General features: G+C 60.6%; 36 protein-coding genes (1 of these 36 running past the window's edge). 29 read left to right on the plus strand and 7 right to left on the minus strand.

The window, feature by feature from the left end; all coding sequences use genetic code 11:
• From LBK75_04295 to LBK75_04315, 5 genes are all read left to right on the plus strand, one after another.
• Positions 1-675: hypothetical protein (locus tag LBK75_04295; GenBank protein MDR1157511.1), on the plus strand; the 675-nt coding region annotated here is incomplete at its 5' end.
• 4 nt (positions 676-679) lie between these two features.
• Positions 680-889 carry a hypothetical protein gene (locus LBK75_04300; GenBank protein MDR1157512.1) on the plus strand — a complete coding sequence of 70 codons (210 nt, stop codon included), beginning with the start codon at positions 680-682 and terminating at the stop codon, positions 887-889.
• Between the two features lie 15 nt (positions 890-904).
• Positions 905-1,204 carry a WXG100 family type VII secretion target gene (locus LBK75_04305; GenBank protein MDR1157513.1) on the plus strand — a complete coding sequence of 100 codons (300 nt, stop codon included), beginning with the start codon at positions 905-907 and terminating at the stop codon, positions 1,202-1,204.
• Positions 1,205-1,215: 11 nt separating this feature from the next.
• Positions 1,216-1,539, plus strand: coding sequence for a hypothetical protein (locus LBK75_04310; GenBank protein MDR1157514.1), 324 nt, complete (start codon positions 1,216-1,218; stop codon positions 1,537-1,539).
• Between the two features lie 162 nt (positions 1,540-1,701).
• Positions 1,702-1,908: a hypothetical protein gene (locus tag LBK75_04315; protein MDR1157515.1), complete on the plus strand. Its 207-nt coding sequence runs from the start codon at positions 1,702-1,704 to the stop codon at positions 1,906-1,908.
• Between the two features lie 205 nt (positions 1,909-2,113).
• Here the strand turns inward: LBK75_04315 and LBK75_04320 are convergent, their stop codons facing one another.
• From LBK75_04320 to LBK75_04330, 3 genes are all read right to left on the minus strand, one after another.
• The gene (locus tag LBK75_04320) at positions 2,114-7,006 is read right to left on the minus strand and encodes a glycosyl hydrolase 115 family protein (protein MDR1157516.1); all 4,893 of its coding nucleotides are present in this window, start codon (positions 7,004-7,006) and stop codon (positions 2,114-2,116) included.
• Between the two features lie 622 nt (positions 7,007-7,628).
• Positions 7,629-9,107, minus strand: a complete 1,479-nt coding sequence (locus tag LBK75_04325; protein MDR1157517.1) for an altronate dehydratase family protein — start codon at positions 9,105-9,107, stop codon at positions 7,629-7,631.
• The gene (locus tag LBK75_04330) at positions 9,104-10,609 is read right to left on the minus strand and encodes a tagaturonate reductase (protein MDR1157518.1); all 1,506 of its coding nucleotides are present in this window, start codon (positions 10,607-10,609) and stop codon (positions 9,104-9,106) included. Before LBK75_04330 ends, LBK75_04325 begins: the two co-directional genes overlap by 4 nt.
• A gap of 823 nt (positions 10,610-11,432) precedes the next feature.
• Between LBK75_04330 and LBK75_04335 the strand changes: the two genes are divergently transcribed.
• The 7 genes from LBK75_04335 (at position 11,433) to LBK75_04365 (ending at position 34,356) form a co-directional block, all read left to right on the plus strand.
• Complete coding sequence (locus LBK75_04335) at positions 11,433-12,512, plus strand: substrate-binding domain-containing protein (protein ID MDR1157519.1); 1,080 nt, start codon at positions 11,433-11,435, stop codon at positions 12,510-12,512.
• An 85-nt stretch (positions 12,513-12,597) separates the two neighbouring features.
• Entirely contained in the window at positions 12,598-13,509 is a 912-nt protein-coding gene (locus LBK75_04340; GenBank protein MDR1157520.1) for a peptidyl-prolyl cis-trans isomerase, read from the plus strand.
• A gap of 35 nt (positions 13,510-13,544) precedes the next feature.
• Entirely contained in the window at positions 13,545-17,870 is a 4,326-nt protein-coding gene (locus tag LBK75_04345; protein MDR1157521.1) for an Ig-like domain-containing protein, read from the plus strand.
• Between the two features lie 73 nt (positions 17,871-17,943).
• On the plus strand, positions 17,944-19,065 hold the full coding sequence (locus LBK75_04350) for an S-layer homology domain-containing protein (protein ID MDR1157522.1): 1,122 nt from the start codon (positions 17,944-17,946) through the stop codon (positions 19,063-19,065).
• A 200-nt stretch (positions 19,066-19,265) separates the two neighbouring features.
• On the plus strand, positions 19,266-22,421 hold the full coding sequence (locus LBK75_04355) for a hypothetical protein (protein ID MDR1157523.1): 3,156 nt from the start codon (positions 19,266-19,268) through the stop codon (positions 22,419-22,421).
• A gap of 68 nt (positions 22,422-22,489) precedes the next feature.
• A complete protein-coding gene (locus tag LBK75_04360) occupies positions 22,490-26,374 on the plus strand; it encodes an Ig-like domain-containing protein (GenBank protein MDR1157524.1) in 3,885 nt (1,294 codons plus the stop codon).
• Positions 26,375-26,535: 161 nt separating this feature from the next.
• Positions 26,536-34,356 carry an InlB B-repeat-containing protein gene (locus LBK75_04365; protein MDR1157525.1) on the plus strand — a complete coding sequence of 2,607 codons (7,821 nt, stop codon included), beginning with the start codon at positions 26,536-26,538 and terminating at the stop codon, positions 34,354-34,356.
• Positions 34,357-34,461: 105 nt separating this feature from the next.
• On the opposite strand, the gene LBK75_04370 is transcribed toward LBK75_04365, so the two are convergent.
• Positions 34,462-35,745, minus strand: a complete 1,284-nt coding sequence (locus LBK75_04370) for a replication-associated recombination protein A (GenBank protein ID MDR1157526.1) — start codon at positions 35,743-35,745, stop codon at positions 34,462-34,464.
• Entirely contained in the window at positions 35,738-36,985 is a 1,248-nt protein-coding gene (locus LBK75_04375) for a serine hydroxymethyltransferase (protein MDR1157527.1), read from the minus strand. Before LBK75_04375 ends, LBK75_04370 begins: the two co-directional genes overlap by 8 nt.
• 191 nt (positions 36,986-37,176) lie before the next feature.
• Between LBK75_04375 and LBK75_04380 the strand changes: the two genes are divergently transcribed.
• From LBK75_04380 to alaS, 8 genes are all read left to right on the plus strand, one after another.
• Complete coding sequence (locus LBK75_04380; protein MDR1157528.1) at positions 37,177-37,974, plus strand: WecB/TagA/CpsF family glycosyltransferase; 798 nt, start codon at positions 37,177-37,179, stop codon at positions 37,972-37,974.
• Positions 37,975-38,042: 68 nt separating this feature from the next.
• Complete coding sequence (locus LBK75_04385; GenBank protein ID MDR1157529.1) at positions 38,043-39,446, plus strand: MBOAT family protein; 1,404 nt, start codon at positions 38,043-38,045, stop codon at positions 39,444-39,446.
• 57 nt (positions 39,447-39,503) lie between these two features.
• Positions 39,504-40,937 carry a hypothetical protein gene (locus LBK75_04390; protein MDR1157530.1) on the plus strand — a complete coding sequence of 478 codons (1,434 nt, stop codon included), beginning with the start codon at positions 39,504-39,506 and terminating at the stop codon, positions 40,935-40,937.
• A gap of 45 nt (positions 40,938-40,982) precedes the next feature.
• Positions 40,983-41,879, plus strand: a complete 897-nt coding sequence (locus LBK75_04395; protein ID MDR1157531.1) for a phosphatidylglycerol lysyltransferase domain-containing protein — start codon at positions 40,983-40,985, stop codon at positions 41,877-41,879.
• A gap of 2 nt (positions 41,880-41,881) precedes the next feature.
• On the plus strand, positions 41,882-42,772 hold the full coding sequence (locus LBK75_04400) for a GNAT family N-acetyltransferase (GenBank protein MDR1157532.1): 891 nt from the start codon (positions 41,882-41,884) through the stop codon (positions 42,770-42,772).
• A gap of 84 nt (positions 42,773-42,856) precedes the next feature.
• Entirely contained in the window at positions 42,857-43,411 is a 555-nt protein-coding gene (locus LBK75_04405) for a DJ-1/PfpI family protein (protein ID MDR1157533.1), read from the plus strand.
• A gap of 144 nt (positions 43,412-43,555) precedes the next feature.
• Positions 43,556-44,617 carry an endolytic transglycosylase MltG gene (gene mltG, locus LBK75_04410; protein MDR1157534.1) on the plus strand — a complete coding sequence of 354 codons (1,062 nt, stop codon included), beginning with the start codon at positions 43,556-43,558 and terminating at the stop codon, positions 44,615-44,617.
• Positions 44,618-44,724: 107 nt separating this feature from the next.
• Positions 44,725-47,364 carry an alanine--tRNA ligase gene (alaS, locus tag LBK75_04415; protein MDR1157535.1) on the plus strand — a complete coding sequence of 880 codons (2,640 nt, stop codon included), beginning with the start codon at positions 44,725-44,727 and terminating at the stop codon, positions 47,362-47,364.
• 8 nt (positions 47,365-47,372) lie between these two features.
• Here alaS and abc-f read toward each other — a convergent pair whose 3' ends face one another.
• Entirely contained in the window at positions 47,373-48,839 is a 1,467-nt protein-coding gene (abc-f, locus tag LBK75_04420) for an ABC-F type ribosomal protection protein (protein MDR1157536.1), read from the minus strand.
• Between the two features lie 337 nt (positions 48,840-49,176).
• Here abc-f and LBK75_04425 point away from each other — a divergent pair, with 337 nt between their 5' ends.
• From LBK75_04425 to LBK75_04465, 9 genes are all read left to right on the plus strand, one after another.
• Complete coding sequence (locus LBK75_04425) at positions 49,177-49,884, plus strand: Pr6Pr family membrane protein (protein MDR1157537.1); 708 nt, start codon at positions 49,177-49,179, stop codon at positions 49,882-49,884.
• 93 nt (positions 49,885-49,977) lie between these two features.
• Positions 49,978-51,294, plus strand: a complete 1,317-nt coding sequence (locus LBK75_04430) for a putative DNA binding domain-containing protein (protein MDR1157538.1) — start codon at positions 49,978-49,980, stop codon at positions 51,292-51,294.
• A 186-nt stretch (positions 51,295-51,480) separates the two neighbouring features.
• Complete coding sequence (locus LBK75_04435) at positions 51,481-51,966, plus strand: hypothetical protein (protein ID MDR1157539.1); 486 nt, start codon at positions 51,481-51,483, stop codon at positions 51,964-51,966.
• Positions 51,967-52,092: 126 nt separating this feature from the next.
• The gene (locus LBK75_04440; GenBank protein MDR1157540.1) at positions 52,093-52,431 is read left to right on the plus strand and encodes a histidine triad nucleotide-binding protein; all 339 of its coding nucleotides are present in this window, start codon (positions 52,093-52,095) and stop codon (positions 52,429-52,431) included.
• A 60-nt stretch (positions 52,432-52,491) separates the two neighbouring features.
• A complete protein-coding gene (locus LBK75_04445; GenBank protein ID MDR1157541.1) occupies positions 52,492-54,756 on the plus strand; it encodes a DNA internalization-related competence protein ComEC/Rec2 in 2,265 nt (754 codons plus the stop codon).
• A gap of 25 nt (positions 54,757-54,781) precedes the next feature.
• Complete coding sequence (gene holA / locus LBK75_04450) at positions 54,782-55,834, plus strand: DNA polymerase III subunit delta (GenBank protein MDR1157542.1); 1,053 nt, start codon at positions 54,782-54,784, stop codon at positions 55,832-55,834.
• Positions 55,835-55,854: 20 nt separating this feature from the next.
• Positions 55,855-56,499 carry a DUF4093 domain-containing protein gene (locus tag LBK75_04455; protein ID MDR1157543.1) on the plus strand — a complete coding sequence of 215 codons (645 nt, stop codon included), beginning with the start codon at positions 55,855-55,857 and terminating at the stop codon, positions 56,497-56,499.
• A gap of 147 nt (positions 56,500-56,646) precedes the next feature.
• The gene (locus LBK75_04460) at positions 56,647-56,952 is read left to right on the plus strand and encodes a YaaL family protein (GenBank protein MDR1157544.1); all 306 of its coding nucleotides are present in this window, start codon (positions 56,647-56,649) and stop codon (positions 56,950-56,952) included.
• A gap of 85 nt (positions 56,953-57,037) precedes the next feature.
• The gene (locus LBK75_04465; protein MDR1157545.1) at positions 57,038-57,307 is read left to right on the plus strand and encodes a pro-sigmaK processing inhibitor BofA family protein; all 270 of its coding nucleotides are present in this window, start codon (positions 57,038-57,040) and stop codon (positions 57,305-57,307) included.
• Between the two features lie 63 nt (positions 57,308-57,370).
• Here the strand turns inward: LBK75_04465 and LBK75_04470 are convergent, their stop codons facing one another.
• Positions 57,371-57,671, minus strand: partial view of a heme-binding protein gene (locus LBK75_04470; GenBank protein MDR1157546.1) — the 3' portion only. Its footprint extends 122 nt past the window's final position; only the last 301 of its 423 coding nucleotides appear in the window; its start codon lies off the right edge, out of view; the stop codon is at positions 57,371-57,373.

Consider the following 57,671-nt stretch of genomic DNA (forward strand, 5'->3'; position numbering starts at 1 on the left):
ATCGATATTTTTGGCGCTGTGATGCCATTGCTCCCCGTGATTTGGGAGACGGCACTGCATCATCCGGAAGACATAGGTGCGCTCCTGCATGAATTTGGAGTGGACAAGATGATTGAAAATTGGCTTTCGGAAAATGCCGGTCTTGTGACCGGGATTGCCATTGGCGTGGGTATAATGGTTGCAATATTCCCTCAAATTGCCATAGTGGCATTGGGCACGGTAGCCGCAGCGGCGGCAATCGTTGGCATCATTGACGCCGTCATTCACATTGCTCAGGGCATTGCCTGGCTTGTAAACAAAGCAAAAGAGGCGGTTGTCCAAGCATTCAATGCCATAAAAAATGCAATAAAGGCATTTGCCAAATGGATCTGCGATTGGTGGGACAGAGCCGGGAGAGCATATGCGGCTGCGAATCCGTATTTCAAAGTTGACACAGAAAAACTCCGCAGTTATGCCACGCGTATTCACAATGTAAATAATCGCTTACGGAGACTCGATAATGAATTGCGAGGTCTGTATTGGCAGGTGGGACTGCTCGACATATGGGACATAGTCAGGGCGAATTTTTTGACGAGTGGAAGTCCAACGTTGAATCAAATCAAGTCGTACTTAAATGATACCGCCAGTCGTTTTGAAACGGCTGAAAGCAAAGCTTACCGCCATATAGGAGGTTAAGAGAATGACACTGAACGAATGCAAAAGTGAACTGCGGTCTATCATGAATGAACTTCGTGACATTGAATGGGGCGTTCGGCACAATTTTGAAGGAATTGGTCAGGACTTGTGCGGCAATTGTATCGAAAAAATTGCTGACAAATATGACGGTGTATTGTCACGAATGAACCACGTGAATTACAATCGACTTGCCGCGTGGATATTAGGCGAATAAGATGGGAGGTACTGTATGGCAAAGCAAGTGGTGAATACTGACAGAATTGTCTTTTCGGCGAATCGGCTTCGCATGGCAAATAATAATATCAACACTGCGTTTCAGACCTTGCAGAACAAGGCGAAGCAGCTTGACAACAACTGGACAGGAGCGGCGGGGGAAGCGGCGCGTACGACAATGTATCAGCTGTTTAAAAACAGCGAGGTACGTTCGGCTGTCCTTCAAAACTACATCAATCTGCTTGAACGGCAGGTAAGTCCAGGTTACACAAACGCCGAGACGGTGAATACAAAATTGGCGGACAAATTTAAATGAGGTGAATGCCGATGGCTCTGTTGAAGGTAAATCATAAAACGCTGCGTGACGTTGCTTCTGCGGTTGCCGCCTATTGTGCTGTGCAAGACAGAGAAATGCGTTCCGCCGATGCCGATATGAAGTCAGTGCTGACATCCGACTGGCTTGGTCTTGACGCGCAGGAATTCGGGCACAAATGGGAGGACGTAGATGCGAACGATTCTACAACAGTGAAGTTCCGCGAATCGCTGAAGAATTTTGGCGAAAATCTCACAGCTTGCGCAAACGAGTACGAAAGCGCACAAGCGGATGCATACAACGCGGCGCACAGGCTGCCAAAATATCTCTATTGGTAGGAGCGCATATCGGCATTGCCTGCATACATGGGCTTGACTATGTGCTTTCGTACAACTTTCAGCATATCAATAAAGCAAAAACAAAACTCTTGACCGGGCGCATTAACCAATCAAAAGGCTATGGCACGGTCGTAATCTGTACCGCTAAGGAGGTATTGGCAGATGAACAGGAATAACGATACATTAGAGCAAGAGCTTAACGCCACCCGCGAGAGGCTCTACGAGCAAACTAAGGATATGACCCCCACGGAGCAAGTCGCTTTCTTCAACAACAGAGGTATGGAGATATTGAGGCGGCATGGCATTAAAGCCAAAATTGCAGATGTTCCGATTGTGCGGCGGCCAGCCCAACCACAAGCACAGCCGTAAAAACAAGCGCATAACAGAAAGACCGGGGAGTAACGCAAATACTGCGCCGCTCCCCGGTCTTTACATTTCCACCATCTCCGGCGAAAACACCGCACCGCCCGGGGCAGGCTAGGCGCCCCGGGCGGTGCGGTGTTTAGGGACAGGGTTCTTCGGAGGGAAGAATTCGGGAGGATTCTTAAGAGAGCTCCCGGAGATTGGTTGGTTGTCAGTTGGCGGTGCTGGAAACTATGTCTTCCAATATTAGGGAATATACATAGTCGCCCATAGCCGCGTACCCCGCCGCGTTCGGATGAATGCTGTCGTTCCGATAGGCCGCCGACAGCGTGTTTTGGCTGGTCGGGTTTCTCAGCAGTTCGTCAAAATCGGCCAGCCCGTATAGATTGCCCTCCGCGTACTGTTGCCGGATCCAAGTGTTGACAGTCTGCCGGTTGGCGTCCTGCCCCACGCTTGAGCCGCGGGGAGAGATGGTGCCGCCGTATACTTTGATGCCTTTTGCCGCCGCCGCCTTAAACAGTTCGTCAAAGGCCGCGATCATGTTGGCCGGGGTCTGGTTGCCACCCGGGAGATCGTTGACGCCGATCAGGAACACCACATAGCCGACCCCCGGTTGGTTGAGTACGTCTCGCTCGAACCGGCTTCTCGCCGCCAGCGGATTTGTCCCGCTGAGCAGCGCGTTGGTCCCGATGCCCATGTTGACGACGGAGAGATGGCGGGTGTCTGGGTTGGCCTGCAGATCGTTCATCAGGATGTCCACCCAGCGTGTATACAGCTCGTTCGTCACGCCGTACCCGTCGGTGATCGAGTCGCCAAGCGCCACGATGGATTTGTTTTGCAGCGGCGCCAGAACGTCCGCGCTGCACAGCGTAAACCAGTGGGTGAAGGTGGAACCCGTCAGGGCCGCGTCCAAAATCGCGTTGGCGTCCCGCTGCAAGTAACTGTTGGCCCTCGCGGCAATGTGCGCGCTCAGCCGCGTCGGCACGTCGCCAAAGTATGTGGACACCGCGATTCTCTCCAGCGCGGCCACCGGAAAATCGAGGGGGTCGGACGTCGCGAAGGCCCCGGGCTGAATGGTAACGCCCGCGCTGCCCCCGTTGAAGGTGACGGCCGTGTTGGTCGAGACGTCGACGTCGGAGGTGTTGTTCGCCCCATTGGCTTTGGCGACGCTCGCCGCCTGAATGGTCAGCGGCGTGGCCCCGTATTCGTTGGAGAACGTCAGGCGCAGTTGAGGACCGGCTATGGCGGTACGGATGATCTGGCGAAGCGTGGCGCCGGGCAGGGTCAGCGCCGCGTTTCCGGCGTCGCGCGTGCCTCCGTCGCTGCTGCCGGGGTCGCCGTAATACTGCGCGCTGGCCCATGTGCCGACCCAGTGCGCGCCGGCATCACTTTTTTTTTCCGTGCAGTACGATTCCGGCGGGCCAAAGTAGGCGGCGTTGCTGGCGCCGGTGCCGTCGCGCTGACCGGTCAGTATGGTCGGCGTCGTGTACGCCGGGTAGTTAAACCGGACGTTGGTCATTGTATCCAACTGGTTGTTCAAGACGGCCACGGTCGACCTCGCCAGCGTGTTCGTGCCGACGAGGATCTTCTGCAGCGTCGAGCCGTCATTTACCATGTAGATCCTCAGCGTGTACACACCCGGTTCCGTCACGGTGTGCTGGGAGATGTTGCGGGCGCCATTGTTGCGCAGCGTGATCGTGCGCGTCGCGCTCTCGGCGCCGTCGGACCACATGATGCTGCCGCCGTTCGTGACCAGGAAGTTGCGCGCCAGCGAATTGACAATCTGCGGCTCCTCGTCGTCGCCCAGCTGCACGCCGTAGTTGAGCGTCGTGAGCTGTCGCGGATCCATGCCGTTCGTCGGCGCCCATTGCGTGATAATGTCGATATCACCCGGCGTCTTGATGTAGACGTTGTATTCCAGATACGGTGCGTCCACACCGGGCGTGCGCCCGCCGCCGAATCCGGCGTCCAGCGCGGTCGGCATCACCTTCATCGAGGACAGCACGCGGCCGTAATCGGGCAGCTCGGTCCACTGATAGGTCACGCCGTCTTTCTCCGCGGGCACGGAGGAAGCGTAATGCTTGGAGAGAATGGAGATGTAGCCGTCGGTCTCGACAAAGGTCTTGTCCGGCAGGCCGGCCGTGTCAAAGACTTCGGCGGTCACCGTGACGGCGACTTCGGCGCCCGCCCCGGCGATGACGACACTGCCGCTCGCGCTGCCTCCGGCCGGCACCTTGGTCCAGTCGACGCGGACGTAGATTCTGTCGAGCTTTTCCGCCGTGCCGGCGGTTTTGTCGAGCACGATCCACGGTTCGCTGGCCGCCGCGGTGTAGTCAAACGGTGTCAGGCTGGTGTTGCCCACGTCGATATAGCGCGTCTCGTCGCCGTAACTTGTGAATTTGTGCAGGGCGACGGTACCGGTCTTCGCGTTGGGCAGGGTCGCGCTCAGCCAGGACTGCGGCAGGACGACCATGCTCGGATCCGCCGTCGGGGTGACGCTGTAGATCCGGCTCCAGGCGGAACCTGTGGTCGTGAAGGCGAACTGGGATGTGCGGTGCGCCCACGACGTCAGCCCAAGGTAGTAGATAGAACTGTCGGAGACGACGCTGTAGGGAGCCGTTTGATTGCGGCGCGGGTAATAACCGTAATATTTGCCGTCTCCCACGCAGTAATAGGAGTTCTCGTCGGCCGCGATGATATCTTCTCCCAGCACGGCCTTGATCTGCGCGACGTCGCTGGCGTAATTCGGATAGAAGAGACCCGGGGCGCCATAGGTGTTGTACATGGTGAAGTTGTCAAACAGCAGGCAGGCCCGCGCGATCTCGGCGTAGTCGTTGGCGACGGGCAGCCCCAGGGCCTGGTAAGCCTGGTTTTTCTGAAGGTTGATCATCAGCTTCCACGCGTTGCAGGAGATGAGCGTGGGGTGGAGTACCAGATTGTAGTAGGCGTCCATCCTCTCCAGTGGGATCTGCTTCTTGATCTCCAGGGCCTTGTCGGCGATGGCCTCATACTTCGCCAGCATGGTTTCGGCCTCGCCAAAGTATGTGAGGCTGAACGTGTTGCTGAGCACGATCTCGGGCTTCCTCACGTTGTTCATGTACGTGTAGTCAAAGATGATCTCCGCAATGTCGTCGGCCAGTTCCTCGCCGAACTCCTTTTCCGCGAACTCCTTGTGAGCCCTGTCCGGTCCGTCCAGCGCGCCCCAGGTGTCCACGTCGTAGGCCAGCTTGAACCAGTAATCGATCGGGGCTTCGTTGAACTTGAGATCGCCCACGTTCGTGACCCAGATCCTGTCCACACCGTAGTCATAGGACATCATCATCTGCTCGCGGATCTTCTCCAGCGGGGTGGTGTCTACCCAGCGGTACGAGCGCGGCGCGCCGTTGTAGTCAAAGTGATAGTACATGCCGAAGCCGCCGGAGCGGTCGCGGTTCATGTCCATCGGAAGGCCGCGGACGTTGCCGTGGTTGTCGTCGCAGAGGATGACCGTGATGTCGTCGTCGATCGAGGCTTTCCAGCCCAGATTGGGATCGGACGCGTCGTCGCCGTAGTAGAAAGCTTCGACTTCCTTATAGATGATGACCGACTGCGGGACGTCGGTGGTCCCGTGGACGTTCTCGATGATCTTGCGCTGCTCCTTGATGACGTCGTTTAGGAGAGCGATGTTCTGCTCCTTTGTCCCCTGCGGGAAGATGGCGACGTCGTTGAGGCCGCGCAGACCCATGTTGACGACCGCCTCGTACTCCTTGGTCGCCTCCATGTTTTCCGTCCATACCTCAATCATCTTATCCCTGTTCACGTACCGCCAGTTTTCCGGGGCCGGATAACTCGGATTGATCCACTGGAACGGGAGGCTGTTGGTGGACCAGACCCATTCTTTGTCCGGTGTGTTCATGAACTCCTGGTGGGTGGTCCCGATGACGATGCCGTAGTCGTTGGCCAGTTGGCCGTTCAGCGGATCGTCCTTCCAGAAGGAGTTGCTCCACATGGCGGGCCACAGGTAGTTGCCGTACTGACGGAGGATCATGTCGAACACTTCGACATAGAATTCGTGCGTGAACCGGTAGGCCGGCTTGCCCTGCTCGCGCCAGTAGGGCATTGTGAAATTGTGCGCCGCGGCGTACTGTTCCATCCACCTGTCCATGCTGCGCTCGTCGTTGATGAAGATGCCTCTGTACTTGACGGAGGGCTCTTTTGTAACCTTGGCTTCCTTTTCAAGGAACAGATTGTCCCGGTGGGTGGGGGCGCTGTCCGCAAAGAAGCCCCACGGCGAGACGCCAATGGCTTCGGAGATGTTGTAGAGACCGTAGACCGCGCCGCGCTTGTCGCTGCCGACGATGACCATGGCGTGTTTCACGCCCGGCACGCCCACAGGGTCGTCGAGGTAAACAGTCGTCCAGACTTCCCACTTGCCGGCGACGTTTGCGAGGTCGATGTTGTTGTCGTCGATCAGTTGGTCGATGAACGGATTGCCGAGCGCGCCGGCGATGACGGCGGATTCGGAGACAAGGCGGTCCTCTTCCCCGATGAGTTCGGACTTGACGCCCGTGACGAGCCTGATGTCGCCGACGACGTTTTCGGCGGCGTGCCGGATGCCCTCCTCGTCGTCGGCGTCGACAAATACCTTCGCGGCCTTGCCGCTATAAGCGAGATCGAATTGGCCCGTGCCGGAACCGCCCCACAGGACGGCGTCGGTGTTGTCGGCCAGCGGCACATAGACCATGTCCCAGGCGAAAGCCTTGTATGTGTCGGCGCCGTCGACGGCGTCCGTGGCGACGGAGAGCAGCACGTCGGCGTCTACGCTGACTTCGGCCGTTTCCGCAGAGAGGAATTTTCCGGCGGCGTCATACGCGGCGATGATGACGAGGCCGCTGACAGCCGCATCGGTCCCATTGTCCAGCGAGACGGCGACCTTCGGGCCGACCGTCTCGGCGAACAGGACGAGGTCGCCGAGGGGGGAGGATTCGGATGGGGCGCTCTCTTCGACGGCCGCGGCGGACACGCCGAAAAGGCCGAACGAGGCAATCACAAGTGTGAGGCATAGCACAAAGGAGAGGAAGCGGGTGGATATTTTCCGGCCTGTACGACCGTGCCTTTTACACATGGGGCAACAACTCCATTCTTAAGGTATAAGCATTGAGCAGACGTTTTTCTTCATAAACCGAATTCTAACTCCGTGAAGGGGATGACCCATGAGCGCTGAGAAGATAAGTATGCTAGTATACTAGATATGGGACATCCCGCCGATCACATTCCCTATCGCCCCCTTTATATGCACACGAAGTTCTCCTGTATGTTCTCCCCCGGCGCACCATAAATGCACAGATGCGCCGGAACAATGCCCGCGCGGAACAAACTTTTGGAGTGGCGAAAAACGAATGAAAGTAAAACAGAAATTCCAAGGGGAAATGTATAAAATATACAAAATTCGACCAATGCACATCCATGATAACACAAGAATACTAGTATGTCAATAACTTTCTGCCCATTACATGCCAAAAAACAAAAGATTATTTTGTTTAAAATATAAAATTTCAAACCGATGTCTCAGCGGAGACGCCGCTGGGGACAGTCGCCGTACGTTTGCCAGATGGCGCCAGACGACACAAGGGCGGACGCCTTTCGGCACCCACCCTTGCTGTTTTGCCGCACGCCGGCGGCGGCGGGACGATCTTGACAAGCGACCGGCGGTGGCATACACTGACAGGGAAGAGGAAGAGATGGTTTTATAGGATGACGCCGTCTTTGAACAGCGCAATCTCCCGGTATCGGCCCGCTTCGTTGCGCGTCTGTGCCCGGCCCGAAGCCGTGTCGAGCACAAAGGCGTAAAGTTCGCGGGCGATTTCGGAAATATGGCCGCCCGCGACGACCCGCCCGGCATCGAAGTCGATCCACTGCGGTTTTTCTGTGAACAGCCGGGTATTGGTGGAGATCTTGACGGTGGGCACGGGTGCGCCGAAGGGGGTGCCGCGCCCCGTGGTAAACAGAATCATCTGCGCGCCGGCGGCCGTCAGCAACGTTGTGGAGACGAGGTCGTTGCCGGGGCCGCCGAGCAGCGTGAGGCCCCGGGTCGTCACCTGCGCTCCGGGTACGACGACGTCCGTCACCGGTGCGTGTCCGCCCTTTTGGATGCAGCCCAGCGATTTGTCCTCAAGGGTGGAGAGCCCGCCCTCCTTGTTGCCCGGCGATGGATTTTCGTAGATCACCTGGCCGTGACGGATGAAATAGGCCTTAAAATCGCGAATCATGGCCACGGTTTTCCGAAACGTCGCCTCGTCGGCACACCGGTTCATCAAGATGCTCTCCGCACCGAACATCTCGGGGACCTCGGTCAGCACCGCGCTCCCGCCCTGGGCGATGAGCATATCTGAAAAGGCGCCCACCACGGGATTGGCGGTGACGCCGGACAGCCCGTCCGAGCCGCCGCATTTTAGGCCGACAGTGAGGGCGGAGACGGGCAGGCGTTCCCGGCGCGCGGTGTAGGCGTTTGCGGAAAGCGCCTCCAGGAGCGCCCGTCCCGCCCGGTGCTCGTCAGCCACCTCCTGGCAGCACATGAATTTGATCCGGCTCTCGTCGAAGTCTCCCAATTCCGCCTTCAAACCGTCCAGCGTGTTGTTTTCACACCCGAGAGCCACGAATAAGACCCCCGCCGCGTTGGGATTTTTGGCGAGCGAGGCCAGTGTTTTGCGCGTCAGAGCGTGGTCGTCTCCCAATTGGCTGCATCCGAAGGGGTGGGGGAAGGCATAGAGCCCCTCCAAACCGTGCCGGACCAGATCTTGATTTTCGTGGGCCAGGCGCGCCGCCACGCCGTTGACGCAGCCGACGGTGGGCAGGACCCATATCTCGTTTCTGATCCCGGCGCGCCCGTCGCCGCGCCGGTAACCGTCAAAACTGCCGGGCGGATGCGCGGGCAAGGCGCAGTCCCGCTTTTCATAGGTGTACGCGGTTTTGTCATGCAGATTTGTCTTTAGGTTGTGGACATGCACGTGACGGCCCGCCTCGATGCTCTCTGCACTGACGTGGCCGATGGGAAATCCGTATTTGATGACATTCTCACCGCGCGCCAAAGTCCGCAGCGCCACTTTATGGCCCTGCGGTATTTTTTCTGAGGCGCGCAGCACGCCGGCTCCAATCGGTGCGCCCATCTCGATGTCCGTCACAGCCACGGCGACGTTGTCGGCCGGGTGCAGCACAAGGGCCTTCAAAGGGCGCCTCCCGACACGGTTCGGATGGCCTCGTAGAGGCCTTTTTCTTCCATCAGTGTGAAGGCCGCCAATGCGCTTTCCTCAAATCCCGGAATCTGGCTCAGGTCTTCATCCCACATCTGGGCGTTGCGGCAGAGAGCCCGGATCAGCGCGCCGGCGCTGTCTTTGGCGTGTTCAAGGAAAAAGGAGAGCACAAAGGCGTCGTCAGCGATCGCATATGTCTCATCGCCGCGCCGCCCGACCACGGTGTCGCCGCTTCGTGCGGCGCCGCTGTAAAATTTGGCGTACGCGGCGAAAGAAAAGAGCAGCAGCGCAGGGATCTTGTGGAACCGGGCCGCATACGCCTTGACGCTGGGGAGCACCCGCGCCTTCCATTTGGCGGTGGAGTTCAGCGCGATGGCCAGGAGACTGTGGTCGATAAAAGGATTGCGAAAACGTTCGATGACAGAGAGGGCGAAGTCTTTCAGCGCCTGCTCAGGCAGCGTCAGCGTAGGGATGATCTCCTCGAAGATGAGTGCGTGTATGTAGCGGCAGATCACATCGTCTTCCACGCAGTCGCGCACAAAGTCCTTCCCCGCCAGATAGGCGCCGAGACTCATGGACGTGTGGGCGCCGTTTAAGATGCGCACTTTGCGCCTCTTGTAGGGGGTCTGGTCGTCGCAGACGATGACGGGGAGCCCTGCCCGCGCGAAGGGGAGCTCCTCCGCCAGCCAGGCCGGACCCTCGATCACCCAGAGGCCGAAGGGTTCCGCGGCGTCGAGCAGCTTGTCCGCATATCCGTTTTCTTCGTTTAGGGCGGCGGCTTCGTCTTTCGGGTACCCGGTGGTGATCCTGTCCACCAGTGTCGAGCAGAACAGGTTGGCGTCGTCCAGCCATGCGATGAACGCCTGTTCGAGCCCCCACTGCGCGCAGTGCCGCAGTACACACTGTTTCAGTTCTTTGCCGTTGTCGTCGATGAGTTCGCAGGAGAGGATGATGAGGCCCCGGCGCCTGTCGCCGCCGAAGACGGAAAACCGCTCATATAAAAGACGCGTCAGTTTGCCCGGAAAGTTTTTGGCGGGCGCGTCGTCGAACGAGGCCGTCTCATCAAAGACGATGCCGGCTTCGGTGGTATTGCTGACGACGATCCTGAGGTCGGGGTTGTGCGCGCAGTGCAGAAAGTCCTGATACGCAAGATACGGATTGATGCACCGGCTGATGGAACTGACGATGTGTCTGCTGCCGACGGGACGTCCCGCCTCAAATCCCCTCAGATAGAGAGTGTACAACCCTTCCTGCGCGTTGATTGTGTCGGCGAGTCCCTGAAGAATGGGCTGAACGACGACGACCTTACCGTTGTACCCGGCTTTCTCATTGGCCACGTCGATGAAATAATCCGCAAAAGCCCGCAGAAAATTCCCTTCTCCAAATTGCAGTACCCTTTCCGGGGCCGACTCAAGCAGGTAGCCTTCGTACCGGTTCTTTCGCAATGTGTCGTAATGCAGCGGCGGTGCGTCTTTCATGACATAGAAACCTCCCCATGATAGTACCTTGTTGCCGCGAAGCGGCAACAAAAACAAGAATTTGGGTTGTGGGTTGCAGGTGCAACCCACATTAGATATATTTGAAAGGCATACACAAAACGTTTTGTTCATCGAAAAAAGAGGTTGCGGAGGGGTAATTTGGTGTTAATCCTGCACATATCAGGAGAAATAAGACTGTATAAGGCCAAAAGATATGAAGACGCCGGCGGAATCTAGATGTCGGGTCCCTTTTGGGGCTGCAGTGTCTTCTAGTGAATTTGCCCAATCACAACAGGGGGACAAGACGGAACAAGGGAGGCGCGCCGGGGGATTTCAGTGCACAAAAGAACATATGACGGCGGCCGTTCGAACGGCAAGAGGTGAAAAAAGTGGATGGAAGTGATTATAACCCCGAAGGGCCGCCTCTGTCAAGAGAGGAATGCGGCGAGAGGTGAGAAATTTGCGGCCGCCTGCGGATGAAAGGGAGGATGCGTAAAATTTACATAAATTTACAAAAAATAGGACTCGATATACCATGTTGTGGAATTTTGAAGGGGTGATCAGGCGACATAACACCGAAATTTTTCGAATTTTAAGAAAAATGTAAAATCTATTTTTCGAGACAGGCGGGCAATTTATCAATATGCGGGTGCAAAATCCCGGCTTTCTTGTGAAGTTTGCGCCCGGATTCTTCCCCCAAAAGTGATTTTTTGTTATGATAGTGACAATCTTTTTCGCTATTGACAAATGAACGAGACGGATATATGATGCACATACAGACAACAAAAACGTTTTTGTTGTCTGGACAGGAGGACGGAGAGCATTGAGTGTCAACAACAGGAGAGTGACCATCAAAGACATTGCCCAACAGGCCGGTGTGTCGATCGGGTCGGTACACTGTGCGTTAAATGACAAACCTGGGGTGAGCGACAGCACGCGGCAGAAGATCATCAGCATCGCCAACCAACTGCAATACCAGGCCAACACGGTGGCGGCCTCCTTGAAGAGCAAGCCAAAGTTAATCGCCCAGGCCTTCCCGGGCCCGACGGAGGAGTTTCGTTACTACTTCTCTCACATGTGGGACGGATGCCGGGACTATGTGAAAACCATCCGCGATTTCAACGTAGATGTGGTGGAAGTGCCATATTATAACATGGAGAACAACCTGGCGGAGGAACTGAGAGGGGTGAGGGAGCGCAATGAGGTAGACGGTTTGGTCGCCTTTGGCAATATGGACGCGCAGGCCGTGGAAGAACTCAATGTCTTTCTGCAAAGGGGGATCCCGGTGATCCTGGTGGGGGCGGACATCCCGCAGTCGGGGCGGCTGCTCAGCGTGATGCCGAACTATTTTACCATCGGCAAAATGCTTGCCGAGATCATCACGAGGCAGATCAATCAATCGGCGGAGATCTTGGTCTGTGCGGGCGATGTGGTTCTACCCTCGCACAATCTGGTGTTGCAGGGGCTTGGCGCGTATCTGGAAGAAAACGAGTTGACGAATCCCGTCTACAAGATACATACCTCTTTCAACAACCGGATGGACTACGGCAGGATCGTCTACGAACTGGAAAAGCATCCCGACATCGAGGCCTGCACCTGCGTCTATGCGAGAGGGAGCCTGCTCCTTGGGCAGGCACTGAAGGACACGGGGCGCGTGGGGCGCGTGATTGCCATCGGCAGTGACATGTTTGAAGAAAATGTGGAACTCTTGCGCGAAGGTGTGTTTACCAATCTGCTGAACAAGAACCCCTATCTCCAGGCCTACACGGCCATCCGGTGTATGACGGACTATCTGCTGCGCGGCGTGGTTCCGTCCAAGAGTATATTGTACACCGGCAGCGAATTTGTCTTTCAGAGCAACCTTGAGATGTACGACAACGGCTTTTATCGTTTGCTTCTGTGACAGAGACAGCCAAACGGGCCCGCGGGAGAGATCCCGGCGGGCTGCGGTCCGGAACAAAATCCCGGTGGATGTGAGTGAAACGGTTATGAACATGAGAGAAAGAATGGCCTGTGTGCTACTGGCGGCCGCGCTTCTGACGGGGGGCGGCGCCGGTTGCGCGCCGGACGCACCGGATGCACCGGATGCACCGGCGAGCGGCGTCGACGGCATCGTTTACCCGCTCACCGTCGGAGAGCGGCCCATACCCATGGCGGAGTACAAGTCGTATTTTCTCAAACAAAAATCCATCGAGGAAAAAAACTACGGCGGCGAAGAGATCTGGGAAAAAGAAGGCGCTTTGGAGCGGCTGAAGAGCTATGTGCTCGCCGACATTTTGCACGCCTGCGTCGTCAAAGAATTGGCCCTGCGCTGCGGATTGGACCCGGATGCGGAGACGGACGCGAAGGCGCTGGCGGGTGAGATCAAGAAGGTCATGGCGGCGGAGGGAAGCGAGTGGTACATCGACCGGGAGGCGCTGACGGAGCGGCTGAATCGGATCTATGTGAAGGCGACGCACATCTGTCTGCCGATCGGCGAGGGCGACGACCCCGAGCAGCGCTACGAGACCGCGGCGCAGATCCGGGCCCGCGCCGCCGCCGGCGAGGACTTCGACGTACTGCGGGCGCAGTACCGTCAGGTCATAGCGGGTCCCGAAGGGGAGGAGAGCGTGCAGGTGCTGAGCCGCGAAGAGGAGGTGTGGCCCCCGTCCTATGAGGACGCGGCGTTCGGGCTGGCCGTGGGAGAGATCAGCGACGTCGTCTACAGCGGCGGCGGCCTATATGTCATCAAACGCCTGGCGCTCACCGAGGCGGACGTGGAAGAGAGACGCCCCGGCGTGACGTCGTCTTATTATGACGAGCTCTACGGGAATCTGTATTACGAGATCAAGTCGTCGCTGGAGGTGCGCTACGATGAGGCGTATGATCGGATCGGCACGGACACTTTGTGCGGATCTTGACCCAGTTCCAGATGGCAAAGAGGAGGAGATTTGACGTGATAAAAAAGACCCTGTCCCTGGTGTTGGCAGTGGCGCTCGTTCTCTCGGGCGGAATCGTTCCGGCGTTTGCGGACGAGGCGGTCCCGAGCTGGCTCGACAACATTTCCTTTGCGGAGAGCTCGATCGTCCTCGACAGAAGCACCTACCCGTTGGCCGTGGGGACGGTGAGAGCCGCGGGGAACCCGGAGACCTACACGAGCGGCGACAAGATCCGCCTCTTTGCCACGGTGGATCCGGGCTTGGCGGATCAAACGATCACTTGGACCTCCGACGACCCGTCCATCGCCTATATCGACGGTGAGCCCGCCACCTCCGCCGTGGTGGGAGCCGCCAGAACAGGCGTTGCCACAATCACGGCGACAGCCTCCAACGGCGACACGGCGACGTGCGTCATCGTCGTCATAGACAACTACGACAGGTCCACCGTCCTTTCGGTGGCGCTTAACACGAATTCATTGGTCCTGGTGCCCGGCGCGGCGGCCGATCTTCTGGCGGACATCACACCCTGGGACGCGCAGAACAAGGACATGACATGGTCTTCTTCCGACAAAACGGTGGCCGAGGTGGACACACAGGGTCATGTGACGGCGGTGGCCGCCGGCACGGCGACCATCACGGTGGAGACCGTCGGTTCGCAGCGCATAGCGTCGTGCGACGTGACCGTAGCGGCGGCGCCCGCGGTGCCTGTCACCGGCGTGCAGATCGACAAGACAGAGAGCACACTGACAGTGGGTGAGACGGAGTTCCTCGGCGCGGTGCTTTTGCCCGAGACGTCCGCCAACGCCGGATTGATCTGGTCTTCCACGGCGCCGGCCATTGTCGGCGTGGACCAGACGGGTCTGGTGACGGCCTATGCGCCGACGGCCTATGAATTGGCGGACCAAGGGATTCTGGGGGTGGCCGAGGAGGCCGTCGTCCAGGTGACGACGGAGGAGGGCGGATTTGTCGCCTCGTGCAAATACACGGTGCGCAACGTCGAGGTGCCGTCCCTCTCCGTCAGCCTCAGTGCCTCTGAGGCCAGCGTGCCCCTGGGCGGTTCGGTTACGCTGACGGGCGTCATCGGGCCGGCCAATGTCACCGACAGGACCATCGCTTGGGAGAGTACGGACGAGACCGTCGTCAAGGTGGCGGCGACCGAGAACACCGCATACGATGCGCCGGCGGCGGTTGTGACGGCGGTGGGCGTCGGAAGCGCCCGGGTGGTGGCCAAAAACGGCGGCAGCAGCGCCTCTTGCGAGATTGTGGTGACGGAAAACGAGGTCCTCGTGGGCGCGATCACCCTGAGCGAGACCGATGTGGCGCTGACTGTCGACGCGATACGCGATCTCGACGCCGCACTCGCCCCGGCCAGCGCCACGAACAAGCGAGTCAAGTGGGAGAGCAGCAACCCAAGCGTGGTGACGGTCGACCCCAACGACGGAACGCTGATGGCGTTTGCCCCCGGTACCGCCGTGGTCAGGGTTTACGCCGCCGATGCGGGCACGGCGGAGGCGACGGCCACCGTCAGGGTGACGCACGGCAACAAATACCTGCGCAATCTCACGGCGCCTGCGGAGGCCGTCACGGACAACTCCGCCCTTCTCCTGTGGAACCGGGACGAGGGCACGCAGATAGCGGACCACACGATGGTGAAGATCTATGTGGACGGCGTCTACGCGGGGAATTCCTTGCGGAGTCAAAACGACGCCAAGGATGTGCTGGCCATTGCGAAGGACCCCACGCAGACAGGTTCCTACGGGAACAAGATGGGTTACCGCGTGAGAGACCTCGCGCCGGACACGGAGTACGCCGTCAGGGCCGACGCGCTGAACACCGCCGGGCAGGTGGTGGCCAGTGAGAGCCTGAAACTGCGGACAAAGCCGGCGCCGACGGCTGTCGTCGATGTGACACAGGCGCCGTACGGCGCCCGCGGAGATGGAGTGGCTACAGATACCTACGCCATCCAGCGCGCCATCAACGACTGCCCGCCCGGGGGCATGGTGGTCCTGCCGAAGGGCTATGTGTTCCTCTCCGGCGCCGTTTTTCTGAAGAGTGACATCATTTTCCGTGTGGACGGGATTCTCCTCGGGAGCACAAACCCGAAGGACTACCCGAAGATCAGCACCCGGTGGGAGGGCTGGCGAAAAGTCGACAGGGGATATTTGGAAAATTCTTCCACAATTCTCAATAAGCGCGCCCACGCCAGCCTGGTGGTGGCGGGCACGTACGACGAGGGGGAGAACACGCTGATTGGGCCCTTCAACGTCAGCCATTTCTCCATCGTGGGCGAGGGCCAGATCAATGCCAACGGGTATCGCCTGGGTTACCACGAGGGCATGAACGCCAAGACGCCGCGGCCCGATCCGCTGCCGCCGCAGAGCGACGCGACCGTGAGAGGGCGCGCCGTCACCTTCCACAACGCGCAGGACGTCTACGTGGCGGACGTCAGCATCGCCTACAGCCCGTCCTGGTCCATGCATGCCATCTACAGCGACACGATCACCTTTGACGGGCTGGATCTCATCGCCAAGGGGCCGAACAAATCCGCGACCCTCACGGCCAGCCGCACGGCGGATGGGAATACCATCCTGAATGGGGACGGCATCAACCCGGATTCGAGTTCCAACATCAACGTCTTCGATGTGTATTTTTGCACGGGCGACGACTGCGTCACTTTGAAGAGCGGGCGAAACGGCCAGGGGTGGACGCTCAACAAACCGACGAAGTATGTGAGGACGACGGACTGCTCCAGCATCGGTTCCAAGGGCGGGTTCTGCGCCGGCAGTGAGATCGCCGGCGGCGTCAACAATGTACTGTTCCAAAATATGTACGTTGAGGACATCAGTCTGGATGCGATATGGATCAAAACGCGCTGGTCGCGGGGCGGTGTGATCGAAAACATCGTGTACCGGGATCTGATGACGACGGGGACAGGATCCACGGCCGTGCTGATCTCCATCACATACAGCAGCTCGGACAACAACCCGGCCGGCGAGAAGACCGGCGCCGCGACGGGGGTCGGCGCGCCGCCGCTGATTCGCAATCTGACGTTTGAAAACATCGTGGCCTGGGGCACCGGTGGGAATAACTCCTTTGCCTTCCAAGGGATCGCGGCCGGCAATGCCACGGTGGACGGCGTCCGGTGGACATACCCGGTATCCCGCATTCAAAACGTGGTTATCCGCAACAGTTCCAGTTCGAGGAGCAACAGCTCCCTGAGCTATGTGGACGGCTTTACGTCTTACAACGTCAAGGTGGCCAACACAAACGGCCTGTTCAGCAGCGCGAACTCCCTGAACGTCACGCAGAACGCGCGGGAGCATGTGGTGTCCTTTGCGGCGGGCGGCGGGTCCGCGGTGCAGACGCAGGTGGTGCCGGAGGGCGGAAAGATTCCTGAAATTCCGGAGAGCCGCTGGGCGGAGCACTGGGTGACAGGCTGGTACGCCGACGCGGCGCTCACGCAGAGGTGGGATTTCGAGACCGATGTGGTCACGGAACCCATCACCCTGTATGCGGCCTGGACGACGGACGCGGACTATCTGGCGGCCGTGAAGGCCCTCGACAGCGCCGCCGCCCGTGCGCGGTCATACATAAATCCGGCGATCTTCACAGATGTGTCATGGGCGGTCTTTGCCAATGCCCTGCAGGCGGCGGAAGCGGCGCCAAGCGGCGTTTCTTCGGCGGAACTGTGGGCGCTGGCCGGGGCCCTGGAGCGTGCGATCGAAGGACTCGTGCCCCGGCGGCAACAATTCCAGACGGCGCGGGTGTATTTTACAGGGCCCGCGGACGCGACGGTCGATCAGCCGGTCAAGTTTACGGTGTCGCTGGGAGATGTAGAGAACCTTGGGACGGTCAGGGTGAGATTCCGCTACGACAGCGATCGCCTCGCCCTGGACAAAGTAGAGGAGCAAAATGGATTTTCGATCCTGAACGTGACCTCCGATACGGTGACGCTCTGTCATCTCGACGGCGTCACGACAGACGAGGCGAAGCCGGTGCTGGAACTGCATTTCACACCCAAGGCGCCGGGCGCCGCGGCGGTTGAGATCGTCAGTGTGGAGGCGGCCTCTTACTACACGGACCAGAGCGGCGCCGCGGATCTCACGGTGGACCTGGCGGCGTCCGACGCCATTGCCGTCACAGTGCGAGATGGCGACAGGTACGATTTCAACAGAGACGGCCAGCTGTCGCTGGCGGATCTCGCGGCGGCGCAGCTCTGGTACATGGAGGCGATCGGGGGTTCGAACTGGGCCCGGGCCCGGGCGGCGGATATCGACGGCAACGGCGTAATCAACGTCGGCGACTTCATCGATATTTTGACATATCTTACACAGCACATGTAAATTGACTGTTCCCCGGGCCCTTTCCGCCAAGGAGGGGCCCGGGGGGCGCGAGTCGAGGAGTAAGATGATGAGTATGAAAGGTAAGAAAAGTGCGGCTCTTCTGTGCGCGGTATTGTTTGCGGCGTTTTCCGCCGTGCAGGTTCTCGCCGTCGAAGTGCCGGCGGACGTGACGGAAGTGAGGATTCCGGTGACGGTGTCCACCGCGACCGCGCTGGCCGGCGCGGAGGTGGCGGTGGTCTGCACAGAAGGGTTGACGTTTAAGGACGTCGAGGTCTCCGCTACGTATCGGGAGGCCAGGTCTGTAAACACAGTGAAAGACGGCGTGATTTACGCGGGGATATTTTTGGGCTCCAACGCGTTCACGCCGGTCGCCGGGGAGGTTCTTTTCGGTTCCCTGGTGTTTCAATATTCGGACACGGCGCCCCAGAGCGTCACGATCAGGAAGACAACGCGGTATCAATTTGACGCGGCGGGGCAGAATCTGACCGGCACGGACGACGACACGCCGGTCGTCGTGCCCGTCACGCGCCCGGCGACCCCGGATTCCTTGAGCAATTTCCCCGGCGGGAGCAGCTCATCCGGCCCCGTGTCCGTCGACGTGGAAGAGCTGCCCGCGCCGCTGGCTGCGCCGGAGACAGTCACCTTCGACGATTTGACGGAGGCCGAATGGGCGCGGGAGGCGGTGGAGTATCTGGCCACCTACAAGGGCATCCTCGGCATGGGGAACGGGCGCTTCGCGCCGGGCGCCATGGTGACGCGGGCGCAATTTGCCCGCTTTGTGGGTCAGGCCTTTGATCTCGTCGGCGCCGATACGCCCGTGCAGTTTCACGACGTGGGCGAGACGGACTGGTACTGGGCCGATGTGACGAAGCTCTCTTCGCTCGGGATCCTCAAGGGGTACCCGGACGGCAGCTTCCGGCCAGACGCCAACATCACCCGAGAGCAGATGGCGGTCATTGCCGACAGGACGCTTACGTATCTGGAAGCCACACTGACGCAGAGCGCGGAGGTCACGCTGCCAGACATTGAGACGGCCGCCGAGTACGCGAGACCGTCGATTGTCAAACTGTGCCGGGCCGACGTCATCAGGGGTATGGGAGACGGTACCTTCCGGCCCCAAAATCTGTCCACACGGGCACAGGCGGCCGTCGTCGTCTATCGCTCGCTCGCGGCCTGTGGCAGACTTTCTCCATAATCTGGGTATTTTTGTGCTGTAATTGAACTTTGAGACAGAGACGCATCACACGCGCAAAGGATGACGTGTCCCGTGTGCAGGGGGTCCCGTCGTCGAATGCAGAAGCGGCCTTGCATCTCGGGGAGATAGACAGGGTTGGCTTTTTGTATGTAAAAATTCATTTTGAAGGCTATTTTATGCAATGAAAAGGAGGAAAACACATGAAGAAGAGGACTCTATCACTGATGCTGGCCGCAGCGCTCCTCGTGTCCGCGGGGGCGGTGGCGGCCGTGGCGGCGCCTGAAACTGGGGACGACCCGTATTGGGACCAGGCGCGTTATGACAGCATCGAAACGGCTGTCATGAACAATGTCCCCAAAGTGCTGGACGCGGGCGGAAAGTATATCTACCAGACGGTGGACGGCACATTCGAGTACTCCGTCAGCATCCTCGATCCCAAGTTTAACAGCTACATCAAGGCGAACAACGAGGAGTACTATGTGGCGCGGCCCGGGTACGCGAGCCAGGCGATCCGCGCGGACCAATCGATCGTGGACTACACCGCCGTGTTCGCCGCGGCCATCGCGGATGTGAAAGCCCAGGGCGGCGGCACCGTGGTGGTGCCGAGAGGATCTTTTGCCACCGGCGCGATCCGGATCACGGGAGACAACATCCGGCTGCACATGGACGACGGGGCGGAGATCAAATTCGTCAGAACCAAGACCTATGAATTCTATCCGCAGGTGAAGACGCGCTTTGAGGGCATGGACCTGATGGGGTTCTCTCCGCTGATCTATGCCTACCAAGTGAACAACATCGCCGTCACGGGGTCCGGGAACGGCAATGAGGACACGCGCTCGGTCCTAAACGGCCAGGCGGACCGTTACAACTGGCTTCCCTGGAAAACGGCGGGCACTTCGTTCTGGGATGGGACGGCAACCAACACGATCCCAATGCAGCAGGGAAGCACCGCCGCCTACCGGACGGTGCAGTGGTCGGACGGAACGGCGATGACGGCGCGCGACCACCTCATCAAGATGGTGGAGGAGTGGGCGCCCATTGAGGAGAGAAACTACGCCGACTTGAACCCCGGCACGGCGGACCCGATTCTCAGGCCGGCCAACACGCTGCGACCCAGTTTTATCGAGCCGTACGGGTGCAAAAATGTGTTGATAGCGGACTTTAACCTGATCAATTCGCCGATGTGGGAGATCCATCCGCTGCTCAGCGAAAACGTCATGATCAGGGGCACGGACATCAACTCTCACCTGGGCAACAACGATGGCTGCAACCCGGAATCCAGCACCAATGTGATCATCGAGGACAACGTGTTTAACACGGGCGATGACTGCATTGCCATCAAGTCGGGGCGCAACAACGACGGATACACGGAGTGGAACCGGCCGACGACGGGCGTCATCGTCCGCAACAACGAGATGCGGGACGGGCACGGCGCGGTGACGGCCGGCTCGGAGATGTCCGGCGGCATTCAGTATGTGTTTGCCCACAACAACGTCTTCAATTCGGCCAATCTGGCCCAGGGCCTGCGCATCAAGACAAACTCGGTGCGCGGCGGGTACCTGAAAGATGTGTACATGAAGGACTCGGTGATCCGCCAAATCGGCACGGCGCCGATCCACTGCACCTTCTACTACGAGGAAAATGACGCCGGGACGAGAACGCCCAAAGTGGAGAACATCTATGTCTCCAACTACAACACGGCGCCGGGCGTCGCCAGCATCGCCGCCGCCCAGTTCCTTTACGCGCGGCAGTACGGGTACTGCCCGGTGGAAAACGTAAACATAAAAGATTGCAATTTTAACGGCTTCAGCAATGCCCCGGCGACCAACAACACGGCATTGAACGACATCATCTGCGGGCGGGGCATCCGTTTCGAAAACGTCACGATCAACGGAGAACCGTATGTCTCTCCGGAACAGAGCGTCGAGATCGTGGACATCATTGTCGACGACACCAGCGTCACAGACGCCGCGCAGCTCGTGGGCATCACAGGCAGCCACGCGGTGTACGCCGTCGTGCGCTCCAAAGCGTCCAACATCGCCGGGACCATCGCCGGCACGTCGCGGGCGGCGTATCAGGCGTACCTGAGCGTGGGGTCCGGCCTCGGGTCGGCCGTGAGTCTCAACGGAAACGGTGTTGTGACAAGCCTGGGCGACGACCTGTACAAGGTCCGGCTGTCCGCCAACGCAAACCTTGGGACGGCGACCCGGCTTGAGGCGGTTGTGCGCAACGCACTGTATACGGAGGATCAGGACTTCCGGTATTTCTCGCTCAGGCCTGCGGTGAAGGGGCTCTCTTTCCGCGGCGAGTGGCTGACCATCCAGTTCGACCGTGCTATGAACACGGCCGGAACCGGACGGGTCACCCTGTCTGGCGGCGCGGCCGCCGTCGATCCGGAGTGGAACGAAGAGGGCACGCAGATCACCTATGCACTTGAGGGAATTGTGTTCGGCGAGGCCTATGGCATCAGCGTGGGCAATTTTGCGGACGGCGGCAGCAAGGTCATGCGCACCTACGACACGGCGCTGACGGCCGCGAGCATAGACGACGTCAAAGAGGCCTGGACGGCGCTCGACCGCGCGGTGGCCGCGGCGGCGGCGTACCGCAACTCGGCTCTCTACACCGCGGCGTCGTGGGCGGCTCTCGCGCAGGCGCAGGCGGCGGCCGGGGCGCTGTCTCCCCACGCGAATCTCAGTGAGATCCTGGCGGTGGCGGCGGCGTTGAACGACGCAATCGCCGGCCTGACGCTGAAAAACTTCGAGGAATTTCCCACGGCCGTCGCCTCGTTCACAGGGCCGGAGAACGGTGCGGTCGGCCTGGCGTCGGTCTATACGCTGTCTTTGGCCCATGTGAAAAACTTGGCGACGGTGCGGGTGCGCTTCACGTACAACGAAGAGGTCCTCAGCCTGGACCGCTTGGAGTCACACAGCGGTTTTGAGATTTTGGAGAGACAGGAGGATACCGTCGTTCTCTACAACACGGAGGGGCTGACGGGAGACGACGCGCAGCCGCTGCTGACATTCCACTTCACGGCAAAGTCCTCGGGCAGAGCGGATGTGAAGATCACGGGTGTGGAAGCGGCCTCCTACCGTTCGGACAAGTCCGGCGCCGATGATATCGATGTAGACACGGCGGGTGCCGGGGAGATCCCCACGGATGTCAAAGAAAAGGACAGGTACGATTTCAACGGAGACGGCCGCGTCACACTCGCGGATCTCTCGACGGCGCAGCTCTGGTATATGAGCGCCGTGGGCGATGACAATTGGAACGACATCAAAGCGGCGGATCTGGACGGCAGCGGCGTCATCAATACGAAGGATTTCATCGACATCCTGAGATACATTCAAGCCCTTTGATGGCTGCTGATCGCTGTGAACGGTCACATGATTGGAGAACCCCAAATATCGAGGAAAGGATTGAGACTGTGTTGAAGCTTATCAAACAGACCGCGAAACGCGCCGTGACGGCGCTGCTGGTACTGTCGTTGTTGGCAGCGCTGGGCCCGGCGGGGTTGGCTGCTTCTGCGGCCGGGTCCGTGACAGCCGCCGACGACGCCTTGGCGGCTTACGCCGACGAGGCGCCCGCCGGAAAGGACGTCGTATTTCGATCGACAGTCCAAGACGGCTTGATCGTCTTGTCGCTGATAAACGGTTCCTTAGAGGAAGTGAGCGGCCTTTTTATACTGGCGATATACAAAGACGGCCGGCTCGCGCACACGGAGATCGGTGACGACTTTGTCGCGAAAGCGGGGGGAATCGGCACCTACGAGTACACGGTGGACGCCACGGAGTATCCCGACAGTGCGTATGCGTACAAAGCGTTTTGCTGGGAAGCGGACTGTGTTCCGCTCGCGCCCGCCGTGTCGGTAAACTGGGCGCCCGACGACGTTTCGGCTGTTTCGCTGAACTGGGAAACGTACCCGCTGGTGGTGGGCGGCCGGACGCCGGCCAGTATGTTGGACAACGGCGATTTCTTCGATCTTGAGGCCACGATAGACGCGTCGCTGGCGCCGGGCGCCAAAGTCGTCTGGGCTTCCACAGATCCCGAAATCGTCAAAGTGAGTCAAACGGGGCGGATCAAAGCTGTCAGAACCGGTTTCGCAAACGTCGTCGCGGCGCTGGCGAACGGAGACGCCGCCGTGTGCCAGGTCTCCTGCATTGACAACTACGACCGCGCCACGGTGCGCTATGTGACGCTAAACGCCGATTTTTTGCAGCTCGCGCCCGGCGCCAGCGCCGATTTGACGCCCACCCTGTATCCGGTCAACGCCTACAATCTCAACGCCGGTTTCAGCGCGGTGCAGAACACCCAAACTTGGACGAGTTCCGATGAAAATGTGGCCGCGGTGAACCAGACCGGAACCGTTACCGCCGTGGCGCCCGGCGAAGCCGTGATTACGGTCGTCTCCGACCAGATTGTCGCCCGCACGGCGCAATGCCGTGTGATCGTCGGCGAAAGCGGCGCTTCCGGCATTTCCCTCGACCAGTCGAGTCTCGCCCTTCAGTGGGGAGAGGCGGCCCGTCTGACCGCCGAGGTCGCCGGTGTGTCCGAGCGGAGTGTTTCCTGGTCGACGAGCAACGCGGCCGTCGCCGATGTGGACGATACCGGTAAGGTGACGGCGTATGCCAGCGGCACAGCCACGATCACGGCGACCTCGATCGACGGCGGGTTCAAAGCCGACTGCGCGGTGACGGTCACAGGCGTGCCCGTCGAGCCGATCTCGGTGAATCTCAACCGGGCGCGTCTCAGCCTGCCCGTCGACAGCACGTCGTCTCTCACGGCCGTGGTGGTGCCCGCCAATACGACCTTTCAAACCATCACTTGGAGTTCCAGCAACCCGGATGTGGTCAAGGTGGAAGAGGCCCCGGATACGACCATCTTCAACGCCCCCGTGGGCAATCTGACCGCCGTGGGGCCCGGCACGGCCGTGATCACCGCCCGGTGCGGGTCTGTGGCCGCCACGTGCCCAATCACCGTGACCGCCGGTGTGGTGGACGCCGCCCAGGTCGCGCTCGACAAAACCGCGCTTTCCCTGGAAGTGGACGCCGTTGTGACGCTCTCCGCCACGGTGACGCCCGAAGACACGACCGATCCGTCTCTGTTTTGGGTGAGCACCGATACGCACGTCGCCTCCGTGAGTCTGGACGGCATTGTAAAGGCCTACGCCCCCGGGACGACCGAGATCATAGCCGTACCGAAGCGCTTTGTGGTCGGCGATCCGCTGACACCCAGTCTCCTAGATGCGCAGGAAATAGCGGATTCAGACGTATTTTCGGCGAAGCTTGCGGAGATCATCGACCGGTATCCGACGGCGTCCTGCATCGTGACGGTGAGCGCGCCCGCGGGCTCGGCGTACCTGCGCAACATAGTCGCGCCAGCCGAAGCGACCACGCCCCGCTCGGTGGGTCTGCTCTGGAATCGCTCCTCTCTGCTGTACGCCGCCGAGTTTGACGCGTACAGGGTTTATGTGAACGGCGAGCTCCGCGACACGGTGGGGACCCTGGGCTATACCGTGAAGGGGCTTGCGCCCGGCACCGCGTACACCTTCACAGTAGAAGCCGTCAAAACAAACGGCGAGGTGGCGCGCGCGCAGAGCATCGACGTGACCACAAAGCCGGATTACACAGCCGTTTTGGACGTGACCAAGGCGCCGTACAACGCCGTGGGGAACGGAAAGGTCACCGACACCTACGCCATTCAAAGGGCCGTCAACGATTGCCCGAAGGACGGCATGGTCTACCTGCCGGAGGGGTATGTCTTCTGGTCGGGCGCGCTCTTCTTAAAGAGCGACATGACGTTCAAGGTGGACGGCATTCTCATCGGGTCCATCGAGGGGAAGGACTACCCGAAGATGAACACCCGCTGGGAAGGCTGGCGCAAAGTGGACAAGGGTTATGTCGTCGACAACACCGCGAACCCCAAACAGCCAAACGAGAGAGCCCATGCCAGTCTTATCACCGTCGGCGCCTATGATGAAGGCGACAACAGCGCCTATGGTCCGTTCAACGTCTCCAACGTCGTGGTCTGCGGCAAGGGTCAGATCAACGCCAACGGCCTGCGGCTGAGCTACACGGAGCTCGACAGGAACAACACCCGCACCAACAGCAGCAGAGTGCGCGGCCGAGCGTTCACGTCGCACAACGTACAGGGTCTGTATGTGGCCGACGTGGGCATTGCCTGGAGCCCCTCGTGGATCACGCATTTGATCTACAGCGACAAAGTCACCTTCGACCACTGTCTGGTGATCGGTTCCGGAACCGGTCTTGTCACCTCCGGCAAGTCTCGGCCCTCCCAGCTCGTGCCTGAACTTGTGAGCGAATACGGGACCGCCGGCAACAGCGGGTCACGGTCCTGCATCATCAACGGCGATGGCATCGACCCGGATTCTTCAAGAAACTTCAATGTGTTCCGCTGCCTCTTCTCCGCGGGTGACGACGCGATGGCCATGAAGTCCGGCCGCAACGGGCAGGGTTTCGATCTGCACAAACCGCTGGCGTACATCCGCGTGACCGACTGTCATGTGCAAAACTCCGACGGCGGCCTGGCCATCGGCAGCGAGAACGCCGGCGGCGCCCACGACATCCTGTTCCAAAACTTGACCATGAAGAATGTTTCGCTGCACGGACTCTGGATCAAGAGCATGTGGGCCAGAGGCGGGCTGTTCGAGAACATCGACTTCAAGGACGCATGGATGACGGGCATAGACGCCAACGTGATCCTGATGGAATACCGGTACAGCAGTTCCACTTCCGTGCCGGCGCGTACGGTCCCGGTTATGCGGCGTTTGCTCTTTGAAAACTGCCATGGCTACGGAACCAACGGCAGAGGTTTTGGCTTCCGCGGGACGCCGCTGCCGTCGGGGTTCGATGCAACGACCGGGCTGGGTACCGAGACGACCATCCTCCGTGAAGACAGTCGGGTCACCGAAACGGTCGTCCGTCCGCTGGGATACGTGCAGGACGTCATCATGAAGGGCTGCAGCCTCACAGGGCGGGTCACGAACACCAGCGCCAGCAACCAAGCGTGCATCCATGTGGCGGACAACTTTGACATTTACGACACGGACGTATCGGCGCTGGCGGGGACAAGCAATACAAACCGTGTGGTGTGGACGTACGGCACGGCGGCTGAGGCCGCTGTCACGACGCGCATTCGTTTCCACGATGAGTGCCCGGATGAATTCGTGAGACTGCAGGAGAAAGGCAAAACCAGAGAGGAGATGTATCCGTACTATCTCAGCGAGGACGTACATCCCTATTACAAGAGCTACAACAGTTTCAATACGCTGTACCCGCTTTATCCGTACTAAACCCCAAGGCCGTGTCAGCGGTGATGCCGCTTCACGGCGCCGCAAATTGTTTGGGAGGCGGACAGCCGACGTTCACGGCGACGCCGCCGCGGAGCGGTAGCGTCCGCCTCCCAAACCGCTTTGGAATGTCGGCCATTAAACATTTTTAGGAGTGACAGCTGATGAAAATGATCTACAAGAACGCGAAGCCCGTATTGGCGTTGGCACTTGCCGTGATTATGATGTTTGCATCGAGCGGGGGACTTGTATTTGCGGCGGGAAGGACGGTCAATACCGGCGCGGCCCCATCCGCGACAAACGTCGGCACCGCCGTCGTTCTTCCGACATCCGGCGCGCCCGGCGGTACCGGAAGTATTTCAATCAACACCGCAGGGACCATAGTCAGCGGCACGACTTCTTACGGGCGTATGCCGCTTTCGAACACCGTGGGCGATGTATTGCATTTTATCGGCACACAAGTCGTCAGGGCTGACGGCCCTTATAAGGTTTCGACGTATGTAAGGATGACCGCCCAAAGCGGCAACGCCGGCGCTGGCGTTATGGTTCGTGACAACAGCAATTCGGCCAGTGTAGCCTACGCCGCGTCGTACCTTCGGTACTCAACCGACGCCCCTGGCGGGTATAATTACCAGACGCACCGGCGTACTTCGAGCGGAGCCGATTCGGGTTCGGCCACGAACCCGTTTACAATGGGAGCGACCAACCCCGGATTAACCCCTGTGTCGGTGGATGTCGACACGAACGGCGTATCAACGATGACGACGCCGAACGCGTCCGCCGACAAAAACGACGTCGCGATAACGTATACCCCGAACATCTGGATCGGGCTGTGGGTCGGCAGGATGACGGTTGAATTCACCAGTTCGCGTATCCTGCAAAAACCCGGGACGGCGCAGGAATCCACACTGTGGCAGACCGAATCCCTCGCGACGCCGACGAACGGCGGATTCAGCTTCAGCGAAAACGACGTAGTGCTGACATGGAACGCGGTAACAGGCGCGAACCGTTACCGCGTCGAAAGCCCGCTCGGAACCCTGGTAGGCACTTCGGAGACGGCGACATATACGGTCGGCAACTCGGCCGGTGGCGCGACGTATTACATAATCGCCGAGAACTCGACGGAAGGCACAATCTTCCCTTCGGATGGCAAATATCTGAACAAGCCGCCGCTGGCGGTAGAGGTTGAGTCGGCGACCGGCCCGTATAACCTCATTTACAGCGCCAACGGCGGGGTTGGTCCGGTTCCGGCGACGGTGCAGTATGACGAGGACGAAACCGTCAATGTAGCTTTCACACCCGCGCCGACAAAGGCCGGCAACAACTTCTTGGGCTGGAGTTTTGACCCCGCCACAACCGGCGCGCCTGCGTATGCGCCGGGAGGCACGGCCACGTTCCCGATGCCCAGGGGATCGAGAACGCTCAACGCCATGTGGGAGCGCAGGGTCGTCTTTGACGCGAACGGCGGCGACGTAACGCCCCCGGAGCGGTATGTCACGGTCGGTACGCAGATAGGCGCGCTCCCAGCTTCAGCGGGCACGAAAGGCCTCAGCCAGTTTGGGGGCTGGTCGGCGTCGGCGGCTGGCGATACGCCATATACCGAGACGACGACCGTCACAGCCGGCGACGCGTTGACGCTGTACGCGATCTGGAACGGGCCTTACGCCGTTTCTTACAACGCCAACGGCGGCGCGGGCGTACCGGCCGCCGCCGATTACGCGATCGGATCGACCGTTGACGTGGCGTTTGCGCCCGCGCCGGCCAAAGCGGGCAACAACTTCCTCGGCTGGAGCCCCGCCCCGGCCGTTAACGGCGCGCCCGCTTACAGTTCGGGCGGCACGACGTCCTTCACGATGGGCAACGCGGCCGTAACGCTGAACGCAATGTGGGCGAGACAGGTCAACTTCGATGTAAACGGCGGCACGGGGTCGGCGCCGAGCAGGTTCGTGGCTGTCGGCACGGTGCTGGGCGCGCTTCCGGCGGACCCCGAGCCCGGCGACCCATCCAAGAAATTCGGCGGCTGGGGCACGCTGCCGACCGGCGGCACGAGATATTCAGCCGGCACTGTCGTGGCGTCGGGCGACGCCCTGACGCTGTACGCGCTTTGGGCCGAGCCGCCTACCGCCCAAAAAGAAGTCCTTGTGCGCAAGGACGGCTCGGGCGATTTCACGACAATCAAAGAAGCGTATAATTTCCTCCGCGACAACGATCTCCCGAACCGGACGATCGACGTCGGACCCGGTACGTTCACCGAGAAATTGACTATCAGGTTCCCGGTCACGATCAGCGGCGCGGGAAGGGGTACGGGCGACGACGCGACAATCATTACATGGACAGACGGCAACAGGACCCCGTTCCGCCCGGACGATACCGAGACCGAGCGCGACAAGGAGTATCTGTATCCGAGCATTCGTCCAGGCGGCCCGGCCGGCCCCGAGCCGAACGGCAGTTATGGCACGATGGGTTCGTATTCGGTCGGGTTCTTCCCCGGCTCCGAGGGTTCCGTTATCAAAAATTGCGCAGTCACCAACACCGCCGGTACCAATGTGGGGCAGACCGTGGCGCTGTTCTTCAACGCCGACAGGTGTATCGCCGATAACATCAGGCTGGACGCCCCGAGCAGCGATACGTTCCTGGTACACGATTGCAGAGCGTATGTCGTCAACTCGGAAATCCATGGCTCAACCGACTTTATATTCGGCAACGGCCAGGCCGTGATCTATAACAGCACGATCAATATCAAAACCACCGGCGGTTGCATGGCGGCTCCGTCTACCGACGTCCGGATCCCTTACGGCATACTGATCGAGAAATGCACGATCACCGGCGGCGGCAGTAGCGCTTCTTTGGGCCGGGCATGGCAGTGGAACCAAAATGCGAAAGAACCGGCGGAAAGGTACACCGTCGGCGGATCGGCGCTGCTTAAAAACAACACCGTAACAGCCACCACAACCGCGAACGGCTTTACGAACGGCACCGGAGGCGGGACCCCGCTTAGCCAGCGCCTGCGTGAATACGGGAGCGTAAACGCGGCGGGAACTCTTCTCACATTAAACGCCACGCGGCAGGCGCTTCAGCTTACCCAGGCCCAGGCGGACGATTACAACGTGTTTAACGTACTCGGTGTCAATCAATACAGCACCTCAAGCGATACGCTGTACGCCGAGCCGTGGATACCCCGATATGACACCTTCACGACGCCCGTTACCGAGATCAAAAACGTCAGCATCACGTCCGAAAACGGGGTGAAGATCGGCAGCGTGACCACCGCGCCTATCGGCGACACCATCAAGCTCAGGTTTGACGTGACAGAGAAGCTGTTCCCGATGACGAAGCCGATCGTCAACTTCAGGATCGGCGGCAGGGAAGCTGCCGAGGCAGTCTCGTTCTACGAGGAGATCGCCCCGAACAGATATGAGGCGACCTTCAAGGTCAACTTCAGCGACCACACCACCGGTTCGGACACCACATACGGCACGGCCGAGCCGGAGCGCAGCGTAAACCACGGCGGCATCGACGGCGCGGTTGAGTTCACGATTCAGGGCATCGGCCTTGATGGAAATGACATCACTCCCGTGAGTGCAACGAGCGACGGTACGTCGGTCGTCGTTGACAGGACGCTTCGCGCGATACCCGACGCTCCCGTCGTCTCACCGACGGCTGACAAGGCCGACCCATACTGGGACGACGAGATGTACGCGTATGTCGAGGATACCGTAATGGACAACGTACCTCTGTTCCTCGAGGCCTCGGGTATCCCCGAGTTCAAGATCACCGACGCCAAGTACGCGGACCTTATCCGCACCGCGAACGAGGGCGGCACGGACCGCCAGGATTACACGAACGTGTTCAAGGCGGCCATCGCCGACGCCAACGCGGTCGGCACCGGCGCGAAGGTCATCGTGCCTGGCGGGGACAATGTTGTTTACTACACCGGCGCGATTCACCTCTTGAGCAACGTCAACCTTGTCGTTGAGCAAGGCGCGACGGTGAGGTTCCTGAGGATTATCTCGCAGGAATACTATCCGATCGTGCTGCAAAGCTTCGAGGGGCAGGAACTCTACAACTATTCCCCGCCTATCTACGCTCTGAAGCAGAAGAACATCGCGGTTACCGGCGAAGGCACGCTGGACGCTCAGTACTCGGGCGGCTGGAGCACGAGGACAGGCGACAAAATGGCGCTCAACAAGGATTCCGACCGCGCCGTACCGGTCGTCAAGCGCATCTATACCGATTCAGCCGGACCCACCGCCGGTCAGATGCCCGCTACGATCCCGGTTATCGACGGCGATGAAGTGAAATATGTCGCGCTGCCGGCGGGGGCGGTGAACAACAGGATCGGTCTGCGTCCGTGTTTCATCCAGCCATACGCTTGTGAGAACATCATTCTCCGCGATGTGGCCTTAAGAGGCACCCCGATGTGGAACGTCGCCCCGGTGAGCTGCAGCAACGTGCTGGTTGACGGGCTGGACATCAACGCTGTTGGCATCGGCAACGGCGACGGAGTGAATCCGGTATCCACACAGTTTGTTATCATCCAGAACGTCTCGTTCGCGACCGGCGACGACTGCATCGCCATCAAGAGCTTTAAGAACGGCGACGGCCTGAGAAGAAACGAGCCGAGCCAGTACATCATCGTCAGGGACTGTGCGTTCGCGAACGGTCACGGTGGCGTCACGTGCGGGAGCGAGATATCCGGCGGTATCAGGTGGGTCTTCGCCGAGCGGTGCGCTTTCAGCAGTCCGAGCCTTGGGTATGCCCTCAGGTTCAAGGTGAACTCCTTCCGCGGAGCCACCATCGAAAACATCTATGAGCGCAACAGCACCATATCCAGGTCCTCCGACGCGGTGCTGTATATCGAATCGTCCTACACGTCCGGCAACAACCAGGACAGGGTGGGAGATCTCGGAAAGTACACGCCGCGTCTCAATAATATCTATATCAGCGACTTCACGACGCCGGCAGGCGCCAGCATCGGCTGCACAAACTTCGTCAGGATGACCGCGTACACCCGCGCGCCGATCAACGGCGTGCACATCAAGAATTCTACGTTCAGGGGCGTCGGGGCCAGCACCGTTGAGAGCTTATCCGGCTGGGAGCTTATCAACGTAGGTACGACGACCGCCGCAAATCCGAGCGGCACCCCGACTATCGTGAACTCGATCCCAATGAAGATAGCGAACGTCAAGCTCAGCGGCGGCGGTGTGTCGGCCGACCTCAAGGACACGTTGACATACGGCAACAACAGCGTCGCCATTATGAAGAGATCCGGCACAGCCTACATGGTGTCGGGCAAGCTTGAGACCGCCTCAAGCACGACCCCGACGATCAGGGTGTTCACCGGAAGGAGCAAGACCAGTTACGCAACCGCGACCGTCACCCCGACAGCCAGCGGGTATAACTTCACCGCCAATGTAACCCTCGCGGCAACCGAGAATTTTTATTATATCAACATCACTGCCCAGAACGGCACGTGGGCCGCTTCCAACCTCAACCAGACCACAGCGGTTCATAACGTTGTGATGACGGACTACGCTTGGCCAAGAGACGAATTGCCGGTTCAGTTCACCACGGAATCGGTCACGGTCGATGCGAACGCCGAGGCGGTTTATGACAACGCGATCCCGGTCGATGTCTCTAAGAAGCGTAGCGCGGCCGCGACAGCCGACGCCCCCGACTGCACGACGACCGGCGTCGCCAGGGCGGTTTGGGACGGCGCGAATATGTATATCCTCGTTGAGGTCACGGACGCGAGCGTACGTACGGCAGGCACCGGGGTAAATACAGACGGCGTCGAGTTCTATATCGATTTCGACAACGACAAGCTGATGAAAGACCCGGCCGGGCGCAAAATGCACGACAACACAGAAAACGGTGTCAGCAGCGCTTGGGCTGAAGATTACCTTATCCGCGTAGCAAGCAACGGCACGGTCAGCGGCACCGGGCCCCGGGGCGGCACGTTTAACCAGCGCCTTGTCAGTTCCGCGGCACGCATTACCCCCACGGGTTATAACGTCGAGCTTGCGCTTGCGCTCGGTGGACTTCCAAAGGTAAACGGCGCCAATTTCGGTTTCGACATCGGCATCAACGACATGACCTCGACCCAGACCGCCCGCCAGCACAGGGTATTCTGGCACAGAACCGACGGCGCAGACCTGGTCGACGTTTCGACATGGGGCAGCGCAGTGTTGGAGGGCTACAACGGAACCGACCCGCGCAAGCCCGATAAATACTGGATAAGCGAGTATATAAAGCGCATAGAAACGACAGGAACTGTCCCTGTGAACATGTACCAGTTCCCGCGCGGCAAGTTCCCGCAGGGACAAATCGAGCTCGACGCGGCAGTCGCCCAGGCCAAAGCCGTCATCGCCGATTCGTCGGCCACATACCTCGATACCGACGCGGCTGCCGAACGCCTTCGCAACGCGATACTGAACCTGCCAAACGAGGGCAAGTTCCCGAATCCGAAGGATCTGCCGACCATAGGCTACATGCCAAACCCATTCGAGTTCTTCGACGGCAGCCCTGTGGAAGCGCCGTCGGATTGGAAAGCACGCAGTGCCGAGCTTAAGGACCTGATGTCCTACTACGAGTTCGGTGATTGGCCGGCCCCGCCGCAGAGCCTGACGGCGACCGTCGGCACTGCGGTGGTTGGTGAGTCCAACCGCTTTAACATCCCGATCAATATCACCGACAACGGCAGGAACGCGACGCTCGACGCGACGATAACGCTGCCGCAGGGCGCGGGGCCGTTCCCGGTCATCGTTTTTCTCGATTTCAGCGGCACGTACTCCGGTTACAATGCGTACCGCGACGCCAGCGTCAGCCAAGGTTTCGCGCTGATGCGTATCCAATACGACACGATAGCCAGCGACACGCTGAACACGCGCACCGGCCCGTTCTTCACACTGTATCCGTGGGCTGAAGCGGACGCCGGTTCCGAGCTGACATGGGCGTGGGGAGCCTCGCGCTGCGCGGACGCCCTGGATTATATCATGGCGAACAACGCGGCTTACGCCGGAAGGTTCGACATGGATAAGCTGGTTGTCGCGGGATTCTCGCGCACCGGCAAGGCCGCGCTTCTCGCCGGCCTGTACGACGAGCGGTTCAAGGTTGTAAACCCAATAGCCTCCGGCAGCGGCGGCGCGGGCGTCTACAGGTACGACGCGTTTAACAACAACTACAGCGGGATCTTTACAAACCCGGCGGCGCTAAACGCTGCCGACTGCGAAATCCTGCCGGAGCACATCAACAACTTCGGCAACAACGCAAACTCGATGCTGTGGCGTTTCCTGGATTTCGATAAGAATTACAAGCGTGACACGCCGTTCGGTTACGGCGGGCGTCTGCCGTACGACCATCACGAGATCATCGCCGCGATCGCACCGAGGGCCGTCATCATCAGCAGTATCAACGACGACCACCACAACCAGCCCGAAGGCGACGCCACCGGATACGAGGGCGCGAAACCCGTGTTCGAATTCTTGGGCGTGCCGCAGAACATCGCGCTGGACGTGCACCGCGCGGGCGGCGGCCATTCCGTTAAACAGGCTCAGTGCGAAAACGTCGTGGCGTTCGCCAAGATGGTGTTCTTCGGGACGGAAATGTCGGCGACACTGCGAAATCATCTCTACTTAAACCCATATGTCGCGACATTCGACCGATACTACGGCGGTCTTGACGCGATGATGCCCTGGCGGCATACGTTCGACGGCGCGTCCTTTGAGGACTACATGATCCTCGACAGCAGTATCTCGGGCAACGTGATTGCATCGGCGAAGATATCAGCCAAGAAAGACGCCAATCTTGTACTGGCCGCGTTCGGCGAGCGCAACGAGTTGATCAATGTCAAGGTACTGCCGGTTGCAGAAGGCACAGGCAGCTATGATCTTGCGTTCGACTTCACCAGCGCCGCGGAGGTCAGGGCGTTCTTCTGGGATATTGACAGCTACGAACCTTTGTGCGAACCTAAAAAACTGCACTAAGCGCGTACTGAAAGTTCATGAAATTCATATTGTGTGAAAACAGCAGGGGATCCGGCGCCGCTTTCGCGGCGCCGGATCCCCTGCTTGCCGGTTCACTTATCCCACTTATCCCTTTGCGTCTGTTTTGATCTCATCCCAGTAACGGCGGGCGGTCTGTTCGGTTTTGTTGGGGCCGTACTCGTAGTAGCGCGCGTCCTTTATCTCATCCGGCAGGTACTGCTGGGGGACGTAGTGGTGGGGGAAGTCGTGCGGATATTGGTAAGTGAGTCCCCGGCCCAGTTTTTGCGCGCCTTTGTAGTGGCTGTCTTTCAGGTGGGGGGGCACGTCGCCGACGCGGCCGGCCTGTACGTCGGCCATGGCGCGCCCGATGGCCGAGGCGGCGGCGTTCGACTTGGGTGCGGTGGCCAGCAGGATCACCGCCTCGGCCAGCGGCAGCTGTGCCTCGGGCAGCCCGACCTGAAGCGCCGCGTCCACACAGGACTTGACGACGACAATCGCCTGTGGGTGGGCCAAGCCGATGTCCTCCGCCGCCGTGACGAGCAGTCGGCGGCAGACGGACGGCAGATCGCCGGCGGCCAGCAGCCGCGCCAAATAGTGCACCGCCGCGTCGGGGTCGGAGCCGCGAATGGATTTTTGAAACGCCGACAGGACGTCATAGTGGACATCTCCGTCGCGGTCGTAGCGCATGGCCGAGCGCTGAGCCACCACCTCGGCGTCCGTCAAAGAGAAGACGGCGGCGCCTTCGGAGAGCGGCGTGGCCTTTGCCAGAAGCTCCACCGCGCCGACGGCCTTGCGCACGTCGCCGCCGCAGGCGGCCGCCAGATACGCCTCCACCTCATCCGGACACGCGATCGGGCGCCCCGCCCGCTCTGCCGCCAGCGCCACCGCCCGCCGGAGAGCCAGACGGACGTCCGCGGCGCCGACGGGTTTGAACTCAAAGATCGTGGAACGGCTTAAAATGGCGTTGTAAACATAAAAATAGGGATTTTCCGTCGTGGAAGCGATGAGTGTGATGAGCCCATTTTCGATGAATTCCAGCAGCGACTGCTGCTGTTTTTTGTTGAAATACTGGATCTCGTCCAGGTACAGCAGTACGCCGCCGGGCGCCAGCAGCGTTCCCAGGCTGGCGATGATCTCCTTGATGTCGGCCGTGCCGGCCGTGGTGGCGTTGAGTTTGTGCAGCGTGCGGTTCGTGCGCGCGGCAATGATGGAGGCCACCGTGGTCTTGCCGGTGCCAGAGGGGCCGTAAAAGATCATGTTGGGAATCAGACCACTGTCGATGATCCGGCGCAGCAGCCCCTTATTTCCCAATATATGGGACTGCCCCACCACATCGTCCAATGTGGAGGGGCGTATCTCATCGGCCAGCGGCCGTGCGGGGCTATTCATAGAGGGGGTGCTGGGCGCACAGCGCGCCGACCTCCGCGCGGATCTCGGCGGCGGCGCCCTCGAAGTCGACGGCCGCCCGGTGGATGAGCCGCGCGACGACGCGCATGTCCGCCTCTGTGAAACCGCGGGTGGTGGCGGCGGGCACGCCCACCCGAATGCCGCTCGTCACCAGCGGGCTCTGGGGGTCGCCGGGGATCGCGTTTTTGTTGACTGTGATATAGACCTCGTCCAGCCGGCGCTGCATCTCCTTGCCGGTGAGATCCACCGGACGCAGATCCACCAACATGAGGTGGTTGTCGGTGCCGCCGGAGACGAGCTGGAAACCGGTCTCAAGAAGGGCCTCCGCCATCGCCTGTGCGTTTTTGATGATCTGCTGCTGGTGCACCTTAAACGACGGCAGCAGCGCCTCACCCAGCGCCACCGCTTTGGAGGCGATGATGTGCATGAGCGGACCGCCCTGCGTGCCCGGAAATACGGCCTTGTTGATCTTTTTGGCGATGTCGGGGTCGTTGCACAGGATGAGACCGCCGCGTGGGCCGCGCAGGGTTTTGTGCGTCGTCGTTGTCACCACGTGGGCATGGGGCATGGGGTCGGGGTGCAGCCCGGCCGCGACCAGCCCGGCGATGTGCGCCATGTCGACGAAGAGATAGGCGCCCACTTCGCGGGCGATCTCACCGAAAGCGGCGAAGTCAATGGTGCGCGGGTAGGCCGACGCGCCGGCCAGGATCATCTTCGGTTTATGGGCCTGTGCCAGCGCGCGCAGTTTGTCGTAGTCGATGCGGTGGGTGACGTCGTCCACTCCGTAGGGGACGATGTGGTAATAGGCGCCCGAGATGTTCACAGGGCTTCCGTGCGTCAGGTGGCCGCCGTGGGCCAGACTCATGGCCAGCACCGTGTCGCCTGGCTGTACCAACGCGAAATAGACGGCGGCGTTGGCCTGGGCGCCCGAGTGCGGCTGCACGTTGGCAAACTGCGCCCCAAAGAGCTGTTTGGCCCGTTCGATGGCAATGTTTTCGGCAATATCGACACATTCGCAGCCGCCGTAGTACCGCTTGCCGGGGTACCCCTCCGCGTACTTGTTGGTCAGCGGCGTTCCCATGGCAGCCATGACGGCGGGGCTCACAAAGTTTTCTGAGGCGATGAGCTCGATGTTCCGGCGCTGACGGTCACACTCCAGGCCGACGGCGCGCCCCACCTCCGGATCGTGCCGGGTGATAAACTCGATGTTTTGTCTGACCATGTGCAGACTCCTTTCGGTTGGGAATCGCATCCCTTTTGATGTACCGCGCCGCCGGCGAATCCGAGCGGCCAATCTAAGAGGTATTATAGCGGATTTGGCCGCATCTGACAACAGGTTTTGTCAGAAAACCCGCCGCTGCTGTCCGCCGGCCGCGCTTTTCTTTTCGGAAGGATTGCCAAAGGAGGTCGGGTGTGATACAATATGTGATGTTTACCGTGACGACCGCACCGGGGAAGTGGGGAGAGGACGTGCGTTGCGAGATCCTGGGGATCGAGTTCGACAATGTGACCATAGATGAGGCGCGGGCCCGTGCGCTCTTCTTTCTGGATGATGAGACGCCCGACGGCGGCGCGCGCCTGATCGTGACGCCAAACGCCGAGATCGTGATGATGTGCCGCCGCGACGCGGCGGCGCGGGAGGCGGTGCGCGCCGCCGATCTCATATTGCCAGACGGCGTAGGCGTCGGAATTGCATCCCGGATTTTGGAGCGGCCGCTGCGCGCGCGCATGGCTGGCATCGATTTTGCCGAGGCGCTGCTGCCGGCGCTGGCCGCGCGGGGGCGCCGGTTATTTTTCCTCGGCGCCGCGCCCGGCGTGGCCGAGGAGGCGGCGCGCCGCGCCGCCGCGCGGCACGCGGGGCTTGTGATCTGCGGCACGCAGGACGGATATTTCACGCGGGACGAGGACGCGGCGGCCGCAGTCCGAGCGGTCGGGGCGGATGTCGTCTTCGTCTGTCTCGGCGCACCGAAGCAAGAACTGTGGATGCGCGCGCACGCCGCCGCCACCGGGGCGCGGCTGCTGGTGGGGCTCGGCGGCACGCTGGATGTGTGGGCGGGCCGCGTGCGGCGTGCGCCGACGCTGTGGATCCGCTTGGGGCTGGAGTGGCTTTATCGGTTGTTGTGTCAGCCGAGGCGGTTGTGGCGCATGCTGAAGCTGCCCGTCTTTTTGTGGACTGCGTGGCGCGCCCACAGGAGAGAAAAGAGACAATGAATCCGCGGTCCGGGCAGGGGCCGCCGCAGAGGCGCCGCTTTGGGCGGCCGGGGAGGGAACCGAGCGAGATGGTCTTTTCGAGTCTCATTTTTTTATATATCTTTTTTCCGCTCTGTGCCCTCATCTATTTCACCGTGCCGAAGCAGCGGGGGAGGAACATCGCTCTGTGCCTCAGTTCGATGATATTTTATGCCTGGGGCGAACCGCTTTGGGTCGTCTTGCTTGTGTTCTCGGCGCTGGTGGATTACGTAAACAGCAAGATCATCGACGCCCACCGCGGTGCATGGCAGGCCAAGGCCGCCCTGGTGGCTTCGATAGTCATCAATCTTGGGCTGTTGTTTACCTTTAAATATCTCGATTTCTTCCTCAGCGTGTTCGGTTGGGTCGCCCGCATCGAGGCGCCGGTGGTCGGGCTGACGTTGCCGATTGGCATCTCGTTTTACACCTTCCAGACGATGTCTTACACGATCGACGTATACCGGAACAACGTCAAGGTGCAGCACAGTTTCATGAATTTTTTGCTGTTTGTGTCGCTGTTTCCGCAGCTCATCGCCGGCCCTATCGTGCGGTACAGCGAGATTGCGGAACAGATCGACGAGCGGACCACCACATTGCCGGACATGGCGGCCGGCCTTACACGGTTCATGACGGGCCTCGGCAAAAAGGTCCTGATTGCAAATTTTGCGGGCGCCACGGCGGAGAGCATCCTCACCGCCGATCTGGCGGGTCTCTCGTGCGTCGAGGCGTGGATCGGCATCTTATGCTTTACTTTTCAGATCTATTTCGATTTTTCCGGGTATTCCGACATGGCGATCGGCCTCGGCCGGTTCTTCGGTTTTCGCTATGGGGAGAATTTTCGCCATCCGTACATCGCCCGGTCCATCACGGAGTTCTGGCGGCGGTGGCATATCTCGCTTGGCACCTTCTTTCGCGATTATCTCTACATCCCGTTGGGCGGCAACCGGCGGCGGCAGATGCGCAACATCTTGATTGTCTGGTTTCTGACCGGCCTGTGGCACGGCGCGAGTTGGAATTTTGTGCTGTGGGGTCTCTATTTCGGAGCGTTGCTGCTGCTCGAAAAGTATTGCCTGCAGGGTGTCTTGCGGAAGCTGAAGTGGGGCGCCGCGGCGTATACCTTCCTGTTGGTGGTGCTCGGGTGGGTGCTGTTTTATTTCACCGACTTGTCGCGGGCCTTCGCCTTTGTGAAGGTGCTCTTTGGGGGCGGCGTCCCGTTTGACGCGCGCGCGCGCATCCTCCTGCTCAACAACCTGCCGCTGCTTGTGCTGTGCGCCGTCGCCTCGACGCCGCTCGGCGTGTGGGCCGTCGGCAAGGTACGTGTGTACGCACAGACTGCCCTGCCCCGTGCGGCCTGTACGGCCGTGTTCCTCGCCGGTCACGCGGGCATGCTCTTCCTGTGTACGGCCTCTCTGGTGGGCGCCAGCTACAACCCATTTTTGTATTTCCGCTTTTGACGCGGCGCCGCGTCACAGAATGAATGGATAAATATGGAAACCACGGAGGAAAAGAGCATGAAACGGATCCCGGCGCTGGTCCTTGTTTTCTGCTTGCTGCCCATGTTCGTGCTTGGCGTGGTCAGCGTGCTTGATGCGGGAGAGACGGTGTCTGAGCTCGAACAAAGGACATTGGGAGAGAAACCGGCTTTTTCGTGGAGCGCCCTCTTTGCCGGGACGTACACGCGCGCGCTGGAAGATTATTACGCCGACACCTTCCCGCTTCGGGACGTCTTCCTGCGCGCCAGCACCGCGTTGGGGCATTTTTATTACTTCAACGCCGGAGAGGAGGCTATCCTGGTGGTCCCGCACCAGGGCGCCGACCCGGACGTCGGGGGTATCGAGTTGAGCGGCGAGGCGGACGCTGTGCCGTCCGTGCCGGAGACGCCGGCGTCCCAGCCGCCCGTGCCGGAGGCGGCGCCGCCGAAGAGCACGCCGGAGGGTCCGGCCGTGTCTCCCTCCGAGACGCCGGCCCCGACCGCCCCGATCGATTACCCGGAGATGTCCGAGGTCGTGAACGCGGGCAATATAGTCATCATCGGTGACAGGGCGATGGAGATTCCCTATGTGAACAAGGCGACGGTGACCCGCTACGCCGGCATTATGAACGCCGTGGTCGGCGCGCTGCCCGGGGTGCAGGTCTATGCGCTGACAACGCCCAACGCAGGCGAATTCTATTCGCCGGTCTCGATGCACTCCGGTACTACGTCCCAGCGGGATATGATAGCGCTGATGTACGGGCAGCTCGCGTCCGGCGTCCGGTCGGTCGACGCCCACACGGTCCTGAGCCGGCACACCGACGAGTATATTTTCTTTCGCACCGACCACCACTGGACGGCGCTCGGCGCCTACTACGCCTACACGGCGTTTTGTGAATCAGCCGGCCTGTCCTACTCGGACATCTCCGAGTTTACTACGGGCGTCTACGAAAACTTTGTCGGCAGCATGTATGGGTTTACGGCCAAATACCCGCAGAGTCGGGTGCTCCGGGACAACCCGGACAGCCTTACCTACTACCTGCCTATTGTACCGAGCACCGCGACTGTCTATTCCTCGGGCCGGCTGGAAGACGGACGTACGGCGTCTGTCGTGTCGGAAAGCATCTCCGCCTCCTACGGGAACAAATACATCTGTTTCATCGACGGGGACAACCCGCTGTCGGTCGTCCGGAGTGAAAACGGGAGCGGCCGCTCGATCGTCGTAGTCAAAGAGTCCTACGGCAACGCCTTTGTTCCCTTCCTGACATCCCACTACGAGACCATCTACGTCGTCGATCCGCGCCACGTGAACGGCAAGGGGCAGCCGAGCCTTAACCTGTTGGAACTGATCCGGACACAGAACATCGATGATGCATTGTTTATCAATTACCCGTTCTCTATCAACAGCGCCGGCTATTGCTCCATGCTCGAACGGCTGACGGAGGGCGCACAAAACGGCGGTTCCGCGGAATGAAATCCGCCGCAAAACCGCGAGATGATTTGAGGAAATGAGGACTATATGTTAGATTTCGCACCGATCGCGCTGGAACACAAACCGGAATTTGACGCCTTCAGCAGCCGTGCCGAGGGCCGTATCACCGAGCATTCCTTTGCGTCACTCTATGCCTGGGCTCCGCGTTTCAAGACGGAACTGTGCAGGAAGGGAGCGTTTCTCTATCTGCGGACCCAGGCGCCCCAACCGGTATTCCTGATGCCGATGGGAGAGGGGGACCTGTCCGAGGCATTGTATGAGATGGAGACGGACGCGAAGCGGATGTCGATCCCGTTTCAGATGCGGGGTCTGACACGAGAGACAGTACGCCGCGTGGAGGCGGCCCGGCCGGACCGCTATGTCTTTGCGGAGCGGCGGGACCAGGCGGACTACCTGTACGCGGTGAACGATCTGCGCGACCTGCCGGGGCGGGGGTACCACGCCAAGCGAAACTTTATCACCCGGTTTGAGAACCAATACGCCGGGCGTTGGCAGTATGAGGACATCACGAAGGACAATTTAAATGACGTCTGGGCGTTTCAGGATAAATGGTGCCGCAAAAACGACTGTGCCTCCAGCATCACGCTTCAGGAGGAATCCACCGCCATCGCCATGCTGCTCTACAACCTGGACGCGCTGGGCGCGTTCGGCGGACTGCTGCGGGTGGACGGCGCCGTGACCGCCTTCACCGTCGGCTCTCTGATCGGGCGGGATACACTGGACGTCAATGTGGAAAAGGCCGATTACGATGTGGTGGGGTCCTATCCGATGATCAACCGGGCCTTCGTCCGCCGCCGCTGCGAGGAGCTCTCCTACATCAACCGGGAGGAAGACATCGGGATCGAGGGACTCCGGCGCGCCAAACTCTCCTACCGTCCGGTGGAGCTCATCCTCAAGTACGACGCGGCGTTGCGGGAGGCGTGACGGTGGACGGATTTGACATCCGCTATGCGCGGGGCGGAGATGCGGCGTCCGTGCGCGCGCTGTGGGCGCTTTGCTTTCCCGGTGAGGCCGCGTTTGCAGAGTATTTCTTTGCCCGGCTCTACCGGCCGGAGCGGGCGCTGCTGGCTGTAGGGCCGGACGGTCCCGCCGCCATGCTCCACATCATGCCTTTCGAGATGGCGTGGCTGGGGCAGACGGTCCCGGTTGGTTATGTGTACGGCGTGGGTACGCACCCGGCCTTTCGGCGGCGCGGTCTGGCGGCGGGGCTGCTTGACCAGGCGCTGTTTGAGATGCATCTGCGCGGATGCACGTTTGCCGCGCTGATCCCGCAGGAGGCGTGGCTGTTTGATTTCTACCGGCCCTTTGGATTCGCGGCCGTCTTCCGGCGGCCGACAGTCGGCTATGCGGCCCCGGGCGGCGTTCACACGGCCCGGGCGGCGGACATAGAGGCGCTGAACCGGCGGTATGAGATCCATCTGGCGCGCCGGCCGCACCTGCTTCGTACGCAGGCCCACTGGGAGAACATCTTGGAGGAGTGTGCGCTGGCCGGCGGACGGGTGTTGATGGACGATGCGGATGGGTACGCCGTGTATGCGGACGGCTCGGACGTGCCTGTGGAATGCTTTGGGGCCGGCGCCGCCGAAACCGGCCCGGCGTGTCCGTTTGGGTGCCTGCGGGTGGTGCAGGCCGGTCGGGCGCTGGCCATGGCGGCGCAGGCCGGGCGCCGGGTGCCGGACGCGGAGCTGCGGGACGCCTGCGCACCTTGGAACAACGGGCGCCTGACGGCCGTCGGCGGTTGTCAGATGGATCCGTCCGACTTGGCGGTGTGGCTCTTTGACGGCACGGCGCCGTACATGCAGCTCATGCACAACTGAGAGTCCGCCGAAACGTAATCTTGTCAGTTGGCTTGCCTTTTTCGGCGCGTTTGGCGCCAAGAGACGTATAGGGGGTGTGTTTTTGTGGTATATGTGATTTTGACGGACGGATTCGAAGACATGGAAGCGATGGCGCCTATCGATGTGCTGCGCCGCGCCGGTCTTTCGGTGACCACCGTGGGGACGCCGGCGCAGACCGTCGTCTCGTCCCACGGCGTGCGCCTCACGGCGGACAGGGCGCTCGGCGGCCTCGACGCCTCCGACCTTGAGATGCTGGTTCTGCCCGGCGGCCCCGGCGTGGAGTCTCTGAAGCGCACGCCGGAGGTATTGGCCCTGCTGCGGGATGCTGTCCTGCGGGATAAACCCGTCGGCGCCATCTGTGCCGCGCCCAGCATTTTGGCGGAGCAGGGTTTCCTGGCCGGGCGCCGCGCCACCTGCTTCCCCGGCTATGAGGATGTGTTGATCCGCCACGGGGCGCACGTGGAGGAGGGCCGGGCGGTGGTACAGGACGGATCTTTTGTCACAGCCCGGGCGGCCGGCAGCGCCATCGCGTTTGCCCTGCATCTGACGGCCGTGCTGCGGGGTTGGAGCGAGGCTGAAAAAGTGCGCGCGGCCATCTGTTACGAAACGGCCGACTGAAGGACGATCCGGTAGGCGCCCTGCGCGGGCGCCGAGGAGTCCGGAAAGAAGGAGACGAAAACGAGCATGTCCCAATCGCAAAAGGAGAATCGGCCGGCGCGCAAGCCCTCTTCACCGGAGAGGCGGCCGGCCTCAAGAAAACCGATGTCCAAGCGACCGCGGGCCAACACGGGCTGCCTGTCCGGCTTGCTGTATTTTCTGTTTGTCGTGGGGATCTCCGCGCTGCTGACAGGCTTTGGTTGGCTGTCCGCCAACGAGGTGCTCGGCCTCTCCAAGCCGGAGGGGGTGGTGACAATCGAGGTGAAGGCGCCGGTCACAATCGGCGAGATTGCCGACGATCTCCAAGAGAAGGGCGTTATCCAATACAAGTGGCTCTTCACGCTGTACGCCGGCGTCACCGACGCCGAAGCGGACATCGAGCCGGGCACCTACGAGATCCGGACCAATTTTGATTATATGGCCATTGTGCATGCGATGGACGGGCGTTCCGACGACCGCGTCGTCGTCAAGGTGGTCATCCCCGAAGGGTATACGATGCAGGAGATCTTCGCCGCGCTGGAGGAGAACAAAGTGTCTACGGTGGCGAAACTGTGGGAAACGGCCCGCAGCCACGCCTTCCCATTTGACTTCTTAGAGGGGCTGCCCGAGACGGACAACCGCTTGGAGGGTTATCTTTTCCCGGACACCTACGAGTTCTATGTGAATGAAAACCCGGTCGACGTGCTGAGCAAGATGCTGATGAATTTTGACCGGAAGTTCACCGACGACATGCGCGAGTACCTGAACGGGATCGATTATACGATGCACGAGGTCGTGATCATCGCCTCGATGATCGAGAAGGAGGCCGCCGGCGCCGACGACGCGCCGCTCGTTTCCTCCGTCATCATGAACCGCCTGCGCAGCGATCGTTTCCCCTGTCTGCAAATCGACGCGACCATCCTCTATGCGCTGCCGGAGTACAAAGCGCAGCTCACGCAGGAAGATTTGCGCGTCGACAGTCCATACAACACATATCTCTACCCGGGCCTGCCGCCCGGCCCCATCGCATCCCCCGGCAAGTCGTCACTGATGGCGGCGCTTGAGCCGGAGGACACCGACTATTATTACTATGCCGTCAACAAGGACGGCGTGCATCAATTCTCTCGGACCAAGGCCGAACACGACCAGATCGTGGAGGAGGCCAAACAGGCGGAGCGGCAGGGATAGCCGCCCGCGCCGGCGCCGGCGGAACTGATGGACGAGAGGCGCCCCAAAGAAAAAACACCGCGGTTTCGCCGGTGGGACCGGGTGATACAGGAGGAGGACACCCCGACATGCAGCCGCTTGGACTCAATGAGATCCGTGAAAAGTTTTTGTCCTTTTTTGAGGGGCACGGCCATCTGCGTCTGCCCAGTTTTCCGCTGATCCCGCAGGGGGACGCGTCGCTGTTGCTGATCAATTCCGGCATGGCGCCGCTCAAACCCTATTTTTCCGGGGAGGCCGCGCCGCCGCGCCGGCGGGTGGCCACCTGTCAGAAGTGCATCCGCACGCCGGATATCGAGCGGGTGGGGAAGACGAGCCGCCACGGCACTTTCTTTGAGATGCTGGGCAACTTCTCCTTCGGCGACTATTTCAAGCGGGAGGCGGCGGCCTGGGCCTGGGCGTTCTGCACGCGGGAGATGGATATCCCCGCAGAGCGCCTGCATGTGTCCGTCTACCTGGACGACGACGAGGCGTACGACATCTGGACGAAGGAGATCGGCGTAGATCCCTCCCACATGAAGCGCCTCGGCAAGGCGGACAACTTCTGGGAGATCGGGTCCGGCCCCTGCGGTCCCTGTTCCGAGATCTATTTCGACCGGGGGGAGAAATACAGCTGCGGTGCGCCCGACTGCGCCGTCGGCTGCGATTGCGACCGCTATGTGGAGTTTTGGAACCTTGTCTTCACGCAGTTTAACAACGACGGCCAGGGGCAGTACACGCCGCTGGAGAACAAAAACATCGACACCGGCATGGGGCTGGAACGTCTGGCCTGCATCATGCAGGGCGTCGACAACCTCTTTGAGGTGGACACGATCAAAAACATCTGCCTGCATGTGTCCAAGATCGCCGGCGTGTCTTACGGGCACGCCGAGAAGCAGGATGTGTCCCTGCGCGTCATCACCGACCACATCCGCTCGACCGTGATGATGGTCTGCGACGGTGTGCTGCCGTCCAACGAGGGGCGCGGCTATGTATTGCGGCGCCTGCTGCGCCGCGCCGCGCGGCACGGCAAACTCCTCGGCATCGGCCGTCCGTTCCTCTTCGAGGTGTGCGACACCGTCATCCGGGAGAGCGGCGGCGCCTACCCGGCGCTGCATGAGAAAGCCGGGCACATCCGGCGCGTCATCCGCATGGAGGAGGAGCGCTTCGACAAGACGATAGACGCCGGCCTGGGGCTGCTGCGCGAGGACATCGGGGTGCTGCGCGCCGCCGGCGGCACGGTGCTGCCCGGCGAACAGGCATTTAAGTTGTACGACACCTTCGGGTTCCCGATTGATCTCACGGAGGAGATCTTGCAAGAGGCCGGCATGACATTTGACCGCGCGGCGTTTGATGAGCAGATGGCTCGGCAGCGCACGCGCGCCCGTTCGGCGCGGGCGTCGCTTGGGGACCTGGGGTGGGCCGGACTGGACTTGGGGCTGGACCGCGGTCTGCAGACCGAATTCATCGGCTACGACGTTCTGGAGGGCGAGGCCCGCGTGCTGGCCATGGCGGAGGACCGGGCACTGACGGACACGGCGGGGGAGGGCGCGCGCGTGAGCGTCGTGCTGGACAGGACGCCCTTTTACGCCGAGAGCGGCGGCCAGGTGGCGGACATCGGGCTTCTGACGTCCGAGGGCGCCGTGCTGCGCGTGGATGACGTCAAAAAGACCCAGGACGGGAAATACCTGCATGTGGGTGAAGTGGTTTCCGGGGAACTCACGAAGGGGGAGGTCTTGCGTGCGGCCGTCGACGAGGACCGCCGCCGGGCCGTGATGCGGGCACATTCGGCCACCCATCTGCTGCACCGCGCCCTGCGGGACGTGCTGGGCGACCATGTCGAACAGGCCGGTTCGCTGGTGGAGGCCGACCGCCTGCGGTTTGACTTCACACATTACGCCGCCGTGACGCCGGAGGAGATGGAGCGGATCACGCGGCGTGTCAATGAGATGGCGCTGGCGGCCCATGAGATCGCGATCCGGGAGATGCCGATCGCCGAGGCCAAGGCCCTCGGCGCGATGGCGTTATTTGGGGAGAAATATGGGGACGTCGTCCGCGTGGTGCGTATGGGCGATGTATCCGTCGAGCTGTGCGGTGGCACCCACCTGCGCAACACGGCCGCTGTGGGCGCGTTTTTGCCGCGTGGTGAGTCTTCGGTGGCCGCCGGGGTGCGGCGCGTAGAGGCTCACGTCGGACTGCAAGCCCTGGACGACGCGCGCGCGATGACCCGGCTCACCGGTGAGGCGGCCGGCCTGCTGAAGTCCGCACCGGCCGAGCTGCCCCGCCGCATCGAACAGACGGTAGCGGAGCTGCGCGCGTTGCACCGGGAGATCGAGCGGATGCGCGCAAAGGAACTCCGCGAGGAGGCCGGACAGTTCTTGCTGGCCGCCAAGGATGTGAAAGGGCTGAAAGTCGTCACGGGCGCGCGCCGGGGCGCATCGCCCGAGGCTGTCCGCGCGATGGGCGACTTCTTGCGGGACAAAGACCAGGACATTGTGGCCGTGCTGGCTTCTGTCTGGGAGGAGAAGCTGACCTTTTTGGCTGTCTGCGGCGCCCGCGCCGTGGCGCGCGGGGTGCGCGCCGGCGATATCATCAAGGCGGTCACCAAAGTCGCCGGCGGGTCCGGCGGCGGCCGCCCAGACAGTGCCATGGGCGGCGGGCGCGATCTCTTGAAGATGGACGACGCCCTCGCCGTCGTGGACGACTTCGTCTTCGGCGCGGCGCGGGACTGAGGATGCCGTCACAATGGTAATACGTCGGTGGCGACGGCGTCGATGAAGCGGCGGTCGTGCTCGACGAAAAGCATCGTCGGCGTGTGCGCCAGGATCAGCGTCTCCAGTTGGATGCGAGAGATCACGTCCACATAGTTCAGCGGCTCGTCCCAGACATAGAGGTGTGCCTGTTCGCACAGACTGCGGGCGAGGAGAACCTTCTTCTTTTGCCCCTCGCTGTAGTGTTGCATCTCCTCGTCAAACTGCGCGCGGGCGAAATCCAGCTTGCGCAGCAGCGTCAAAAACAGTGTTCCGTCGAGGCCGTTGTCCCGCGCCCAGGTCCGAAGGCTGCCCCGGAGAGACGAGGTGTCCTGCGGTACGTAGGAGAGCCGCAGCCCGCTTGCCCGTGTGAACTGCCCCGTGTGGGGGATTTCTTCGCCCATGACCAGCCTCAGGAGACTGGATTTTCCGCTGCCATTGCCCCCAATGACCGCCAGACGCTGGCCCGGCCGCAGTGTGAAGCGGATGTCTTCGCAGATGACGTTGTCCCCGTAACAGATGCGGAGCGCGTCGGCGTCCAGGAGGCGCGGCGCGTGGTGGGTGAGAGGGTGCAGGGCCAGCGGCGCCGACGATTCCAGGTTGCGCAGCAGTTTGGCCTTCTCTGCAGCCGCGGTCTCTCGGCGGTGCTGCGTGGCCTTGGCGCGCTTCATCATCTTGGCGGACTGGTGTCCGATGTATCCGCGGTCCGCCGCGTGGTCGCCGATTTTGCTTGCCTCCACCCGGTCGGCCCACCCGGCCGTCCGGCGAGACGCCTCGGTGAGGTGCTTCATCTCTTTTTTCAGGCGGTCGTTTTCGGCGCGTTCAAAGGCGTCACGCCGCGCTCGGTTTTGCTGCCAGGTGGAGAAATTGCCCTGCTGCACCTCAATATCGGCCCGGTTGAAGGCGAGGATGTGGTCGACGCAGGTATCCAGAAACGCGCGGTCGTGTGAAACGAGGACAAATCCCTCCTTTTGCCGCAGATAGCGGCCGACCAGGGCGCGCGCGTGCAGGTCCAGATGGTTGGTGGGTTCGTCGATCAGCGGGAAGTGTCCCTCGCGCAGGAACAGCGCGGCCAGCAGAAGCTTGACCTGTTCGCCCGGGGAGAGAGTATCAAACGGCCGGTCGAGCACCGCCTCATCCAGTGCGAGCAGAGAGAGCTCGCGAGACAGCCTCCAGGCCTCGTTCGAGGGGATGAGGCGCGCCGCGATGTCGCGCGCCGGCCGGCGTCGGTCGTCCGTATCGGGCGGGAAGTAGTCGAAGCGCACGGGCGCCAGGATCTGTCCGCGGTATGCGTACTGCCCCATGAGCAGGCGCAGGAAGGTCGTCTTCCCGCGTCCGTTGCGCCCGATCAGGCCCAGACGCCAGGTCGTGTCAAAGCGGAAACTGACGTCTTCAAAGACTGTCTGCGCGCTGCCGTCGTAAGAAAAGGTCAAACCTGAGACTTGGATGATCGACATGCGAGAGCCCTCCTTTGCGAGCGGGTTTTTGGTGTGAAACGGACAAAAAAGATGCGGGCGAACGCCCGCATCCCGAAAAAGCCCGTCACGCCCCCAACCGTCGGCGGATGGAGGGCACAGAAAAGCCGGAAGCAGAGGCGCACGCTCTCTTGCCGGGACGCCGCAAGCCGGGGCGGAGCTGTCCGCCCGACGGGTGTCCGCAATCAGCAAGAGGTGTGGCGCATCCTTCCAGCTCCCATCGTAAATGATAGTGACAGTTTACCAGAAAGATTCGATCCTGTCAAGCCCGCAGCAGGCATGTCGGCTGGGAATCATCAATGGAAATGAGGGTAAAACGATGTACATAAAGAGCCGGGTGGTTTCTTTGGCCTACAAAATAACAGCCATGGCGGTCTGTTTGGCAGGTGTGCTGCTGATATTTGGCTTTCCAAATGCATTGAATCTGAGTACGATAAAATATTACACGGTACAGAGCAATCTCCTGTGTCTTGTATTCTTAACTGTATCCGTAATCCAAGCAATCGTTCAGATGAAAAGAGGCGGCTTGTACGGGGCTGTTACGTATATGCCGCGTTGCAAAGGAGCGGTGGTCATTGCCATTACTCTGACATTGCTTGTATACCAATTCATGCTTACGGACACGCCATTTTCCATGACGGAGGGCGGCGCCGGTAATTTTTTTGTCCACTTTCTTACGCCCGTCCTTATGATTTTAGATTGGCTGCTTTTTGATGAGAAAGGACATTACCGTGTTTCAGATCCGCTTTGGTGGACTGTCATTCCGCTGTGCTATTTGGCCTATGCCTTGGTTGCGGCTCCGATCGGAGTGACTTACATAGGAGGCAGCCGTTACCCATATTTCTTTCTGGATATTGACGTAATCGGTGTAACCGGTGTGGTGCGCTATGTTCTCATGATAACGGTTGTTTTTCTGGTATTGGGTTACCTGATATTTGGCCTCGATAAATGGATGGGTCGCCAGGCCAAAACAGCAGATGAACAAAAAACTACGCAGGAGATTCAGAGAATGGAGAGAACATTATGATGCGCAACCCTGAACAAACGCAAAGGCGAAGATTTTGACATGTAAGCAAATGCGAACGGATGTGGGCATATTTGGAGCCGGAGGTGCAATCATATGACGTCTGAACACATAAAGAAATTGCTTGCCGACGGCGAAGGCTTGACGGTCGAATTCAAGGAATGTGTGAACGAACTAAGCAAGACTGTCTTTGAGACAGTCTGCTCGTTCTCCAACCGCTACGGCGGTCACTTACTGCTGGGCGTCAGGGATGACGGCGTGCTCATCGGCGTGAATCCTAAGACAGCGCCGCAGATGAAGAAAAACTTCGCAAATATGCTGAACAACGCGCAAAAGACATCGCCGTTGCTTTTTTTGAACCTGGAGGATGCGGAATTGGACGGCAAGCTGCTGCTCCACGCATATATTCCTGTAAGCTCGCAGATACAGTCTTGCTCGGGCAGGATATACGACCGCAATGAAGATGGGGACTTCGATATCACGAACTCCACTGATTTGGTTGCGCATTTATCGGTGCGCAAGTCGAACCGGTTCACTGAGCGCGAAGTGTTTCCCTATGCAAAAGAAGAACATCTGCTCTTGGACAAGTTGATTCCTATGGTGAGGAATATGGCTGTGGGAAGAATGCCCAATCACCCGTGGAAAACGATGTCGGATATGGAGATAATGAGGAGCGCCGGATTGTATGACGAAGATGTCCGAACCGGGAAACGTGGCTTCAACAGAGCGGCGATACTGCTGTTCGGACGTGAGGAAATCATCCAGCAGGTCGCGCCGGGATACGTTACCGATTGCTTGCTCAGAGTCAAGAACACCGATCGCTACGACGACAGGCTGCGTGTGGAGGTCAACCTTATCGAGAGCTTCGACATAATCATGGGATTCATCGCAAAGCATACGAACGACCCGTTTTTCTTGATAGACAATCGCAACATCAGCGTAAGAGACAACATCTCAAAGGAAATCGTCTCAAATATCCTTGTCCACCGCGAATTTTCAGGGACATTCCCGGCGCGTGTCATCATCGAGCAGGACCGCCTTGTGGCAGAGAACTGGAATCGTGCGCTCCGTCACGGGCGAATAGACCCCGACAACTTCGAACCGTACCCAAAGAACCCCATTCTTGCCCGCTTCTTCGTGAACATCGGGAATGCGGACACTCTCGGCTCCGGAGTTCGGAATCTCGTGAAGTACACGAAACTCTACTCAGGCGGCGAGCCGGAGCTTATTGAAGGCGATATCTTCAAGACCATCATTCCGCTTGCTGTAGCAAGCGAAAAACGAGCGAAAAACGAGCGAAAAATAAGCGGGCGTATGGGAATAGCACAAGCGAAAAGAAGCGAACAATCATGGCCCATCTCGAAGAGCACGAGCAAGCTACCGTTGCCGATTTTACCAAAATATTCAAACTGAGCAAAGGGCGCGTCCGTGCCATCCTGCTCGAAATGACGAGAGAGAACTTGATTGCGAAGATGGGAAAAACAAAATCGGCTCACTACGTGTTGAGACAAAAATGAGCTTTCCGACTGTCTCATGCGCTGGTAAATTTTGGAATCTTAACACATCAAGGGCGGTTTGAGATGGGAGTATAAGACCATCATGGTCAAATGGTTAAAACTGACACAGCATCAATATATCGGTTTTTTCGCGTTGGGCCTGGCGTTTTTTGTTCTGCAAGAGATGCCGTATGTTATCATGCCGCTGATACCGCTTGCAGCCAATCCGCTCATGGAGATGGCGGATAAGTCGATGATTTTGAACGCGGCGGAAAAAACGCTCGGGATATCGTGCATTGTTGTATTGCTTTTTCTTGTGCGGAGTGACAGCAAATGGTTCTCGCTGGACGGCACAAAAGAGATTGTATTTTTTTGTTTGGCTATGCTCGCGATTGTCGGTTATTTTACAGGTTGGGCGTTTTACTTCAACGGTCATCAAAGTCTGCCGCTCATGCTCTGCACATTGGTTGCATTGCCGCCAATTTACTATTTGTTTATCGGATTGTGGCGAGGCAATGGTGTTCTTGCGGTGATTGGCGGGCTATTTTTTGTCGCGCACATATCCAATGTATGGTACAACTTGCATTGAAATTGAAATGCCGAGAACAAACGCGGGGGTGACAACGGCCCGCAGGGTATGATATACTAGTGCGAGGTTGTCACGCGCGCGAAGCCGTGAGACCCGTAAGCGAAACACAGGAAGGGAGCGTGCGAAATGGATTGCCTGTTTTGCAGCATTGCGGCCGGAGAGATCCCCGCCAAGACGGTCTATGAGGACGAACTGGTGATGGCATTTTATGACATCACGCCGGCGGCGCCGGTACACATTTTGTTGATCCCCAAGCCCCATATCCCTTCGGCGGCGGCGCTCACCGAGAAGGACGCGGCCTTGGTGGGGCATATTTTTGCCATTATCGCGCGGCTGGCCAAGGAGTACGGGCTTGAAGAGGGGTTCCGCATCGTATCCAACGTGGGGACGCTGGCCGGGCAGTCGGTGCCGCATCTCCATTTCCATCTGCTGTCCGGTCGGGCACTGGCCTGGCCGCCGGGCTGATCTGTGTCGTCTCTGCGGGAAAAATTCCTCGCCCGACCGTTTTTGGCCGGGGTTCTTGCCATGAGCGGCGCGATGGTGCTCGCGTACTACTGGCTGCCGTTCGGCAGCGCCTCTACGGCCGCTCTGGCGGCGTTGGCCGTGGGGGCGCCGGCCTTGGCGCTGACGCTGCTCTGGCGCCGGCACGGGTGGCTGACGCTGGCGGCGGCTGTGGTGTGCCTGTCGGCCGCGGTAGGTTTCGCCTGGCGCTGGGGGTATGACGCGTTTTTTGTCGAGCCTGCGCTGCCGCTCGACGGCGCGCAGGAAACGGTCGTCGTCGAGGCGCTCTCCTATCCGGAGGAAACGGCGTACGGGAGCCGATTGACCGCCCGGGTCCTGCGCCCGGCCGGGCGGCGCTGGAAAGCGCTGCTCTACCTCGACGATGTGCCGGCGGACATGAAACCGGGCGATCGGTTCGTGATGGAGGCGCAGATCAGAGCCCCGGCGCCGGGGAGCGTGGAGGACAGACTGGCCAGCGCGCGCCCGCGCGGCGTGATGCTCTCGATCACGCAGCGGGGCGCGTATACACAGCAGCGCCCGGAAGCGGTGCCCTGGTTACTCTGGCCCGTCGTGTGGGCGCGGGCGCTGGGCGATGGATTGAAACAGGCGCTGCCGCCGGAGGCGGCGGCGTTGGCGCGCGCGCTTTTCACCGGGGACAAGAGCGGGCTCGGGGAGGACGTGATGGCGGCGTTTTCCGACACGGGGCTGTCCCATGTGGTTGCCGTGTCCGGTCTCCATATCTCGTTTCTCATGGGGTTTATGCTGCTGCTCGTCGGCCACAAGCGGCGGTATGCGTTCTTTGTCGCGGTGCCGGTGATTGTTCTGTTCGTCGCGGTGGCCGGGTTCCCCGCGTCGGCGATGCGCGCGGCCATCATGCAGGGGTTCTTTTTGTTCTTCTGGCGCAAGGGAGAGGAGCGGGATTCTCTCTCGGCGTTGTCCCTGTCGCTGGCCGTGCTGCTGATGGCCAATCCATACGCCGTGGCCGACGTGGGGCTGCAGCTCTCTTACACCTCGGTGCTGGGGATCATTCTGTTCGCCCGGCGCTGGCAGCAGTCTTGGGAGGAGAGCGTCCGGTGGCTGTCCGGGTTTTGGAAGGCGATCTTTCACTACATCTTCACGAGCGTCGCCGTCTCGCTGGCCGCCCTCGTGTTCACGCTGCCGCTCATGATGGTGTATTTCGGCACGTTCTCGCTCATCGCCCCGCTGGCGAATTTGCTGCTGCTGTGGGTGGTGACGCTGTGTTTCCTCGTCGGGGTGCTGACGGCACTGATCGCGCAAGTCTGGATGCCGCTGGCGGTGGGGCTCGGCTATGTGGCCGCGCCGTTTTTCGACTTCTTCCTCATGATGGTGCGGCTGCTGGCGCGGGTGCCTTTTGCCGCCCTTAAGGAGGCCAGCCCCTACATGGTTCTCTGGGCGATGTTCGCCTATACGCTGTTCTGGCTGTATACCTTCTGGCCCAAAGAAGGCGGCCGGGCGCGTCGGGCCTTGGCGCCGACGCTCGGGGCCGCTTTTATGCTGCTGCTCGCGCTGGTGTTCTCCGCCATTCCGCTTGACCCGCTGCAGATCGAGGCGCTGGACGTGGGGCAGGGGCAGAGCATCCTGCTGCTTACCCCCGACGTTACGATGGTGGTGGACTGCGGCGGCAGTGTGTCCCATGTGGCGCGTCGGGTGTCCGACCGACTGAAGAGCATGGGCCGGCGCCGGATCGATCTGTTGGCGCTGACGCACACCCACGCCGACCACGCGGGCGCGGCGGTCGATCTGATGCGGCAGATGGATGTCGCCTGTGTGGCGCTGCCCGCCATAGAGGGAGAGGGGTCCAATCTGCGCGGGGAGGTGCTGCGGGCGGCGTCTGAGCTCGGTGTGGCGGTGGCGGAGATTGGTCAGACGACGCGTTACGCGTTGGGGCAGGGGAGCCTGCTCGTATATCCGCCGCTCGTCGGGGGCGGCGAGAACGAGTTGGGGCTCACCTTCCTCGCTTGCCTGGGCGAATTTGAATTTCTCATCACCGGAGATCTGAATACGACGTCGGAACGGGCGCTGCTCCGGACCGTGTCGCTGCCATCCGTCGAGGTGCTGGTGGCCGGGCATCACGGCTCGAAATACGCCACTTGTGATGAACTCTTGACGGAAACGGCCCCGCAGGCGGCCATCATCTCCGTGGGGCGCAACTATTACGGGCACCCGACGCCCGAGACGCTCGGACGGCTCGCGGTGCACGGCGTGGAGGTCTACCGCACGGACGAATGGGGGTCCGTACGCGTCTGTGTCGGCCCTCCGGACGGCTGAGTGCAAATAAGAGGGGAGGACACTTGTGAAGGCGGCGAAGACAGACAAGCTGGCACAGTTCAAACAGGACCTGCGGGCGGGGACGCCGGCCCGCCTGTATGTATTTTACGGCGAGGAGAGCTACCTGCGGCAGCACTACCTGGCCGAACTGAAGAAGCAGCTGGTGACGCCGGGGTTTGAGAGCTTCAATTACGAGCTGTTCGAAGGGCGCGGACTCGCGGCGGAGCGTCTGCAGGAGGCGGTGGAAGGGCTGCCTGCCTTTGCGCCGCGCAAATTGATCGTTGTGCGGGACATGGATCTCTACCGGCTGGAGGAAGCGTTTCGGTCCCTGTTGGAGCGGCTGCTGAAGGATCTGCCGGACACGGTGTGTCTCGTTTTTGTCTACGACGCCCTTACGCTGAAGACGGACGCCCGCACCCGCATACACGCGCTGCTGAAAGCGGCGGGGCATTTTGTGGAGTTTGCGCCGCAGGCGTCGCACGATCTGATTCCGTGGATTACGCGGCACTTCCGGGCGTATGGCAAGCAGATTGACCGCGCGCTGTGTGAATATCTCATCTTCCGATGCGGAGAGCTGATGGCTGGCCTCAAGTCGGAGATCGACAAGATCGCGGCGTTTGCCCCGACGGACACCGTGCGTAAGGCCGACATCGACGAGGTGTCCGTGCCGGCGCTCGACGCCGTGGTGTACCAGATGACGGACGCCCTCGCCGCCCGGCAATGGACGCGCGCGATGGAGATCCTTCTGACATTGGGTCAGATGCGGGAGGAGCCCATTGCGATTCTCGCCGCGCTGGGGCGGCAGATCCGGGGGCTGTACGCGGCCCGGCTGGCGCTGACCCGGGGGCTCGGCACGGAAGAGGTCATGCGTGTGATGGGCTATCGCTCGGACTACCCGGCCCGGCGTCTCCTCCAAAGCGCGCGGGGGCGGTCACTGTCGTGGTGCCGCCGGGCGGTGATCCTGTGCGCCCGGGTCGATTTGGAGTTCAAATCCGGCGCGGGGCGTGACCGCGCGCGTGCGCTTGAGTGGGTGGTGGCCGCGCTGTCTGAAGAGGAGGCCGGCGCATATCCGGCATGAATGAGGGGATGGATTGCTTCGTGGAGCGCATACGGGAAGTGATCGTCGTGGAGGGGAAGTACGACAAAAACGTGCTGCGGCAGGTGGTGGACGCCACCGTCCTCACGACGGACGGGTTCTCCATTTTTAAGGACCATGAGAAGAAAAAGCTGCTGATGAGGCTGGCGGAGGAGCGCGGCCTCATCATTCTGACGGATGGGGACGGCGCCGGCTTTGTCATCCGCAATCATTTGAAGGGCCTGCTGCCGAAAGGCCGGGTCAAACACGCTTACATCCCCGATGTGAGAGGCCGGGAGCGCCGCAAGAAAACCGGAGGCCGGGCGGGTCTGCTCGGTGTGGAGGGCATGCGCCCGGAGGTGCTGCTCGACGCGTTGCGGCGGGCCGGGGCCACGGTGGAGACCGGGAGCCAGGCGCCCCGCGGCGACCTTATCAAGGCGGATCTCATGGAGGACGGCCTCTCCGGCCGGCCCGACAGCGCAGCGCGGCGGGCCGCGCTGCTCAGCGCGCTGGGTCTGCCCGCGCAGATGACGGCCAACGCTCTGTTGGAGGTTCTCAATCTGCTCTGTGACCGGACGGCTTACAAGGCGCTGGTCGCCGCACTGCCGCGGCCGGAGGAAGGCGAACGCGGGGCAGATCCGGCAGGGGGGGTTTGGAGCTTGCCATAAAAATAAAAATGGAAAAATTTTGAATACAAAGGGTATGATTTGTCCACACTGTGAATAGAACTGATGTGACGAGACCTTTCCGACCTGCGCGGCACTGTCCGGCGCGGGCCGGGGCCGGATACCGGGCGGATGCCCGGGAGAGAGGGGATGACGGCTGTGGGGGTGCGGTTGACGGGTTCTCTTCTAAAACTGAAGCGGGACAAATCAACGCGCGAGCAGGAAAAACAAGAGCAGCAGGAAGTGCTGGAGGCCATGCGCCGGACCAGGCAGGAACTGTGCCTGGCGCGGCTGAATTTCAACGACGCACGGGCGCCGGAACTGGTGGAGGCCAGTGTGTACGAGATCAACGCCCTGCAGGCTCGGTACGCCTACTATTTGCGGTTGGCGCGGGAGATGCGGTGCGAGGAGCCGCAGGGGCTTGCCTTTCGGCCTGCGCGCCGTCCGGTTTCCTAAAATTCCCACAATCTGGAAGTCAATACATTCCAAATTGTGGGAATTTTGAGACGCCAAACAGAAAGACGCGGAGAGGGGGGAGACGATGACCGTGCTGCAGCAGGTGCTGTTGGTGCTGTTTGGCGCCGTGGTGCTGGTCGCGGCGCTCAAACTGTTTACGGCCCCGCTCCGACTGCTTCTCAAATTGCTGCTAAACACGGTGCTGGGCTTTGTCGGGCTGCTGGCGTTCAATCTCATCGGCGGCGCGCTCGGCCTGTCACTGCGGTTTAGCCTCGTTAACGCCGTTGTTATCGCCGTGTTGGGGCTGCCTGGGTTTGCGCTGCTGCTTTTGCTCCAGTGGCTGTTTGGGCTCTGAGATACACTTTTCCCGGGGCCGCCCTGTGCGGTCCCGTTCGTTTTGTGCTATGGAGAGAGGTCCTCATCCGGCCGCGAGGGTTTCGAAGGTGCGCAGAACCGCGTGGGCCACGGTCTCGTCCTCCTGCACACTGCCGCCGCTGACGCCGATGCCGCCCACAGTCCGGCCGCCGGTCTGCAGCGGAAAACCGCCGCCAAAGATGACAAGGCGGCTGTTGGTCACGTTGATGCCGAACGCGCTGGCGCCCACTTGAGCAATCTGGCCAAACTCGGCCGTCGGCTGACGCAGCACCGCGGCGGTGTAGGCTTTGTTCTGTGAAATCTCGATGCTGGGTAAAATGGCGTCGCCGAAGCGCTGCAGCAGG

The organism is Oscillospiraceae bacterium (assembly GCA_031265355.1).
In the GTDB taxonomy this organism is placed as follows: Bacteria; Bacillota; Clostridia; order Oscillospirales; family UBA929; genus JAIRTA01.

What these genes read in the sequence shown, in the direction of transcription:
- LBK75_04425 (MDR1157537.1), top strand. Translation starts at nt 49,177, where the DNA reads ATGTACATAAAGAGCCGGGTGGTTTCTTTGGCCTACAAAATAACAGCC.
- abc-f (MDR1157536.1), bottom strand. Translation starts at nt 48,839, where the DNA reads ATGTCGATCATCCAAGTCTCAGGTTTGACCTTTTCTTACGACGGCAGC.
- LBK75_04315 (MDR1157515.1), top strand. Translation starts at nt 1,702, where the DNA reads ATGAACAGGAATAACGATACATTAGAGCAAGAGCTTAACGCCACCCGC.
- LBK75_04430 (MDR1157538.1), top strand. Translation starts at nt 49,978, where the DNA reads ATGACGTCTGAACACATAAAGAAATTGCTTGCCGACGGCGAAGGCTTG.
- LBK75_04340 (MDR1157520.1), top strand. Translation starts at nt 12,598, where the DNA reads ATGAACATGAGAGAAAGAATGGCCTGTGTGCTACTGGCGGCCGCGCTT.
- LBK75_04355 (MDR1157523.1), top strand. Translation starts at nt 19,266, where the DNA reads ATGAAGAAGAGGACTCTATCACTGATGCTGGCCGCAGCGCTCCTCGTG.
- LBK75_04385 (MDR1157529.1), top strand. Translation starts at nt 38,043, where the DNA reads ATGGTCTTTTCGAGTCTCATTTTTTTATATATCTTTTTTCCGCTCTGT.
- LBK75_04435 (MDR1157539.1), top strand. Translation starts at nt 51,481, where the DNA reads ATGGTCAAATGGTTAAAACTGACACAGCATCAATATATCGGTTTTTTC.
- LBK75_04310 (MDR1157514.1), top strand. Translation starts at nt 1,216, where the DNA reads ATGGCTCTGTTGAAGGTAAATCATAAAACGCTGCGTGACGTTGCTTCT.
- LBK75_04330 (MDR1157518.1), bottom strand. Translation starts at nt 10,609, where the DNA reads ATGAAAGACGCACCGCCGCTGCATTACGACACATTGCGAAAGAACCGG.
- LBK75_04390 (MDR1157530.1), top strand. Translation starts at nt 39,504, where the DNA reads ATGAAACGGATCCCGGCGCTGGTCCTTGTTTTCTGCTTGCTGCCCATG.
- alaS (MDR1157535.1), top strand. Translation starts at nt 44,725, where the DNA reads ATGCAGCCGCTTGGACTCAATGAGATCCGTGAAAAGTTTTTGTCCTTT.
- LBK75_04395 (MDR1157531.1), top strand. Translation starts at nt 40,983, where the DNA reads ATGTTAGATTTCGCACCGATCGCGCTGGAACACAAACCGGAATTTGAC.
- LBK75_04460 (MDR1157544.1), top strand. Translation starts at nt 56,647, where the DNA reads ATGACGGCTGTGGGGGTGCGGTTGACGGGTTCTCTTCTAAAACTGAAG.
- LBK75_04350 (MDR1157522.1), top strand. Translation starts at nt 17,944, where the DNA reads ATGAAAGGTAAGAAAAGTGCGGCTCTTCTGTGCGCGGTATTGTTTGCG.
- LBK75_04465 (MDR1157545.1), top strand. Translation starts at nt 57,038, where the DNA reads ATGACCGTGCTGCAGCAGGTGCTGTTGGTGCTGTTTGGCGCCGTGGTG.
- LBK75_04440 (MDR1157540.1), top strand. Translation starts at nt 52,093, where the DNA reads ATGGATTGCCTGTTTTGCAGCATTGCGGCCGGAGAGATCCCCGCCAAG.
- LBK75_04300 (MDR1157512.1), top strand. Translation starts at nt 680, where the DNA reads ATGACACTGAACGAATGCAAAAGTGAACTGCGGTCTATCATGAATGAA.
- LBK75_04375 (MDR1157527.1), bottom strand. Translation starts at nt 36,985, where the DNA reads ATGGTCAGACAAAACATCGAGTTTATCACCCGGCACGATCCGGAGGTG.
- LBK75_04305 (MDR1157513.1), top strand. Translation starts at nt 905, where the DNA reads ATGGCAAAGCAAGTGGTGAATACTGACAGAATTGTCTTTTCGGCGAAT.
- LBK75_04320 (MDR1157516.1), bottom strand. Translation starts at nt 7,006, where the DNA reads ATGTGTAAAAGGCACGGTCGTACAGGCCGGAAAATATCCACCCGCTTC.
- mltG (MDR1157534.1), top strand. Translation starts at nt 43,556, where the DNA reads ATGTCCAAGCGACCGCGGGCCAACACGGGCTGCCTGTCCGGCTTGCTG.
- LBK75_04365 (MDR1157525.1), top strand. Translation starts at nt 26,536, where the DNA reads ATGAAAATGATCTACAAGAACGCGAAGCCCGTATTGGCGTTGGCACTT.
- LBK75_04370 (MDR1157526.1), bottom strand. Translation starts at nt 35,745, where the DNA reads ATGAATAGCCCCGCACGGCCGCTGGCCGATGAGATACGCCCCTCCACA.
- LBK75_04445 (MDR1157541.1), top strand. Translation starts at nt 52,492, where the DNA reads ATGAGCGGCGCGATGGTGCTCGCGTACTACTGGCTGCCGTTCGGCAGC.